Origin of the sequence: Alistipes sp. AF14-19 (assembly GCF_003461645.1) — a bacterium.
In the GTDB taxonomy this organism is placed as follows: domain Bacteria; phylum Bacteroidota; class Bacteroidia; order Bacteroidales; family Rikenellaceae; genus Alistipes; species Alistipes shahii.
On sequence record NZ_QTXM01000003.1, the window covers coordinates 1 to 57,671 of the forward strand.

At 62.5% G+C, this 57,671-nt stretch carries 50 protein-coding genes (1 of these 50 running past the window's edge); 21 read left to right on the plus strand and 29 right to left on the minus strand.

Annotated elements, in window-relative coordinates:
- Positions 1-362: Arm DNA-binding domain-containing protein (locus DWW03_RS03745; protein WP_259301975.1), on the minus strand; the 362-nt coding region annotated here is incomplete at its 3' end.
- 353 nt (positions 363-715) lie between these two features.
- Positions 716-2,113, minus strand: a complete 1,398-nt coding sequence (locus DWW03_RS03750; RefSeq protein WP_015546798.1) for a Gfo/Idh/MocA family protein — start codon at positions 2,111-2,113, stop codon at positions 716-718.
- Positions 2,114-2,209: 96 nt separating this feature from the next.
- On the opposite strand from DWW03_RS03750, the gene lnt reads away from it, so the two are divergent.
- Positions 2,210-3,796 carry an apolipoprotein N-acyltransferase gene (gene lnt / locus DWW03_RS03755; protein WP_022062526.1) on the plus strand — a complete coding sequence of 529 codons (1,587 nt, stop codon included), beginning with the start codon at positions 2,210-2,212 and terminating at the stop codon, positions 3,794-3,796.
- Positions 3,797-3,809: 13 nt separating this feature from the next.
- Complete coding sequence (locus DWW03_RS03760) at positions 3,810-5,099, plus strand: bifunctional folylpolyglutamate synthase/dihydrofolate synthase (protein ID WP_015546800.1); 1,290 nt, start codon at positions 3,810-3,812, stop codon at positions 5,097-5,099.
- Positions 5,100-5,147: 48 nt separating this feature from the next.
- Here DWW03_RS03760 and DWW03_RS03765 read toward each other — a convergent pair whose 3' ends face one another.
- From DWW03_RS03765 to DWW03_RS03815, 11 genes are all read right to left on the minus strand, one after another.
- Entirely contained in the window at positions 5,148-6,740 is a 1,593-nt protein-coding gene (locus DWW03_RS03765; protein WP_147344286.1) for a hypothetical protein, read from the minus strand.
- Positions 6,741-6,752: 12 nt separating this feature from the next.
- Positions 6,753-7,553, minus strand: coding sequence for a S1/P1 nuclease (locus DWW03_RS03770; RefSeq protein ID WP_022061422.1), 801 nt, complete (start codon positions 7,551-7,553; stop codon positions 6,753-6,755).
- Between the two features lie 5 nt (positions 7,554-7,558).
- Positions 7,559-10,099 carry a sugar phosphate isomerase/epimerase family protein gene (locus tag DWW03_RS03775; RefSeq protein WP_022061423.1) on the minus strand — a complete coding sequence of 847 codons (2,541 nt, stop codon included), beginning with the start codon at positions 10,097-10,099 and terminating at the stop codon, positions 7,559-7,561.
- 4 nt (positions 10,100-10,103) lie between these two features.
- Positions 10,104-12,353 carry a DUF5689 domain-containing protein gene (locus DWW03_RS03780; protein ID WP_022061424.1) on the minus strand — a complete coding sequence of 750 codons (2,250 nt, stop codon included), beginning with the start codon at positions 12,351-12,353 and terminating at the stop codon, positions 10,104-10,106.
- 20 nt (positions 12,354-12,373) lie between these two features.
- The gene (locus DWW03_RS03785) at positions 12,374-14,005 is read right to left on the minus strand and encodes a hypothetical protein (protein WP_022061425.1); all 1,632 of its coding nucleotides are present in this window, start codon (positions 14,003-14,005) and stop codon (positions 12,374-12,376) included.
- Positions 14,006-14,014: 9 nt separating this feature from the next.
- Positions 14,015-16,744, minus strand: a complete 2,730-nt coding sequence (locus tag DWW03_RS03790) for a BACON domain-containing protein (RefSeq protein WP_118406345.1) — start codon at positions 16,742-16,744, stop codon at positions 14,015-14,017.
- A gap of 12 nt (positions 16,745-16,756) precedes the next feature.
- A complete protein-coding gene (locus tag DWW03_RS03795) occupies positions 16,757-18,424 on the minus strand; it encodes a RagB/SusD family nutrient uptake outer membrane protein (protein ID WP_015546807.1) in 1,668 nt (555 codons plus the stop codon).
- 25 nt (positions 18,425-18,449) lie between these two features.
- Positions 18,450-21,773, minus strand: coding sequence for a SusC/RagA family TonB-linked outer membrane protein (locus DWW03_RS03800; RefSeq protein ID WP_229028826.1), 3,324 nt, complete (start codon positions 21,771-21,773; stop codon positions 18,450-18,452).
- A gap of 45 nt (positions 21,774-21,818) precedes the next feature.
- Positions 21,819-22,820, minus strand: coding sequence for a FecR domain-containing protein (locus tag DWW03_RS03805; RefSeq protein ID WP_015546809.1), 1,002 nt, complete (start codon positions 22,818-22,820; stop codon positions 21,819-21,821).
- 147 nt (positions 22,821-22,967) lie between these two features.
- On the minus strand, positions 22,968-23,591 hold the full coding sequence (locus DWW03_RS03810) for an RNA polymerase sigma-70 factor (protein WP_022061428.1): 624 nt from the start codon (positions 23,589-23,591) through the stop codon (positions 22,968-22,970).
- Between the two features lie 128 nt (positions 23,592-23,719).
- Complete coding sequence (locus DWW03_RS03815; protein ID WP_015546810.1) at positions 23,720-24,025, minus strand: DUF3467 domain-containing protein; 306 nt, start codon at positions 24,023-24,025, stop codon at positions 23,720-23,722.
- A 282-nt stretch (positions 24,026-24,307) separates the two neighbouring features.
- On the opposite strand from DWW03_RS03815, the gene DWW03_RS03820 reads away from it, so the two are divergent.
- The 10 genes from DWW03_RS03820 (at position 24,308) to yidD (ending at position 32,461) form a co-directional block, all read left to right on the plus strand.
- Positions 24,308-24,985: a LysE family translocator gene (locus tag DWW03_RS03820; RefSeq protein WP_015546811.1), complete on the plus strand. Its 678-nt coding sequence runs from the start codon at positions 24,308-24,310 to the stop codon at positions 24,983-24,985.
- Positions 24,972-25,673 carry a (d)CMP kinase gene (cmk, locus tag DWW03_RS03825; RefSeq protein ID WP_015546812.1) on the plus strand — a complete coding sequence of 234 codons (702 nt, stop codon included), beginning with the start codon at positions 24,972-24,974 and terminating at the stop codon, positions 25,671-25,673. Before DWW03_RS03820 ends, cmk begins: the two co-directional genes overlap by 14 nt.
- Positions 25,674-25,770: 97 nt before the next feature.
- Positions 25,771-26,655 carry a 4-hydroxy-3-methylbut-2-enyl diphosphate reductase gene (locus DWW03_RS03830; protein WP_118406346.1) on the plus strand — a complete coding sequence of 295 codons (885 nt, stop codon included), beginning with the start codon at positions 25,771-25,773 and terminating at the stop codon, positions 26,653-26,655.
- A gap of 12 nt (positions 26,656-26,667) precedes the next feature.
- On the plus strand, positions 26,668-27,141 hold the full coding sequence (locus DWW03_RS03835) for a hypothetical protein (RefSeq protein WP_118406347.1): 474 nt from the start codon (positions 26,668-26,670) through the stop codon (positions 27,139-27,141).
- Positions 27,134-28,795, plus strand: coding sequence for a S41 family peptidase (locus tag DWW03_RS03840; protein WP_118406348.1), 1,662 nt, complete (start codon positions 27,134-27,136; stop codon positions 28,793-28,795). The genes DWW03_RS03835 and DWW03_RS03840 overlap by 8 nt, the downstream gene beginning before the upstream one ends.
- Before the next feature lie 4 nt (positions 28,796-28,799).
- Entirely contained in the window at positions 28,800-29,975 is a 1,176-nt protein-coding gene (locus DWW03_RS03845; RefSeq protein ID WP_015546816.1) for a sensor histidine kinase, read from the plus strand.
- Entirely contained in the window at positions 29,975-30,955 is a 981-nt protein-coding gene (locus DWW03_RS03850; protein WP_022061433.1) for a DUF4271 domain-containing protein, read from the plus strand. The genes DWW03_RS03845 and DWW03_RS03850 overlap by 1 nt, the downstream gene beginning before the upstream one ends.
- Positions 30,956-31,058: 103 nt before the next feature.
- Entirely contained in the window at positions 31,059-31,853 is a 795-nt protein-coding gene (locus DWW03_RS03855) for a uroporphyrinogen-III synthase (RefSeq protein WP_083810199.1), read from the plus strand.
- 22 nt (positions 31,854-31,875) lie between these two features.
- On the plus strand, positions 31,876-32,244 hold the full coding sequence (locus DWW03_RS03860) for a ribonuclease P protein component (RefSeq protein WP_015546818.1): 369 nt from the start codon (positions 31,876-31,878) through the stop codon (positions 32,242-32,244).
- Positions 32,201-32,461: a membrane protein insertion efficiency factor YidD gene (yidD, locus tag DWW03_RS03865; protein WP_022061435.1), complete on the plus strand. Its 261-nt coding sequence runs from the start codon at positions 32,201-32,203 to the stop codon at positions 32,459-32,461. Before DWW03_RS03860 ends, yidD begins: the two co-directional genes overlap by 44 nt.
- Before the next feature lie 181 nt (positions 32,462-32,642).
- Here yidD and DWW03_RS03870 read toward each other — a convergent pair whose 3' ends face one another.
- The 6 genes from DWW03_RS03870 to DWW03_RS03895 form a co-directional block, all read right to left on the minus strand.
- The gene (locus DWW03_RS03870) at positions 32,643-33,536 is read right to left on the minus strand and encodes a cation diffusion facilitator family transporter (RefSeq protein WP_118406349.1); all 894 of its coding nucleotides are present in this window, start codon (positions 33,534-33,536) and stop codon (positions 32,643-32,645) included.
- The gene (locus tag DWW03_RS03875; protein ID WP_022061437.1) at positions 33,533-34,465 is read right to left on the minus strand and encodes a helix-turn-helix transcriptional regulator; all 933 of its coding nucleotides are present in this window, start codon (positions 34,463-34,465) and stop codon (positions 33,533-33,535) included. The genes DWW03_RS03870 and DWW03_RS03875 overlap by 4 nt, the downstream gene beginning before the upstream one ends.
- 225 nt (positions 34,466-34,690) lie before the next feature.
- On the minus strand, positions 34,691-36,526 hold the full coding sequence (locus DWW03_RS03880) for an LTA synthase family protein (protein ID WP_022061438.1): 1,836 nt from the start codon (positions 36,524-36,526) through the stop codon (positions 34,691-34,693).
- Positions 36,527-36,662: 136 nt separating this feature from the next.
- A complete protein-coding gene (upp, locus tag DWW03_RS03885; protein ID WP_015546822.1) occupies positions 36,663-37,319 on the minus strand; it encodes a uracil phosphoribosyltransferase in 657 nt (218 codons plus the stop codon).
- Between the two features lie 23 nt (positions 37,320-37,342).
- The gene (hflX, locus tag DWW03_RS03890; protein ID WP_022061439.1) at positions 37,343-38,557 is read right to left on the minus strand and encodes a GTPase HflX; all 1,215 of its coding nucleotides are present in this window, start codon (positions 38,555-38,557) and stop codon (positions 37,343-37,345) included.
- Between the two features lie 281 nt (positions 38,558-38,838).
- Complete coding sequence (locus tag DWW03_RS03895) at positions 38,839-39,522, minus strand: energy transducer TonB (RefSeq protein WP_022061440.1); 684 nt, start codon at positions 39,520-39,522, stop codon at positions 38,839-38,841.
- A gap of 157 nt (positions 39,523-39,679) precedes the next feature.
- On the opposite strand from DWW03_RS03895, the gene rlmN reads away from it, so the two are divergent.
- Both rlmN and DWW03_RS03905 read left to right on the plus strand, forming a co-directional pair.
- On the plus strand, positions 39,680-40,708 hold the full coding sequence (gene rlmN / locus DWW03_RS03900; RefSeq protein ID WP_118406350.1) for a 23S rRNA (adenine(2503)-C(2))-methyltransferase RlmN: 1,029 nt from the start codon (positions 39,680-39,682) through the stop codon (positions 40,706-40,708).
- 109 nt (positions 40,709-40,817) lie between these two features.
- Positions 40,818-41,246 (plus strand): thioredoxin family protein, encoded by a 429-nt coding sequence (locus DWW03_RS03905; protein ID WP_118406351.1) that lies wholly within the window; start codon positions 40,818-40,820, stop codon positions 41,244-41,246.
- Positions 41,247-41,355: 109 nt separating this feature from the next.
- Here DWW03_RS03905 and rsmG read toward each other — a convergent pair whose 3' ends face one another.
- Genes rsmG through DWW03_RS03920 form a run of 3 tightly spaced genes read right to left on the minus strand, consistent with a single transcriptional unit; the run spans position 41,356 to position 43,717 of the window.
- Positions 41,356-41,976 (minus strand): 16S rRNA (guanine(527)-N(7))-methyltransferase RsmG, encoded by a 621-nt coding sequence (gene rsmG / locus DWW03_RS03910; protein WP_118406352.1) that lies wholly within the window; start codon positions 41,974-41,976, stop codon positions 41,356-41,358.
- 32 nt (positions 41,977-42,008) lie between these two features.
- Positions 42,009-42,572, minus strand: a complete 564-nt coding sequence (locus DWW03_RS03915; RefSeq protein ID WP_015546826.1) for an RNA polymerase sigma factor — start codon at positions 42,570-42,572, stop codon at positions 42,009-42,011.
- A complete protein-coding gene (locus DWW03_RS03920; protein ID WP_022061444.1) occupies positions 42,563-43,717 on the minus strand; it encodes a glycosyltransferase in 1,155 nt (384 codons plus the stop codon). The genes DWW03_RS03915 and DWW03_RS03920 overlap by 10 nt, the downstream gene beginning before the upstream one ends.
- A 59-nt stretch (positions 43,718-43,776) precedes the next feature.
- Between DWW03_RS03920 and tgt the strand changes: the two genes are divergently transcribed.
- The 6 genes from tgt to DWW03_RS03950 all read left to right on the plus strand — a co-directional run bounded on the left by tgt (position 43,777) and on the right by DWW03_RS03950 (position 50,932).
- A complete protein-coding gene (gene tgt / locus DWW03_RS03925; RefSeq protein WP_118406353.1) occupies positions 43,777-44,907 on the plus strand; it encodes a tRNA guanosine(34) transglycosylase Tgt in 1,131 nt (376 codons plus the stop codon).
- Positions 44,908-44,943: 36 nt separating this feature from the next.
- The gene (locus DWW03_RS03930; RefSeq protein WP_015546829.1) at positions 44,944-45,816 is read left to right on the plus strand and encodes a hypothetical protein; all 873 of its coding nucleotides are present in this window, start codon (positions 44,944-44,946) and stop codon (positions 45,814-45,816) included.
- Between the two features lie 11 nt (positions 45,817-45,827).
- On the plus strand, positions 45,828-46,931 hold the full coding sequence (locus DWW03_RS03935) for an LptF/LptG family permease (protein ID WP_015546830.1): 1,104 nt from the start codon (positions 45,828-45,830) through the stop codon (positions 46,929-46,931).
- 10 nt (positions 46,932-46,941) lie between these two features.
- Entirely contained in the window at positions 46,942-47,898 is a 957-nt protein-coding gene (locus DWW03_RS03940; protein ID WP_022061446.1) for a PASTA domain-containing protein, read from the plus strand.
- On the plus strand, positions 47,898-48,983 hold the full coding sequence (locus DWW03_RS03945) for an RluA family pseudouridine synthase (protein WP_015546832.1): 1,086 nt from the start codon (positions 47,898-47,900) through the stop codon (positions 48,981-48,983). Before DWW03_RS03940 ends, DWW03_RS03945 begins: the two co-directional genes overlap by 1 nt.
- A gap of 140 nt (positions 48,984-49,123) precedes the next feature.
- A complete protein-coding gene (locus DWW03_RS03950) occupies positions 49,124-50,932 on the plus strand; it encodes a YgiQ family radical SAM protein (RefSeq protein ID WP_118406354.1) in 1,809 nt (602 codons plus the stop codon).
- A gap of 94 nt (positions 50,933-51,026) precedes the next feature.
- On the opposite strand, the gene DWW03_RS03955 is transcribed toward DWW03_RS03950, so the two are convergent.
- From DWW03_RS03955 to prmA, 5 genes are all read right to left on the minus strand, one after another.
- Positions 51,027-52,304, minus strand: coding sequence for a YeiH family protein (locus tag DWW03_RS03955; protein WP_015546833.1), 1,278 nt, complete (start codon positions 52,302-52,304; stop codon positions 51,027-51,029).
- A gap of 10 nt (positions 52,305-52,314) precedes the next feature.
- Positions 52,315-53,382 carry a porin gene (locus DWW03_RS03960; protein ID WP_022061078.1) on the minus strand — a complete coding sequence of 356 codons (1,068 nt, stop codon included), beginning with the start codon at positions 53,380-53,382 and terminating at the stop codon, positions 52,315-52,317.
- Positions 53,383-53,501: 119 nt separating this feature from the next.
- Positions 53,502-53,876 (minus strand): hypothetical protein, encoded by a 375-nt coding sequence (locus tag DWW03_RS03965; protein ID WP_022061079.1) that lies wholly within the window; start codon positions 53,874-53,876, stop codon positions 53,502-53,504.
- A gap of 33 nt (positions 53,877-53,909) precedes the next feature.
- The gene (gene recO / locus DWW03_RS03970) at positions 53,910-54,635 is read right to left on the minus strand and encodes a DNA repair protein RecO (protein ID WP_022061080.1); all 726 of its coding nucleotides are present in this window, start codon (positions 54,633-54,635) and stop codon (positions 53,910-53,912) included.
- Between the two features lie 133 nt (positions 54,636-54,768).
- The gene (gene prmA, locus DWW03_RS03975) at positions 54,769-55,599 is read right to left on the minus strand and encodes a 50S ribosomal protein L11 methyltransferase (protein ID WP_022061081.1); all 831 of its coding nucleotides are present in this window, start codon (positions 55,597-55,599) and stop codon (positions 54,769-54,771) included.
- A gap of 68 nt (positions 55,600-55,667) precedes the next feature.
- Between prmA and xerD the strand changes: the two genes are divergently transcribed.
- A complete protein-coding gene (gene xerD / locus DWW03_RS03980) occupies positions 55,668-56,564 on the plus strand; it encodes a site-specific tyrosine recombinase XerD (RefSeq protein ID WP_022061082.1) in 897 nt (298 codons plus the stop codon).
- 130 nt (positions 56,565-56,694) lie between these two features.
- On the opposite strand, the gene DWW03_RS03985 is transcribed toward xerD, so the two are convergent.
- Entirely contained in the window at positions 56,695-57,048 is a 354-nt protein-coding gene (locus DWW03_RS03985) for a hypothetical protein (protein WP_022061083.1), read from the minus strand.
- Positions 57,005-57,671, minus strand: the 3' portion of a protein-coding gene (locus DWW03_RS03990) for a DUF4296 domain-containing protein (protein ID WP_022061084.1). 164 nt of this gene lie beyond the right edge of the window; only the last 667 of its 831 coding nucleotides appear in the window; its start codon lies beyond the right edge, outside the window; the stop codon is at positions 57,005-57,007. Before DWW03_RS03990 ends, DWW03_RS03985 begins: the two co-directional genes overlap by 44 nt.

Genomic DNA, 57,671 nt, shown 5'->3' on the forward strand with positions numbered 1-57,671 from the left:
AGGAACCCTGCAAGGTATTCGTCGAAGGTCTGCAACAGCAGGCGGCAGTCGTCGCCCATACCGAGGAAGGCGTTGCGGACTTTTTCGGCCGTAACATACGAATCACGGTCGCAGAGCCGCTGGTACTGCTTGCCGATATTGGTCTTGATATTTTCCAGTTTTTCATTGAGACGCTGAGCTTCGAGGCTCTTACCGGAAGCCTTGTTCGCCTTGGCATCCCAAAGGGTGGAGCGAACGGTGAGTTTGCAGCTGAACTGCGACATCGTACCATTAATCGTGATACGACCCATGACGGGAACCTGACCATGTTTTTCCGACTGCCTTTTCACATAGAAAAAGACTTTGAAAGTGCTGCGTTGCATGATAACCTGAACTTTGTGGATTTGTTAAACGTTAAGTCAGGTTATTTGTTATGCGGAAATCCAACACAATAAGCTGAAAACAAGCACTTTAGTGTAAACCAAAGCATTTCGGGCAGGTAACGGATAAGTAACACAACTCACCGTTAATCCTGCCCGAATGTGCAATTCTATTGCTCGGAGCATATGCAGAACAGGGAATTAAATACCTGTAAACAAGATATTTACTCTTTTCTGCGCTTCTCTTTACCTACAAATACCGAACCGATGATTCGGTCTGCCGCTTTTCACATTCCTGCGCCCGCAGCGTCAATCCCGGTTGACCGGGCCGTCTTTTCGTCCATACGGTCTCCGGATCACTGCACCAGCATCGCGTGCCGGTAACCGTCGGTCTTGTTCCAGTCGCCGCGCGTGAAGTCGGGAACGGCCACCGGGACGCTGTTGTGTTCGAGCGACATCGCCGTAAGGGCGCCGATGCACGACCATTCGGCCGCATCGTAGACATCCTGATCTAGCGGCAGGCCATGTTGCAGGCAATAGACCAGCCGGTAGTCCATGATGAAGTCCATGCCGCCGTGACCGCCGACCTCGCGGGCCTTGGCCTCGATGTCGAGGACGATCGGGTCTTTGTACCGCGCCATCAGCGCCTCACGCACCTCCTTCGACACGAAACGGTGGGCGTTCAGGTTCTCGTGGTCGGGCACGCCCGAATCCGCAAGCTGGTCGGGGTTGAAGGCATAGCCCTGAACGGGGTATTTGTTGGCGAATCCCTTCGTGCCGGTCAGCTGGTACATGCGGCTGTACGGACGGGGCGTGTAGACATTGTGTTCGAGCAGGATCGTGCGGCCCTTCTCGGTCTTGATCAGCGTCGTCGTATGGTCGGCGTTGGCGAATTCTTCAGCGCCCAGCTTCTCGCGGGCGAGTTTCAGCCCGTTGACCGAGCGGGTGTCCATCGCCACCAGGCAGTTCATCTTGTCGCCGCGGTGGATGTCGAGCAGCTGGCAGGCGGGACCGAGGCCGTGCGTGGCGTAGACGTCGCCGCGGTGATCCCGGTTGAATTTCAGACGCCAGCTGTCCTGATAGTAGTCCCAGAAAGCGTCGAGGTCGTGGATATACGCACCTTCGACATGGAGAATGTCCCCGAACAGTCCCTGCCGGGCCATGTTGAGCGTCGTCAGCTCGAAGAAATCGTAAACGCAGTTTTCGAGCATCATGCAGTGCCGCTGCGTCTTCTCGGCGGTGTTCACCAGTTGCCAGCACTCTTCAAGCGACGTGGCGGCGGGAACTTCGACAGCGACGTGCTTGCCGTGCTCCATGGCGTAAACGGCCATCGGGACGTGCAGCTGCCACGGGGTCACGATGTACACCAGGTCGATGTCGTCACGCTCGCAAAGCTGTTTCCAGCCCTCCTCGCCGCTGTACGGAGCCGCCTCGGGAAATCCGCGGCGCACGAGAATCGCCTGCGCGCTGTCCACGCGCTCGGGATAAAGGTCGCACAGGGCTTTGATCTCGACGCCGTCGAGGTGCGTGAAGCGTTCCACGGCCCCGGGACCGCGCATACCCAGCCCGATGAAGCCCACACGGACCGTCTCCATCGGCGCGGTTTTGAGTCCCAGCACCGATTTCTGGCCCGGTTCGCGCGCGGGCGTATCGAAGACGATCACGCCGTCGACCGTCTTCCATCCTTTCGATTCGCAACCGGAAAACAGGAGAATGCCTCCAAGGGCAGCCAGTAAAATGAGCAATTTCTTCATTAGTATGACAGATTGGTTAGTTTCGTTACAAAAGTATGAAATATTTTGAAATCTGCGCCCATTTGACTACTTTTGCCGTCGTAAAAATCTCATTTCATGTTTCGTAGATTCGCGGCGGTAATCCTATCGGCCATCCTGCTCTCGCCGGGGTGGCTCGGCATGACGGGCATGACGCTCCTGATCGGGTTCGTCCCGCTGCTGTGGGTGAGCGCGTCGTACGACGACACGCGCCGCTCGTGGTGGGGCATGTTCGGCTGGGCGACGCTCGCGTTCGTGCTGTGGAACGCCCTGACGATCTGGTGGATCTGGTACGCCACGCCCGTAGGCCCCCCGGCCGCCACGCTCGCTTCGACGACGATGAACATGATCGCCTTCATGCTCTTCCACACCGTTTCGAAAAAAGCCCCCAAAGCATTGGCCTACGTCACGCTCGTCACGGCGTGGATCACGACGGAATACTGGTACACCGTAGGCGACTTCTCGTGGCCGTGGCTCATCCTGGGCAACGGCTTCTCGCACGAAGTCTGGGCCGTGCAGTGGTACGAATACACGGGCGTTTTCGGCGGCACGCTGTGGGTGTTACTCTCCAACATACTGATTTTCGAAGCGTTGCAAGCCCGCCGCAGCACGCGCCGGTGGGCGGCGGCAGCCTGCTCCGTCGCGCTGCCGATGATCGCGTCGCTGTGCATCTGGCAGAGCTGGGAGCAGCCTGACGAGGGGACGGCACGAGTGAGCGTCATCCAGCCCAACGTGGACTGTTACGACAAATTCCACGGCGACACCCAACGGCAGGAGCGCAACATCGCGGACCTCATGGCGGAGGTCCCCGCCGGCGCGCAGTTCATCCTGCTGCCCGAGACCGCAGTGCCGGGCGACTACCTGGAACCCGGATTGAGCGATTTCTATTCGGCGGGCGAACCGGGCGCATTCTGGCAGGAGCTGACCGACTCGCTCCGCAGCCGGCACCCCGAAGCCCTGCTCATCACCGGAGCCGGCACCATTCGCCGCTACCCGGCCGGGGCGCAGACCGAGACGGCCCGCCCGGAACGTTTCGGCGACGGCTATTACGACCGCTTCAACACGGCCGTGGGGCTGGACTCCGCGGGCCGCATGCAGCTGCACCACAAAGGCCGGCTGGTGATCGGCGTCGAAAACACCCCGACGTGGGTCTTCGACGCGATGAAATTCCTGGTCATCGACCTGGGCGGCACGGTCGGACAGATAGGCAAGGGCCTGCACGGCACGGCTTTCGAGCACAACGGCGTCAAAACCGGACCGGCGATCTGCTACGAAGGGCTTTACGGCGACTTCTACGGCGGATTCGTGCGCCGCGGCGCGCAGTTCATGGCCATCATTTCGAACGACGGCTGGTGGGGCGACACGCCCGGTTACAAACACCTGTTCTCGATCTCGCGCCTGCGGGCCGTCGAACACCGCCGCGCCATCGCCCGCTCGGCCAACACCGGGAAATCGGGCTTCATCTCGGCCCGCGGCGACGTGGGCCAGACGCTCGGCTGGGAGCAGCGCGGCGTGATCACCGCCGAGGTCCCGCTCAACTCGGAACTCACCTTCTACACCCGCTACGGCGACTGCCTGGCCCGCATCTCCGAATACATCCTGCTGCTGTCGGTGCTCTACTACGTGGCCTACCGCTACAAACGCAGGAACCACCTCGTCAAATAAACCCCTTGCTGATATGAATTACACCCAGACACTCGAATTCCTCTTTCAGTCGCTTCCCGTCTTCGAAACCCAGGGCGCGACGGCTTACAAACCGGGATTGGAGCGCATCACCGCATTCTGCCGCCACATCGGAAACCCCCAGCGCAACTTCTTCACGATCCACGTCGCCGGAACCAACGGCAAAGGCTCCGTGGCGCACATCATCGCCTCGGTGCTCCAGCAGGCCGGATACCGCACGGGACTGTTCACCTCGCCCCACTTGCAGGACTTCCGCGAACGCATCCGCGTCGACGGCGAGATGATCCCCAAGCAGAAGGTGGTGAACTTCGTGGACAAGCACCACGACAAGATGGTCGAACTGGAACTGTCGTTCTTCGAGATGACCGCCGCAATGGCCTTCGACTACTTCGCCCAGAGCGACGTCGAGGTGGCGGTGATCGAAACGGGACTCGGGGGACGGCTCGACGCCACGAACATCATCGTGCCGATATTGAGCGTCATCACCAACATCGGACTGGAACACACCTCCCTGCTGGGCGACACGCTGCCGAAGATCGCCGCGGAAAAGGCCGGAATCATCAAAAAAAGCATCCCGGTGATCATCGGCGAGGCCGACGCGCGTTACAACGGGGTTATCGAACAGGCCGCCGCGGCCAACAAGTCGCGGGTGATCTACGCCGAACAGGAATTCTCGTGCGAGGAACACCACATGAAGGGCACGGGCCAGAGTTTCCGCCTCCACCGCTCGCGCGACGGAAGGGCGTTCGACGTGTCGCTCGACCTGCAGGGCAACTACCAGAGCCGCAACATCGTGACCGCCTCGGCGGCGGTCGACTTCCTGCACGAGGAGACGCCGCTCACCATTTCGCGCCGCGCCTATCTCGAAGGCATGCGCTGCGCCGCGGCCAACACGGCCCTGATGGGACGCTGGCAGACGCTGGCTGAATCGCCGCTCACGGTCTGCGACACGGGCCACAACGCCCACGGCATCGCCTACGTCGCCGACCAGCTGAAAGCCACGCCCCACCGGGAACTCTACTGCGTGATCGGCTTCGTACGCGACAAGGATCTGGCGCACATCCTGCCCCTGCTGCCGCGCGACGCCCACTACATCTTCACGCAGGCCCACTCCGAGCGCGCCCTCCCGGCCGCCGAACTGACCGCGAAAGCCGCAATCTACGGACTCCGCGGCGAGGCGGTGGAAGAGGTGACGGCCGCCGTGGCCCGGGCCAAAGAGCTGGCCGCCCCCGAGGACATGATCTTTATCGGCGGCAGCACCTACGTCGTCGCCGAAGCGCTGTAAAGTCCCGTTCATAAAAAAAGCCCGCTGCTCACGCAGCGGGCTTTTTCGTCATCGGAGCGCCCGGACGGCCACCCGCCCCAGCCGCAGCACGAAGGGCTGGCGGAAATCGGCCGTGACGACCCCGCCGGCCGAGTCGTCGGCCGGATTCTCGGGAATCGTGGCCATGACGGCCGAAGCGGGCGTCAACCGCACGGTGAGCCGTTTGTGCCCGAGCAGCGAAACCGGAAGCGGCACGCTGTACTCGGTGAATCCCAACGCGGCGTCGTACGAAAGGCGGCGCAGGCCGAGGTCTTTGATCACGGCGTCGTTGTAAACGACCGGCCGCAGTACGAAAATACGTCCGGCATCTATGAACGGCAGCCCGTCGACCGAATATTCGACCTTCCACTCCACGGGATAACCCCACGAACGGTTGATGTCGTAGTTGCCCGCAAGGAACGAGAAATCGAACGAGAGGCCGCGCCCCTCGACGCCTTCGGTCGAAGTCTCGACGACGATGGCTTCCGCACCGCTCATGCGGCCGCGGTTGTCGAACCGGAACCAGTCGCGGGTGTCGGAATCGAGCCGCAGGGCGGCGTTGACGCGCATGGCCTTGCCGTCGCCGTCCTGCGCATAGCGCGTGTCGTACTCCGTATCGAGCCGCATCCTGGCCCCGGAGGTCGTCGAGAGAAACCCCTCGCCCGCGTCGGGAAGGACACGGTCGCCCGCGACGCCCGACTTCGGGGAGCGGGGCGTGTAGCCCTGCTTCTCGAAGCGGATGGCGCCGTCGTAATTGCGGTCCCAGTTCCACTCGGCTACCACGACATAGGAGGAGGCCGTATCGCGCGGAATGGCGATGTCGCGCTCGTCGAGCGGACGGATCGCATAACGTCCCATGTCGCCTCCGTAACGACGCATCGGAGTATGGACCAAGACGCCCGAGACGGCTCCGACGCCGTGCGGAACGCCGCGGCCGTCGCGCCGCCACGCGCATTTGGTATTGACGAGCATGTAAATCGAACCGTTGTCGGCATCCTTGAGCAGCGACGCCCACCCGTCGGTGCGGCGCGACGGCTGATCGAAAGCGTTGAGCCGCGACCGCTGGACGCACGATTCGAATACGTTCGCATAGCATCCCTGCTTGCTCAAAAACTCCGTTCCGGCAAGCGTCACATAGGTATAGAGGTCCTCGTCCTTCAGGTCGGCGATGCGCCGCTCCTTCGCGGGCAGTGCGACGCCGCGTTCGAGCACCTCGACGTTCGCGGTGCACAGACCGTCGACCGTGTAGCGTTCGGGGTCCGTCTCCCCGGTCAGCGAACAGCCGCCCAGGTCGAGCCGCACGCGGTCGCCCCGTTCGAGGCGGTTTTCGTAGATGCCGGCGAAACGCAGCCTGAAGCCGTAACGGCCGTCCGGGCTTTCGACATAGGCCGTGCGGAGATTCTCGCCGAGATCCACCTTGTCCCAGGAGACATTGGGGTTGAGCTCCATGTTCTGCGAGCGGTAGTCGCTGACGACAAGGGCTTCGAGCTGCGTACCGGGAGCCAGCCGCACCGTGCGGCCCGCAGCCTCGGCCCGCAGCGCCGCGAAATCGTCGGCCCGCACGCCCGCGACGGCGGCAAGGCAGAGCAGGGCGGACATTGCCGTTCGAATCGTATGTTTCATAATCGGTAGGTTTTAGTTGTCGAACAAATCGTTGAGGACGCGCGCCAGCCGGTAGGCCCCGCGCAGGGCCTGGTCGACGGGCAGGGCGCCGTGTTCCCGCAGAAAACCCTCGTCGATGTCGTCGCCGGGCTTGGCCCAGTCGTAAACCACGCGGCAGCTGCGGGCGCACTCCAGCGCCCAGTCCGCAGGTGTGCCCTCGCCCACGGCACGCTGCTTTTCGGCGGGCCACTTGTCCAGTTCGCGGCGGAAATCCTCCTCGGTCCAGTCGGGATACTGGCGCGAAACCGAACCGTCCCAAACCCAGTGGTAGGTCACCTCCTTACCCTTGTATTTCAGGAGAAAGAAGTCGTAGTGCCGCGGGGCGTCCATGCCGCCCGGCAGATCGGCGAAATAGATGTGCCCCGGGCAGTGCATCTCGCCCACGAGGTGGATGACGTACTTGAGATTGACGTTGACCGTCGAATCGGAGAGTTCACGGTAGTTGCGCAGCCGTTCGATGGCGCGCGTGAGCTGGCGCACGGCGTCGCCGTCGCCGTTGGGACGCAGGGGTTCGGGCGGCACGCTGCCGTCCTTGTCGATGGTGACCATGTGCCAGTAGGTCGTGATCTCGTAACCGGGGGCCGTGCGGTAGCGGTCCATCCAGGTCGAATACTCGACGATCGACTGATCGAGGTAACGATCGAGCACCTGCCGGGTGCGGAGCGTGAGGTGCGCTTCGGCGATATAGGCGATCAGGCGGTGTTCACGCCCGCCCCACGCGAAGGCCGCCGTGCCCGCACAGAGCATCAGCAGCAGACAAATCAGTTTTTTCATGGCGTTCATTTTCGGTTGGCGTACTCCCGGAAGGCGGGATACAGGTAAGTGTCGTAGTTATGCGCAATGGTCCACGGAGCCGAAACGTTGTCGCTGCGCTCCTCCCCCGCGACCGTGCCGAACGTGCGGGTGGAAATCTCGTAGGTGAAGGGACCCCGGTAGCGGCATTCGGCAAGCAGCGTATGGTAGAACTCGCCCCACAGCCCCGCCCGCCCGATGGCGTCGGCATAGCCCAGCCGCCCGGCGTAGCCCGGCATCAGGTGGTCGTCGTTGATCCGTCCGTTCCAGCCGCGGTTGCCGTGAATGTGCAGCTGGCCGATGCGCGCACCGGCGGTACGGAGCCAGTCGACGACGGTCTTTCCGGGCTGTTCGCGCGTGAGATAGAGGTTGGCGTGGCCCGTGTCGAAAGCGATGCGGACTTCGTGCCGGTGGCTGCCCAGCGCATTGGCCTCGTCGACGGCCGCGGCGAGCACCGCGGCATCGGCGCCCACGCCGTAGGACATGTTCTCGACACAGACGTGCGCCCCGATCTCGTCGGCGACCGTCTGCAACTCGTGCAGCGACAGCGCGAGGCTCGCGGCCGAACTGCCGTCGCCGAAGGCGAGGGTCTGGTTGCAGTGAACCAGCACGTTTTTCGGCTTCAGGGGTGCGACGGCGCGGATCGCCCGCGTGAAGAAGGCCACCGAGGCGGCACGATCGGCGCCCGCGGCGCAGAGATCGCGGTTGCGCGCGGCGGTCGTCGATCCGTAGGGCAGGTGGATGCACCACACCTTGCAGCCGTTGGCGGCGAGCTGCTTTTCGGCGAAGGCGATGTCCCGCGTCCAGACCGACTCGTCGGACGAGAGGCTGGGGCAGATCCACGTCATGCCGTAACCCGGCGTGACGGTGTAGGTCGTCTCGTTGGCCATCGAGAGCACGGCGCTCGGACGCAGACGCAGGCGCGAGACATCTTCACCCGCGGCGGCGAGTTCGGTCGTGGGTTCGACCGTGACGCAATCGCCCGCATGGGCGTAGCGGCCCGTGCGGCGAACCTCCACGTCGTCGATCCAGAAGCAGTTTTTGACGTCGCGGATCACCGTGGGCATGAAGCGGAACGCACTTCCGGCAGCCACGGCCCCGAACGACATCCGCACCTGGTGCCACACGCCGGACGTCAGCTTCGCGGCGCGCAGCAGGACGGCCGTACGGGTGACGCCCTGCACCGACTGCGAAATGTCGGTCCCCGTCGCGACATCGACATCGACCGGCATGCCGTCGACCTCGCACCCCAGCAGCACGCCCGACTCGGCCATGCAGGCCACATCGCTCTCCATGCCCCGTTCGAGGCAGATGCGGAACGACAGTTCGGCGCAGCACGGTTCGCCGGCGGCGGCCATGCGGGGCGTCACCAGAATGCCCCGGTTGCCGTAACCGCCGACGTCGCCACCGCACAGGCAGCCGCGATATTCCGCGGCGTAGAAGAGCCGCTGCCAGTCGTAGAGTCCGCGGTTGCGCAGGTAGTCGCGGCGCACGGCGAGCGTCGCGCTTGCGGCAGGCGCGGAGTTATAGTCCGAGGTCTCGAAAAGCGCGCTGCCGGGCGTTCCGGCCCCTTTGGCGACATAGGCCGCCTCGGTCCCCGCCGATGTGGCCGGCGACGGCACGGAACTGCCGGCCCCGACACCGTAACCGCCCGTTTCCGCAGCATAGTCGCACCCCCAGACGCAGTTGTCGAAATGCTCGGCGAAGAGCAGGTCTTCGCCGGGAGCGTAATTCAGCGGCGCAAGGGTCTTCACCCCGCCCGCCGCGACGGCGCACGGACCGGGAATGTCCCAGGTCGCCGAGCGGTGGGCGCAGTCGGTGACGCGGACGGAGAGGCCCGACGCGTAATCGCCTGCGGGAACCGCCACGCAGAACTCCGTTCCGGAGGCCGCGGGCCGAACCCCGCCGCCCGTCCCGGCACAGTCGAGCACCACCCACGGCAGGTTCCCGAAATTGCCGTTCCGGACAATCTCCGGCGTCGCCGGATCGAACGGAAACAGGCCTGAAACGGCCCCTCCGGAGCGATCCTCGACGCGAACCGAAGCGATGTGCGCATCGCCCGCGAGCGGAATCCGCACGACGCCGCACAGCGGCGAGAGCGTCACGTCGGCCGCATCGCCCGTGGTCCGGACCGTGCCGTACATCGGGCATGCGGCGGCCTGCAGGCTGCCGCCCGAAACCGGAAACTGCGCGGGAGGCAGCACGAAGGCCCGCTTCGCGCGGCTGTAAGCATCGGCCGGGAAATGAACTGTATAAAGACCGTCCGCAGAGACATCGGCCCCCACGACCGGCACGCCGTCGGCGTCGAAGCCCACCGTGCGGGCCACGCCGTTGACCAATGCACGCGGCTCCCCGGACCAGTCCCAACGCATTCCGGACTCCCCGGCAGCCACCTTCAGCCGCAGGATCACCCCGCCGCCCGCAGGCGGACGGGGTTTGTCCCCGTCGTCCGCACCGTCCCCGCCGCAGCCCCCGAGGAGCAGCGGAAGGACGAGCAGGACACATACCGTATGACGGATCGCAAGCATGACGCTACCGGTAACGCAGGGTGATGACGCCCCACCGCAATTGGTTGTCGTAGGTCGTGGCGGCGCTGATCTCGGCGGTTTCCGTGTCGCCGTTCCAGACGAGCGGCAGCACGGTCATCACCTTGTCGTAGGGGCGTATGCGGACCATCACCCGCTCCCGGCCGAAGACCTCCGCGGGGAGGCGGAAGAGATGGTCGGTCAGTCCGATACCCGCCGAGGAACAGGTGTTGTAGCGGTTTCCGGCCAGCGAAGCGTCCCACCACGGCAGCGAACGCAGGTGCACGTAGTCGACGCCCGTGGCGGCGCTCGGGCAGAGCGTATAGCTCTGTCCCCCGTCGACGGAATACTCCACGCACCAGTGCGCCGGATAGGTTTTCGAGGTGGTGGCCGAAATGGTCCCCGCGGCGAACGAGAAGCCGAGGAGCATGTGCGAGCCGTTGAGCGAGGCGGTCGAAAACTCCATGCGCAGGCCGTTGTAACCCACCACTTCGTTCCCTTCCCAGCGATACCAGCCCTTCACGCCGGCCTTGACGAAATAAGCTTTGCAGGTGAGCGACGTTCCGAGCGAACCGACCTCCGGATTGTTGTAATTGCCCGTTCCTGCAATGGGCCAGGCTTCGGCAGCAGTGGTTTCGACGTGGTTTTCGCAGAACAGTTCGGCATTCGGCACGGTCTTGCCCGACGAGATGTCGTCCGACGGCGTGATCGACTCCAGCCGGTTATAGGCATACCGGCTGTTGAACTTGGCATAGGTCCCGAACGAGTATTTGTGAGGGTTGCCGTCCCATTCGGCAAACTCCGTATAGGCCGACTCCCCGGCCCATTCCATGCCGAAGCCCGACTCGTCGAGCACGCGGATCTGGTAGCGCCCCACGTTGCCGTAGCGCGGCAATTCGTTGTGCACCACGATGCCGTGGGTCGTGCCCGTCCCCTGCGGGACGCCCTGACCCGAACGCCGCCAGAGGCAGAGCATGTTGACCGGTGCGTAGATCGAATTTCCCGCGTCGTCCATCAGCAGCGACGCCCAGCCGTCCATGCGGTTGTTGTTGCCCGTCTGCGAGGCGTTGACATCGGACGAAAGGCTGTAATTTTCGTAAACGTTGGCATAGCTGCCCTCCTTGAACAGGAATTCGGTGTTTTCGAGCGAGACGAAGGTGTAGACGTCGTCGTCGGTCAGTTCCGAAATCCGGCGCTGCTTGACGGGAATCGCCTCTCCGGCAGCGCTTTCGACCATGTTTTCGCCGACCAGGCTGCTGATCGTGTAGCGCTCGGGATTCTCCTCGCGCGTGAGGACCGTGCCGCTGAGCGAGAGCGAGAGGCGCGTGCCGCGCGCCAGCACGTTGTCCTCCGGCGTGTCGAAGCGCAGGCGGAAGCCGTAGCGGCCGTCGGGGCTTTCGAGGTAGGCCGTGCAGTCGTTGACCGTCACGTCGACCTTGTCGTACGAAACGCTGGGGTTGGCCTCCATGTTCTTGCTGTGGAAGTCGCTGACGACGATGCCTTCGATCAGAATATCCTCGTCGACGGCCGTGCCTTCGGCCGTCGCCAGCGCCCGCACGTCGGCGAACGACACCTCGCGGCCGAACTCGTCGTCCTTGTCGGCCTGCGTGATGTAGAGGTTGGCCGAGAAGGTCTCCTCCCAGCCGTCGACGTAGCTCAGGTTGACGACCGCCTTGCAGACGTCGTCGCCCGGGTTGGGTTTCGTGTCGACGACCAGCATGCCCTGCTCGGGCTGCACGCTGCGAATCCAGTCTCTGGTCGGACCGACGTAGGCAGTCGCGACAGCGAAGTCCCCGAGCGGGATGTTGGTGTCGATCTCGAACTGGGTGAAGGTCTCGACGCTGCCGCGGATCGCCTTGTAGGGAGCCGGACATTCGAGCGACGGAACCACGCCGTACTGCTTGATGCAGACCGTGTCGGCCCGTGTGCCGCCGTCGAGCACGAAGCGCAGCTTGGCCATGCGGCGGAACGAATCGTTCTCCGTAAAGGTGACCGAAACCATCCGGTCGCCGTCGAATTCCGACCGGTCGACCGAAGCCCAGCCTCCGATGTCGTTGAGCGCCTCGACCCGGACCCGGCCGTTGGAATAAAGCTGTATCTGGGCGGTTCCGCCCGACGCCGGAACGAAAAGTTCGTGCTCGGCGGCCGTGAGTTCGCGCACGCGGATGGTTTCGGCGTCATCGACCGAGCAGCCGACGGCCGCCAGGGCCGCCAGGCCGCACACCGCGCCGTAGCGTAATATCTTGCAGGATTTCATGTTCAGGTTCTGTTTTGGGGTTATTTGTAATCGACCGTGATCGTGCCGAAGCGGATGACGGTGGTTTGTTTGCTGTTTTTACGGACCACCGAGGTCGGGATCAGCACGTCGGCGGAGGGATTGCCGCGAATCTGCGACAACAGGCCCGAGGCGGGCGAGAGGCGCACGACGACCTCTTCACGGCCGAAGGCCTCGGCGGGCAGACGGAAAATGCGCTGCTGGAGACCCATGCCGCAGTCGTAGGGCGTGCGCAGGCGGTCGGCATGGCCCGAGCCGTCGATCACCTTGTCCCACCAGGGCAGCGAACGCAGCACGAAGGTCTCACGGCCCGTGGCGGCGTCACGAAGGGGCTGGAACTCGCCGCCGTCGACCGCATATTCGGCCTTCCACTCCAGCGGGAAATTCCACGAGAAGTTGCCGTCCTGGTTGCCTGCGCCCCACTCGAAGGCGAGTTGCAGGGCCGTGCCGCGGGCTTTTTTGGTCGAGAAGGCGATGTAGAAGGCGTTCGAACCGACCATGCGCCCCATGTTGTCCCACTTGTACCAGTCGGGCACGGGAGCCTTGAAAACCACCGCACCGTTGCCGACCCATCCCTTGTTCTGCGTCCCGAGGGCGTTGTAGTCGCCGTCGACGTGCACGAAAGCGCCGCAGTCGGTCCAAAGATAACCGCGCGAACTTCCGGCGTCGTTGAGCACCCGGTCACCCTTCCGGCCCTCGGTTCCGAGGTTTTGGTAGCCGAGCAGTTCGAATTCGAGCGACGCGCCAGCCGAACCGTCGAGCAGCCACCCCGTGAGACGTTTCCACGGGGAGTTGCGCTTGCGGCTGACGCCGATGCCGCCCTCGTCGAGCGGGCGGATCGAGTAGCGCCCCATGTCGCCGCCGTAACGGCGCATCGGCGTATGGACCACCACGCCCGAGAGCGGCCCCATGCCCTGCGGCAGGGGTTTGCCGGCGCGGCGCCATGCACAAAGGGTGTTGACCAGCATGTAGATCGCACCGCCTTCCGAGTCGCGGACGAGCGACGCCCAGCCGTCCATACGGTTGTTGATGTCGTATTTGTAGTGGTGGAGTTCACCGCAGGATTGGGCGTAAGGCTCCCAGATGTTGGTGTAGGAACCCTCCTTGAAGACGAACTCCGCATCGCGCAGCGTCACGAAGGTATAGAGGTCGTCGTCGGTGAGCGTCGCGACGCTCCGCTCCTTCACGGGAAGATCCGCGGCCGTGCCGGGCGCGACCGAGAGGACGTTGAGCGCCTGCACGCCCGTCAGCGTCATGCAGTCGGGCGCGGCCGTGCGCGTGAGACGGCAGCCGTTGAGATCGAGGCGCACGCGGTCGTAACGGGCGAGCCGGTTTTCACTCGCCTCGTCGAAACGCAGGCGGATGCCGCAGCTGCCGTCGGCGGCCTCGACATAGACCGTGCGGTCGTTCTCCTCCAGATCGACCGAATAGTAGTTCAGGTTGGGATTCAGCTCCATGTTGGGGCTGCGGTAATCGCTGACGACGATGCCTTCGACCACCGTCGGGGCGGTCAGCAAGACCGACTTTCCGGGTTCGCACAGCCCGCGGAGCTGTCCGAACGGCCCGGCGGCCGCAGCCTGCCCCCAAAGGGGAAGGGCCGCGGCGGCGAGCAGGTATTTCAGCAGGTGTTTCATGGTTCGGCACTATTTGTATTGGATCGAAAGGTCCTCGACATAGACGCCGTTGGCGATGTCGAACGGATAGGTCCGCGCTATGCGCAGGTTGCGGTGCGTCTGGCCCAGAGCATAGCCGTCGATGCCGGGATTCCACGTCGCGATGACGTCGGACGAAGGGCTGATGCGCACCCGCACCTTCGCCTTGCCGAGCACCTCGGCGGGCAGCACGAAGCGGTAGGGCACCAGACCGAAACCGAAGTCGGACTGGGTGTAGACGCCCGACCGGTTGGCCGTGTCAAAGACCGACGTGCGCGTCGAGCTGTTGTTGATGCACCACGGCAGCGAACGCATCTCGAAACCGCGCTCCCCGGTGGCGGCGTTGACGGCTTCGGTGTAGTCGCTCCACGTCGCCCCGTCGGCCGAGGTGGCGTACTCCACCTTCCAGTAAACGGGGTATGAGCTGGCGTTGGTCCACGAGCAGGCGGCTTCGTTGGTGCTGTGCTTGCCCGCGGCGGTCGAGAAGCTGACCGCAGCGGCCGAGCCGCCGACGCCCGCCGTCGAGAACTCCATCACGATGCCGTTGGTCTTACCGGTCCATGTATCGCCGTTCCACTCGTACCAGCCGGCAACGTTGCCGAGGAAACCCAGCATCGTGTATTTCGACATGCCCATCGTCGTGCCGTCGCCCGGCACGTAGTTCGAGACGTTCAGTCCGCGGTAGCCGTGAACGATGGCGATGGGGTACGAACGGTCGGCGGTAACCGTCTGATTGAGCATGCGGTTCTCGCTGTAAAGCCGCGCCCCGCCGCCCGTGTTGTCGGTCGTGGCGTGCATCCGGTTCTGGACGAGCTGCGTGGCCGAATTGGCCGCCGAGCCGACCGTGTAGGTTCCGTTGTCGTTCCACTTGTAGGCGCCGACCGAAATCACGGCCTTGTCCAGCCGCCACTCGACGAGCGTCGCATAGGCCGACGCCGCGGCGCGCGGGATGTCGATGTCCGCCTCGTCGAAGGGCCGGATCGAATAACGGCCCACGTTGCCGCCCCAGCGTTCCATCGGCGTGTGGACCACGATGCCGCTGACCGTGCCGACGCCCTGCGGCACGCTCCGTCCCGTGCGGCGCCAGCCGCAGTTCATGTTCACGAGCATGTAGATCGCGTCGTTGTCCCCGTCGTAGAGCAGATTGGCCGCGCCGTCCTTGGCCTTCTGGGCCTGCGTGCCGCCGGCGAACGAGAGGTTCGCATTGCAGGGATTGCCGATGGCGTCGTACTCGCGGACATTGGTATAGGCGCCCTCCTTGACGGAGAACTCCAGCCCCGAAAGCGCGCAGTAGGTGTAGATGTCGTCGTCGGTGAGCGTCGCGATGGTCCGCGCCTTGGGCTCCAAGGCGGAGGCTTCAGCCGCCTTTTCGATGTTCCCGGCCTTCAGGCCGCGCAGCGTGTAGCGCATCGGGTCGCTTTCGCGCGAAAGGGTCACGCCGTCGAGCAGAATCTTCACCTGCTCCCCGCGCAGGCAGACGTTGTCGGCCGGGGCGGCGAACTTCAGGCGGAAGCCGTAGCGGCCGTCCAGGCTCTGCACGTAGTTCGTACAGTCGTTCTCGTCGGTGGTGATGCTGTTGGGACCCGTATTGAGGTTCTGATCCATGTTCGGGTTCCCGGCGTCGCCGATGACGCGGCACAGCAGGTAGTCGATATGGTCCTCGTCGCTGGCGTAGGATTTGTCCTCGGCCGTGAAGAGCGCCCGCAGATCGGCGGACGACACTTCGCGCGGCTGGGCCGTCACCCGCTGCGTGATGTTCGAAGAGGCTGAAACCACACCGCCCGCAAGGTCGGCGCAGGAGACCGTGATCGTCGCATAACGCTTCTCCACGCCCTCGTTCGCCGTAATCGCGTAGGTCAGCTCCCCGGCGCCGAGTTCGACATCGGAGATAAAGTCCGCGACAGCCGGATCGGCGTACGTGACTTCGACCTTCATCTCCGCAAGCAGCGCCCCGAGATTGGTCGAGAAGGCCACGGCGCGCCGGCCGCCCTCGATGGGAGCCACGTCGTCGGCGAGCGTGATGCGGGCCTCGTCGGCGCTCTGCGTCACGGTGAACGAGTCGCCGAAAACATTGCCGTCGGCATCCGTCACCGAGAAGCCGACCGTCGCCGTGCGGGGTTCTCCCGTGGCGTTGGCAGCCGTGGCGAAGGTGATCAGCCCCCGGCGGGCCAGCGGAATTTCGGTCTCGCCCGCCTCCTCGTCGTCGGCATGGTAGACGACATCGGAAATCCACGCGTCGCCCTCCGCGGCATAGGTCACCGCGGGCACGACATCGCGGAGAAGCTCGTCGGGCAGGTTGGTTTCGAAAGCCGCCGTGCCCTTGTAGGCGCCGTTGGCGAAGGCGAGGTCCTTCGAAAGGAAGATCAGTTCGGGGGCGGTGATTCCCGCCTTCTGAACCACGGTGACGGTCTTTTCAAGCCCCGAGCCGCGCAGCACGACCCCGACCGAACGGGTCAGTCCGGGGTTGTCGGCGTAATTGAGGCGGATGGTCGTAATGCCGCTGCCGGCCGTGCGGTCGAGCGTCGCCCACGCCGACTCGGCGGTGAGTTGAGCGGTCCACGCCCCCGAGCAGTAGACCGTGACGGGGAGTTTGCCGGCCTCGGCCGTGACCGAATACCGGTCCGTATTGACGGCCAGGTCGTAACGCTCCTCGAAGGTGTCGGCGCACGCGACCGCGAAGAGTCCCGCGAGCGCCAGTATCAGGTTGTTGATTCGTTTCATCGGTTCTGGTTTTTATAATCCGTCGGCAAGGTATTCGTCGTTGGTCAGCACGTAGCCCGAAAGGGCGCACTGCGCGTCGGGAATGGGATAGTAGCGGTGGCAGGGGCGCATCTTGCCCTTGAGCGTCGCGTTGTTGGTATAGGCGTAGGTCTGGTCGTACCAGATGCCCCAGCGCACGAGGTCGAACTTGCGCTGGAACTCGCCGCCCAGCTCCCGGGCGCGCTCGCAGCGGACAGCCAGCGTGAGGTCCTCGAAGCCCGTGAAGTTGGTGACGGGATCGACGCCCGCACGCTGGCGGACCATGTTCAGGTAACGCATCGTCTCCTCGGCGTTCTCCAGGTTGCAGTAACATTCGGCCATCATCAGAATGGCGTCGGCATAGCGGAAAATGCGGTAGTTGTTCGAATCGTAGTTCTGCTCGATGTCCGGACACCAGAATTTCGGACCGGGCCAGGGCACTCCGTAGTTGTGCGTGATCTTGAAGGTCTCGCCCGCCTCCAGGTCGCCCAGGCCGAGGAAGTACTGCACGCGGCGGTCGATCTTCTGCCCGCGGATCTCCCCGGCGGCCAGCGCCTCGCGGTCGATCTTCACCGTATAGCGGTTCAGCGTCGCGTCGTAGGTGTCGTAGGTCAGGGGCAGGGGGTTGAACAGCGCGTCGACGTAGGCCGCATTCTCGGTCTGCGTATTGCCCGTCGCGGGGCGGAAGATCGCATAGCGGTTGTTGGCCCGCAGCGACGACCAGCCGGGCATCGACGTGCCGTAACCCTTCAGGGGTACGCCGTCGAAGACCCCGTCGCCGTTGTGCGTGGGCATCATGATCGCCGCCACGTTGCCGTTGTACTGCGTGCCGGTGAGCGACCAGGCGTGCTGGATCTCGAAGATGGACTCCGCAGGGTTCTTGTAGCGCCACTGGGTCTCGGCCAGCGGATAGTTGCCTTCGTTGAAGTCGCCGTAAAGCTCCTCAAGGGCTTGCAGGGGGACCAGCGCCCCGTTCCAGTCCTCGTTCCACATGGCGAACTTGGCCATCAGCATCAGCGCCAGCGCATAGCCCGAACGGTTGTCGACGGCCTCCGAGGCGCGGCACTTGCGCCCGTTCTCGGCGGTGAACCACGGCAGTGCGTTCCGCTCCAGGTCATCGTACAGCTCCTGGCGGATTTCATGGGCCGGGGTTCGGGGCAGGCGGCGGATTTCGGCCAGCCGCTGGTCGGTGTCGACCATCGTGGTGTAGAACGGCACGTCGCCGAACATGCAGGTCAGCACATAGTAGTAAAACGCGCGCATCACGCGGGCTTCGGCCGCCAGAGGCATCTTCACCCCGTCGGCCAGGTCGGCGGACGAGATGCACTCGACGCACTCGTTGCAGTACATGACGCCTTTGTAACCCTGCGTCCAGACGTTCTTGCCGTATTGCGGCTTGGCGGGAGTCACGTCGAGGCAGGCGTCGACGGTCGTCGAGGAGGAGTACCAGATGTCGGTGCAGGCCTCGGTGACCAGCATGAAGTTGGCCGTATAGATCGCATTCGCAGGCATGTAACACGAATTGAGCGCCGCAATGCACTGCGACTCGTTCTTGTAGAACGATTTGCGGTTGACGAACGAGGTCGGCTCCTCCGTCAGCGAACAGGAGGCGAACAGTCCCGCCGCGAGGAGCGTCAGTATGAATTGATTGAAGTTTTTCATCTTCTTCGGAAATTGTCGGGTGGATTTAATAACGCAGCTGGATGCTGAACACGAACATCCGCGAACGGGGATAGGCGCCCATGTCGACGCGGCGCAGGGTCGAACTGGTCCCCTCGCTCGAAACGTCGGGGTCGAAACCGTTGTACTTGGTCCAGAGCCAGAGGTTCTCGCCCGTGACGGCCAGCGTGATGTCGCGCAGCAGGCGGGTTTTCTTCCGCAAGTCGAACGTATAGGAGACCGTGGCGTTCTTCAGACGCAGGTACGAGGCATCGTGCACCTGCAACGAACTGGGAACCAGTCGGTCGTCGGTTCCCGCACGGGGCAGGTCGGAATCCGGGTTGCGCACGGGATGCCACGCGTCGAGCATGTAGCGGTACTGGTTGGTGGCGTAACCGCCGGCCATCGCAAGCTCGGAGTAGTTGTAGATCTTGCCGCCCAGCGAATAGGAGAAGTAGAATCCGATGCGCAGACCGCCGATGTTGAAGGTGTTCTGCAAACCGCCGTAAAGCACGGGGTCGGAGTTGCCCAGATAGATCAGGTCCTCCTCCGACAGAATGCCGTCTCGGTTCTGATCGACGTACTTGGGATACCCCAGCATCAGCTGGGCGTCGCTGCCCGTCGACGAGGATATATAACTCTTGGTAAAGCGATTGCGCTCGAACTGGTCGGTCGTCTTCCAGACCCCGGCGTACTGGAATCCCCAGAGTGCATTGAGCGGATAGCCCGTCTTGTAGCCATACATCATGTAGTTGGTATTGCCGCCGCTTTCGAGACACGAAACGTACTCTTCGTGGCCGATGTCGTCGACCATCTGCTTGTTGTGCGAAAGGGTGAAACTCGTCGTCCAGCCGAATTTCGGCTTCACGATGTTACGGCTCTCGACCGAGACCTCGACGCCGCGGTTCGACGTCTTGCCCAGGTTCGTGAAACGGCTCGTGTAACCCGTCGTATGGATCGTCTGCAAGGAAAGCAGCAGGTCGCGGGTGGTCGAATAGTAGCCGTCGACGGTGATGTTCAGGCGGCCGTCGAAGGCCGAGAAATCGAGACCCGCATTGTAGAGCGTGGTTTTCTCCCACGTCAGGTTGGGATTGGCCACACGCGAAGGGAAGAACGACGCCGACTGCGTGCCGCCGAACAGATAACCGTTGGTGGTCGTGCCGTAGGCTTCGAGCGAACGGTAGGTCGCGATGGCGTCGTTACCCGTGCGTCCGGCGCTCAGGCGCAGCGACAGTTCATCGAGCCAGCGCACCTGCTTGAGGAAATTCTCGTTCTTGGCGTTCCACTTGACGGCCGCCGAAGGGAAGAAACCCCATTTGTTGTTCTCGGCGAAGTTCGACGACCCGTCGTAACGCCCCGTGAAGGTGAAGTAGTAGCGGCTCTTGTAGTTGTAGTTCAGGCGCATGAGCACCGACTCGCGCACGACTTTGTTCGAGCTGGTCGAAGCGTTGTAGTTCTCCTTGCTGCCGATGCTGTTCATGTTGTTCCACTTCAGGTCGTCGGTGAGCAACCCTTCGGCCTTCAGCGAGAAAAAGTTGGCCGTTTCGTGCGTGGCCGAGAAGCCCGCCATCGCATCGAAATAGTGCCCCGAGGCGAATTTCTTCGAATAGGAGACCGTATTTTCCGAAGTCAGGCGGCGTGCGTCGCCCTCGTAACGGTAGGCATCGGCCCCTTCGCCCTCGGTGCGCTTCGGCAGATAGCTGGGCCAGAACTGGTAGTCGTGACGCTGGTAGACCATATAGGAGTTCTGACTCTTGATGATCAGCCCGCGCACGGGCTTGATCGTGAACTCCAGCACGTCGGTATTGGTCATGCGCTCGCTCTCGTTCTCGTTGCAGTCGATCTTGGCGCGGGGCGTATCAATGCGCACGCCGTTCTCGTAGAGGGGGTTGATGTAGTCTTTGGGACCCATCGTCGGGGCCAGGTAGACGGCGCCGTCCCAGATGTTCGCGCCGCCGATGGTCGCCCGGTTGGGATTCTCGTCGCGGAAGGTATAGCTGCCCTTGAAACCGACGGTCAGCCACTTGGCGAAGTCGTACGAAAGATTCAGACGGGCCGTGATGCGGCGGAATCCGCTGCCGTCGACGATGCCCTGCGTATCGTTGCCGCCGAGCGCCGCGAAGTAGCTCGACTTCTGACTGCGGCCGCTGACCGAAAGGTTATAGTTCTGATAGAGAGCCGTGCGGGTGATCTCGTCGATCCAGTCGGTCCCGCGCCCGTACTCCGAAGGGTCGAAGCGCGGCGGACGCTGCGGATCGCGCGAGGAGAAATAGTTCCGGTCGTTGAGGTAGCGGACGAACTCCTGCGCGTCCATCAGATCGAGGTCGCGGGCGAGTTTCGAGACGCCGAATTCAGCCTTGGCCGTGACCGACGGCTTCGAGGTGACGCCCTGCCGCGTGGTGACGATAATCACGCCGTTGGCGCCGCGCGAGCCGTAGATGGCCGTCGACGAGGCGTCCTTGAGGACCGAGATCTGCTCGATGTCGGCCGAGTTGATGTCGTTCAGGTCGCTCACGGCGTCGATCACGCCGTCGACGACGATCAGCGGTTCGTTCGACGCCGAGATCGAACGCGTGCCGCGCACGCGGATCGAAGTCGTGGCTCCCGGCGCACCCGAAGTCGACATGATGTCCACACCGGCGATGCGGCCTTGCAGAGCCTGGTCGACCGACGTGTTGGGCACGTCGCGGATGTCGGACATCTTCACGTTGGAGACCGAACCCGTCAGGTCGGATTTCTTCACCGCGCCGTAACCGATGACCACCACCTCGTTGATGGTGTTTTTGGCATCGGGGACCAGGTTGACGTCGACCTCCGTACGGTCGCCGATGACGATCTGCCGGGTGACGTAGCCCAGGTAGGAGACCGAAATCAGAGCGTCGCCGGCGCCGAGCGTCAGCGAATAGCGGCCGTTGCTGTCGGTGACCGTGCCGCGGCGTCCGTCGGGCGTGGCGACGGCGGCGCCCACCATCGGCGCTCCCGTTTCGTCCAGCACCGTGCCTGTCAGGGTCTTACCCGTCCCGGCTGCGGGGGGGGGAGTCGCCGACGCCTTGTAGATCACGATCATCTTGTCCTTGATCGAATACTGGACGGTGCGGTCGAGCACCTCGCGCAGCACCTGCGACACGGGCGTGCGGTCGAACGAAGCCGTGACCGGACGTTCGAGGTTCAGCTCCCGGGTGTCGTACATGATCGACAGCCCGGTCTGGGCCTCCACCTCCTTGAGCACGTTTTTGAGAGGCGTTTTCCGGAAGTTCTTCGTGACGGGCTGCATCTGCCCCCACGCCGGGAGCGTCAGCAACACGAACAGGCACGGCAGAAACGCCCGTTTCAGATTGGAGAATTGCTTCATTTGTTTAAGGTATTGGTTGTTTTAAAGTTGTTTCGGGATGCGGCGTCACTTGGCCGAGAGACGCACCGAAGGGCCTTGCCGGTGGACCGAGACCGGAACGATCAGGTCGAGGGCCTTCAGAACGCTGTCGAGCGACTCCTGGTTGCTCAAGCGGATGGTGATGAAAGTCCCGTCGGCGCGCAGGCGGTCGTCGAGCGTGATTTCAACGCCGTAAAGGCTGCTCAGGCTCTCGCACAACTGCACGATCGTCACGTCGATGAACTCGATGCGCCCTTCGATCCAGGCCAGGTACTGCGCCGTGTTGACGTGCGTGATGGCCGTGGTCTCGGCGAAACGGTCGTAGGTGAGCGACTCGCCCGGGCGGAGCAAGGTCTCCCCGCGCGGCGCGGTGAAACCGACGGCCCCTTCGAGCAGCGTGGTGGTGATGAGCGAGTCGTCGGGATAGGCCGTCACGTCGAATTTCGTACCCTTGACCACCACCGAACAGTTTCCGACCTTCACCTCGAAACGGTGCTTTTCATCGGGCGAAACGTCGAAGTAGGCGGCCCCCGAAAGCTCGACGGAGCGGTTCGTGGCGTTGAAATTGGCCGGATAGGTCAGCGTCGACGACCCGTTGAGCCGCACCTGCGTCCCGTCGGGCAGGCAGACCGTGCTGCGGTCGCCGCTCTTCGTGGTCACGGTGTAGCGCTCCGTGGCGCGCTCCAGCAGCAGGCGGTCGTAGAGCCGCGCGCCGAAGAAGGTCGCGCACACCACCGCCACGGCAGCCGCGGCACGCCATACCGCAGCGAACCGCCCCGGACGGGCGCTCCTCGCGGACCCTTGCAGGCGGATACGCGACCGCAGGCGGCGCCAGTCGCGGTCGGTCGCGGCGTCCGATGCCGGCATCGCCTCCCATTCGAGCCGCCACGCAGCGAACTGCCTGCGGCACGCAGCGTCGGAGGTGACGAAGCGGAACAACTCGCGCTCCTCCTCGGCAGCGATCTCTCCCGCAAAATAGCGTCCGGCCAGACGCCGCATCTCTTCCTGATCGAATTTCATCTCTTCCATTTCCGTTACATATTTTAAAACAACCGAATTTGCCTTTCCCCAACCCTCCCGATCACAAAAAAATCAAAAAAAGTCGCAAAAAGAAAAAAAACGACAACAGCGGAGAGAGAAATCTCCGCTGCCGGGTCAATGATCGTCTATCCGATTTTACAGGTAATTCGCCAGCAGGCACGAAAGCACGGCCACCGAAAGTTCGAACGAACAGCTTCGCCGCAAATGCTCGCCCAGCCGGCCGACGGCACGGGCCAGGTGTTTCTCGACGGCCGTCTCGGAGATGCCCAGCCGCGCGGCGATTTCGCGGTTTTTCAGCCCTTCGAAGCGGCTCATCCGGAAAACCTCGCGGCAGCGGTCGAGCAGCGCGTCGACAGCCTTCTGCACCTCGCGCTGCAACTCCTCGTAAAGGCAGGGCTGCTCGGCATCGCTCAAAAAATCGTAGCTGTAAATCCGCTCCTCACCCCGCATGCGGGCCGTGTACTCCAGTTCGTGACGCGCCACGACACCGTTGTGTTTCAGATAATTGAGACAGGCATTGCGCACCATCGTGAACAGCAGCGAGGCCAGATCCAGTTCGCGCAGTTCACATCGCCGCTCCCACAGGCGTGCAAAACTGTCCTGCACCAGATCGCGCGCCGTTTCATGCCCGGCGACGAACCGGGCGGCATAGTTCACCAATCGGGGATAGTAACGCCGGAAGAAGCATTCGAAATCGGCCTCGTTGCCGAATCGGATGCCTTCGAACAACCGCTGGTCTGACGGCGAGGGTGTGGGCATGGCGGAATCTGGACTTTTGCCACAAAAGTAACGTTTTTTTCCACGCCGCAAAATTTTCGGCCGTGACAAAAACGTGACACGACGCGCCGGGCGCAAAAAAAGGCGCTGCCGTGCAGCGCCGCCGGTTTTCAGGCCTGACCCATCTTGGGACCCGCGTCGGGCGTGGGCTGGGGCGAGGGAATCTCGATCTTGCCCACGTTGCTTTCGTAGCGCACGATGTTCTCCTGCAACGAGCGCAGCAACCGTTTGGCATGCTCGGGCGTAAGAATGATGCGGCTCTTGACGCGCGCCTTCTGCACACCGGGCAGGACCGTCGCGAAGTCGATGATGAACTCCGAAGTGGAGTGCGATATGATCGCCAGGTTCGAATAGTGGCCCTGGGCCACGGCGTCGTCCAGTTCGAGGTCGATGCCGAATTGTTTCATCTCTGCCATTGTGGAGTACTGTTTCTGCAAATTTATTCATTTTCAACGAACGATATGCAAGCCCGGGGCCAAAGTTTTCGATATTTTATCAACATATCCGACCCGCGGGACAACCCGCCGCACCCTTTTTTTGCCTTTTCATAGGCGGATGTCGGAGCTTTTTTGTATCTTTGCTTCGCAAATACGGAAAGCCGCCGCAGAGCCGAAGACAACGCCTTTTTCCGGGCCGTCTTCCGCGCAGGGGCGATAGTAAGTAACAGGTGCGTCGCTGACGCGCAGCAAACCGAAAAAATGGCATTTGAAATCGTCGAAACCCTGTTCCGCGGCATCTGCGTAGGCGTCGCCGCTTCGATCACGGTAGGTCCCGTGGCAGTGCTCTGCATCCAGCGCACGCTGTCGAAAAGCCGCCGCTCGGGCATCGTTTCAGGCATCGGCGTCGCCTGCGCCGATACGTTCATGGCCATGGCCGCACTGTTCTTCTACTCGATGCTCCAGACCCAGATCGAACAGTACAACACGCTGCTGCGGGTGATCGGCGGCATCTTCGTGGTGATCGTCGGCGTTTTCATCTTCGCACAGAATCCCGTGCCGCAAATCCGCCGCAACCGCGCGGGCAAAACCTCGCTGTGGCAGGATTTCGCCTCGATCTTCGGGCTTACGATCGCCAATTTCATCATGGTCATCCCCTACATCCTGGCCTTCTTCGCGGTGTTCAAGATTTCGGGCGGCGACATGGCCGACCACACCTTCGGGGGCTTCATGCGCTCGCTGTTCGTCATCGCCGGGTTCTTCGGCGGCGCGGTGGCGTGGTGGACCCTGCTGGCCTTCGTCATCAACCTCTTCCGCCGCCGCTTCCGTCCGCGGCACATGCTCACGATCAACCACGTCGCGGGACTCATCATCGGCATATTAGGCATTTACACCATATTATCGACCTTCTTTGATATATTCCCCAATGTCGGACACTAAACACAGGATCATCATTGCCGTCGACGGCTTTTCGTCGTGCGGAAAAAGCACCTTCGCCAAAGCCATCGCGGCCCGCCTGGGCTATATCTTCATCGACACGGGCGCCATGTACCGCGCCGTGACGCTCTACGCCCTCGAGCACGGGGCCATCCGTTCGGGCATCGTCGACGAAGAGGCCGTCGTGAAGCTGCTGGACCGCATTTCGATCACCTTCCGCTTCAACCCCGAGCGCGGGGCCAGCGACATCTACGTCAACGGCGATCTGGTCGAGGGCAAGATCCGCACCATCGAGGTCTCGAACTGCGTGAGCCGCGTGAGCGCCATCCCCGAGGTGCGCCGCAAACTGGTGGCCATGCAGCAGGAGATGGGCCGCCGCCGGGGCGTGGTGATGGACGGCCGGGACATCGGCACGGTGGTGTTCCCCGACGCCGAGCTGAAACTGTTTATGACGGCCGACACCGCCGTGCGCGCCTGCCGCCGCTACAAGGAGCTGACGGGCAAGGGCATGTCGGTGACGATGGAGGAGGTCGAACGCAATATCCGCGAGCGCGACAAGGCCGACATGAGCCGCGCCGTATCGCCGCTGCGCCAGGCCGACGACGCCATCGTGCTCGACAACAGCCACATGAGTGTCGACGAACAGATGGCGTGGTTTATGAACGAGTTCCAATTAAAAATGAAAAATTAAGAATTAAAAATCCGACGGCACAGGTCTCGGCCTGCAAGCCGGAATCGGTTCACAACCAATTTTTAATTTTTCATTCTCAATTTTTAACTACGCAGTTATGCGTGTTGAGATCGACGATAAATCGGGCTTCTGCTTCGGCGTTGTCCGCGCAATCACGGAGGCCGAACGCGCCCTCGGGGAGGGCGGCACGGTCTACTCGCTGGGCGACATCGTCCACAACCGCATCGAGGTCCAGCGCCTCGAACAGCTGGGGCTGCGGACCGTGACCCACGCCGACATGCCGCACCTGGCGGGCTGCCGCCTCTTCATCCGCGCCCACGGAGAACCTCCTACGACCTACGCCGCCGCCCGGGAAATGAACATCGGGATCATCGACGCCACCTGCCCGGTGGTCGCACGGCTGCAACGCCGCGTGAAGGAGGCCCACGAACGGATGCGCCCCACAGGCGGGCAGGTGGTGATCCTCGGCAAACGGGGCCACGCCGAAGTGGTGGGCCTCACGGGGCAGGTCGCGGACCCGACGATCGTGATCGAACGGGAGGAGGACCTGGAGCTGATCGACTTCTCGCGTCCGGTCTATTTCCTTTCGCAGACCACGCAGAGCATCGGGCTGTTCGAACGGCTGGGCGCCGAAATGCGCCGCCGGGCCGCCGATGCGGGGCAGGTGTACATCGACGACACGATCTGCCGGCAGGTATCGAACCGCGAACAGCACCTCACGGATTTTTCCGGACGGTTCGACGCCGTGGTGTTCGTCTGCGGGCGCAAGTCGTCGAACGGCAACGTCCTCTCCGAGGTGTGCCGCCGGGCCAACCCGCGCACGCACGTCGTCGAGGAGGCTTCGGAAATCGACCCCGCATGGTTCGAAGGGGCCGCGACGGTGGGCATCTGCGGCGCCACGTCGACGCCCAAATGGCTGATGCAGGATGTTGCCGACGCAATCGGCAACCTCAATTCAGAATTCAGAATCCAAAATTCATAATTATCGCCCGCCATGAAAAAGTATATCGTCCGCTCGTTAAAATATTTCTTCGCCCTGTGCGTTCTCTGTATAGCCCTGATGGGGCTGATGCTGATGACCGGGACCTCGGCGCTGTCGCTCGACGACACGCTCTACGTCATGCTGCACACCGACCGCTACCTGATGCTCTTTGCGGCGATCGTGGCGCTGGCGGCAGTCTACCCCAGATTCGGGTTCGTGGTGCGCCGGGTGGAGGGCGACATCGAGGAGAACCGGGAACAGATCCTGAACGCGTTCCGTTCGGCAGGCTTTTCGCTGCGTTCGGACGAAGACGGGGTGATGACCTTCCGCGCCGACAATTTCGGCCAGAAGCTGATGCTGCTGGGCGAAGACGAGATAAAGGTTTCACAGTACGGACAATGGATCGTGCTCGACGGCATCCGCCGCGGCGTCGCCCGGGTGCAGTACCGGCTCGATTCGTATATACACATGACACGCAATGATTAGAAAATACCGTTACCTGCTCACTGCGGCGGCCGCTGTCGGCGCCGCGGGACTTCTGACATTCGCCGCCCGCAACGACTTCGGGCTGGGCCGCAACATGGAGATCGCCGTCAACATGATGCGCGAACTGTCGCTCAACTACGTCGACCCCGTGGACCCCGACCGCCTGATGGAGGGGGCCGCCGCCGGCATGGTCAGCGACCTGGACCCCTACACGGAGTATATCCCCTCCTCGGGGATGCAGGATTTCGAACTGCTCACCACGGGCAAGTACGACGGCATCGGGGCGCTCATCCGCCAGAAGGACGACTACGTTCGCATCGCGCAGCCCTACCAGGGATCGCCCGCCGACAAGGCCGGGCTGAAGATCGGCGACAAAATCCTCTCGATCGACGGCAAGGACGCCAAAGGCTTCACGACCGAGCTGGTCTCCTCGCGTCTCAAGGGCGAGCCGGGCAGCAAGGTCAAAGTGACCGTCGAGCACCTCGACGGCACGCAGCAGACGGCGGCGATCCGCCGCGAACGGATCGCGATTCCGGGCGTGCCCTACGCCGGATGGGTCGCCGACGGCATCGGCTACATCCGCCACAGCGACTTCACCGAAGGATGCTACGAGGAGATGCGCGCGGCCATCGAACGGCTGCGCACCGAAAAGCCGCTGAAAGGGCTTGTGCTCGACTACCGCTCCAACGGCGGCGGCATCATGCAGGAGGCGGTCAAAATCCTGGGAATGTTCGTCCCCAAAGGGACCGAGGTGGTCAGCACCAAGGGGCGTTCGGAAGATTCGAAGCAGGTGTTCCGCACCGACACGGAGCCGATCCTTGCAGACCTGCCGCTGACGGTGCTGATCAACGGCAGTTCGGCATCGGCGGCGGAGATCGTCGCCGGGGCGTTGCAGGACCTCGACCGCGCGGTGCTGATCGGCCAGCGCAGTTTCGGCAAGGGACTCGTGCAGTCGCCCCGACCGCTGGGCTACAATGCCATGCTCAAACTCACCACGGCCAAATACTACATCCCCTCGGGCCGCTGCATCCAGGCCATCGACTATTCCCATTCGCAGGAAGGTTCGGTGCGCGCGGTGCCCGACTCGCTGATCTCGGAGTTCACGACCCGCGCGGGCCGCAAGGTCTACGACGGCGGCGGCGTGATGCCCGACATCGCGACCGACCCGGAGTACATTTCACGCTTCGCCCTGACGCTCTACGCGCTGGGATTCATCGAGGATTTCGGCGACGAATACACGCGCCGCAACCCCGGCCGGCAGATCGACATCCGCACCTTCTCGATCACGGACAAGGACTACGCCGACTTCGCGGAGTTCATGCAAGACAAGAAGGTCCCCTACGAATCGGACACCCGCCGGGCGCTCAAGGCGCTGAAAAAAGCCGCCGAGGACGACCGTTTCGCCGACTTGAAGAACAAGTTCGAGCAGGTGGAGGCCGAGTTGAAGGACGACACGCAGACCAACCTCGAAACCTACCGCACGCAGGTCGTCGAGACGATCAACAACGACATCGTCATGCGCCACGGCTACCAGGCCGGCGTGATCGAGCACTCGCTGTCGGGCGACAAGGAGGTGAAAAAGGCCGTCGAGGTGCTCGGCGATCCCGCAGAGTACGCCCGAATCACCCGCGAGCAGGACACCAAGCGCAAGTAAAGACATGAAAATCAGGACTGAATTCTTCTCGTTCCGCAACCGGGTGGTGGTGATCGTCGTCGGGGTGACGCTCGGCGCCCTGTCGCTGCTCTACACCAACGACATGGCCCGGCGGCTCAAGGAGAAGGAGCAGCACGACGTGGCGCTGTGGGCCCACGCCATGGAGCGCGTGACGCGCGACGTGCTGGGCGGCTCGATCCAGGACCCGTTCGTGGCCGACATCATGTCCAACGGCAACAACATCCCGTTCATCATCACCAACGAGAACCTCGAAGTCATCAACTCGCACCTCATCCCCGAGAAGATCATCAACCATCCCGGACGGCTCCGGAAACAGATCGACAAATTTTCGGTCGACAACCCGCCGATCCCGGTGAAGTTCGTCTGGTCGTCGCAGCATTACCACATCATCTTCTACGGCAAGTCGGCGCTGCTCAAGTCGCTCTACTACTTCCCCTACGTGCAGCTCCTCGTCATCACGGCCTTTATCGCGCTGGGATTCATCGCCTTCCGCTCGTCGAAGCACGACGAGCAGAACCGCGTCTGGATCGGACTGGCCAAGGAGACCGCCCACCAGCTGGGAACCCCGACCTCGTCGCTGCTGGGATGGATCGAATACCTGCGTTCGCAGGATGTGGACCAGACGGCCGTCGAGGAGATGAACAAGGACCTCACGCACCTGATGAAGATCGTGGACCGTTTTTCGAAAATCGGCTCCGAGACGCCCCTCACCCCGGCGAACATCAACGAAGTGGTGGGCGAATCGGTCATGTATTTCCGCAAGCGCATTCCCCGCAACGTGACGCTCGACTACAACGGACTGGCCATCGCCCCCGTGCAGGCCAACATCAACGCCGCACTGTTCGAATGGGTCGTGGAGAACCTGATGAAAAACTCGCTCGACGCCCTGCAAGGCCACGGAGCCATCGACGTGCGGATTTCGTCGGACGACAGGAGCGTTATGATCGACGTGAAGGACACAGGCAAGGGCATTCCCAAGAGCAACTGGAAACGCATCTTCGAACCGGGATTCACGACCAAGACCCGCGGCTGGGGCCTCGGGCTGTCGCTCTCGCGCCGCATCGTCGAGGAGTACCACCAGGGTAAGATCGCCGTCATCGACTCCGAAATCGGCAAGGGAACCACCATTCGCATCACACTCAAACGCCACTTCGCCTGATGAACTCCTCGCCGGCACATACGCAACCCGCAGTGCCTGCGGCGGATTCGGTGTCCGGGACTCCGGACGCACCGGCCTGGACGGGATATGTCCCCGGGCCGGATACGCTCCGGGCGGAAACGGACTTTGCGGGAACGAACTTTGCAAACCCGGCCTTTGCGGAAACGGCCTTTGCGGACGGCGGTTCCGCGCCGTTCTCCGTTGCAGCGACCGGTGCAGCCCCTTCCGAATGGCGCGACACGACCTCCGCCGCAATTTTCGGAGCGCAGTCGACCCTCGCGGAACCCGCGCGCATTCCGCTCGCACCGCCTCCGCCGCTCGCGGAAAACGCCCTTTTCCAGAGTTTCGTGCTGCTGCTCGCCGCCACCTACGCCATGCTGCTCTACCGCAACCTGGGCGACGTGCGCACGCTGCTGGGCCGCATCTCGCGCGACGCGGCCACGGGCAAACGCTTCTCCGAGGACCCGGGCGGAAGCGGCTACTCGCGTTTCCTGAACATCGCCACCGCCATCGGCCTGCTCTTTCTGGGCGTCGCGGCGGTCAAATACGGCGACACGCTGATGCCCGGCCGGCTGGCAGCGTCCATTCCGCAGGGCGCAGCCTTGATTTTCAGCCTGCTGGTTTCGCTCGCCTCGCTGGGCATAGCCGCCTATCAGACAATCGCCGTGCGGCTGGCCGGAGCGCTGACCCTCTCGCAGCCCTTCATCGCACAGCTCATGCTGCTCAAACGCACCTGTTTCGCCCTCGGGATGATCCTCATTTCACCCCCGCTGCTGCTCTTCGCACTCTGCCCGCAGGGCACGGGCGGCGTCTGGTTCTGCATCATCGCCGTCGAATTGGCCGCAGCGGCCGCCTTATACCTCAAGGAGACATTAAACCTGTTTCTTTCCAAAAAAGTTTCGATTTTGCATTGGTTTTTGTACCTTTGCACCGTGGAAGTCTTCCCTGTCAGCCTATTATGGCTGCTTGCAGTAAGATGAAACGGCAAAGACAAACCTAAATCAATTCGCAACATTGAAAGTAAAGAGTGTATTAGTTTCGCAGCCGAGGCCCGCTGTCATCGAAAAGTCCCCGTTCTACGAATTGTCCCAGAAACACCACGTGGAAATCGCCTACCGGCCCTTCATCCGCGTAGAAGGCGTCTCCCTGAAGGAGTTCCGCGCCCAAAGGGTCGAAATACTCACGCACACGGCCGTCATATTCACATCGCGTACGACAGTCGACAGTTTTTTCCATATCTGCGAAGAGGCGCGCATCACCGTGCCCGAAACCATGAAATACATCTGCCAGACGGAGGCCGTAGCGCTCTACCTGCAGAAATACATCGTCTACCGCAAACGCAAGATCTCGTTTGCCGACGGCTCGTTCACGTCGCTCATCGAACTGATCATCAAACACAAGGAGGAGAAATTCCTGCTGGCGTTGAGCGAACCCCACAAACCCGAACTGCCGGAAACGCTCGCCAAGCTCAAACTCTCGTTCGATCCCGTCATCCTGGCCCGCACGGTCGCCGGGGATCTGGACGACGTTAAAATGGCCGACTACGACCTGCTGGCGCTCTATTCGCCCTCGGACGTGAAAACCCTCATCGAGAAGTTCGGAACCGACGGCCTGCCCGCCGTGGCGGTATTCGGCGAAGGCACGCTGCGCGCCGCCCTCGGGGCCGGAATCACCGTGCTGGCCAACGCCCCGACGCCCGAAGCCCCCTCGATGGTCAAGGCCATCGACATCTACCTGCAAAAGGTGCAGAAAGGCGAGGAGATCGAGCCGGTGGAACTGGTGACCGACGCCCGCAAGGAAGAGTTCATCCGCAGCCAGCAGCACAAGCTGGCCAAGAAGGGCCGCACGCGCCGTCCGACCACGGAATCCCGTAAATAAGGGCCGCAAGCCCCCTGCCGCCATGTCCGCACACTCGCTACCCCGCACCGAAAGGCTCCGTTCGCTCGGGGCCGTGCGCCGTCTGTTCGAGAGCGGCGAAAGCGGCTTCATCTTCCCGTTCCGCTACGTGTGGTTCGCGGAGCCCGACACCGAGCAATCGGTCGAGGTGCTCTTTTCCGTCCCCAAAAAGTTCCACAAACGGGCCAACAAACGCAACCTCGTGCGCCGCCGCACGAAGGAGGCCTACCGCCTGCAAAAGCAGATTCTGCACGACGGCCGGCCGGTCAACCTGGACCTGGCGCTGATCTACTCGTCGAAGGAGACGCTGCCTTATAAAACCGTCGCAAATGCAGTCCGCAGGATTCTGGAATCGGTCGTGGAGCATCTTTAAACAGGCCTGCGCCCTGCCGCTGATCGGACTGGTGAAGTTCTACCAGCTCTGCATCTCGCCCTTCACGCCCCCGTCGTGCCGGTTCACCCCCACCTGCTCGCAGTATGCGCTCGAGGCGTTGCGCAAATACGGCCCCCTGAAAGGACTGTGGCTCGCCCTGCGGCGGCTGTCGAAGTGCCATCCGTGGGGCGGCAGCGGCTACGACCCCGTGCCGTAGCGCAAAAACGGCCGGCCGACCGGCCCCCTCCTTCCGAAGAGTCGCGTCACCATTTGCTTTTGAACCCATTTTCCTTCCGGCAATAAAGATCATATCCTTTTCGGAGAAAAACAATCCCGACCCTGACGATCAGGGTCGGGATTCCGCCTTTAAACAGAACGATTCGGCCCGGACGGACAGATCAATCGTGCAGGTCGTCGCACCGCTCGGCCGCGGACTCGAATTCGAGCGTCGCATGGGAGATTCCGGCATGGTTCAGGAGGTCTTTCAGATCGTGTTTCACCTCCTCCATACGGGACAGGCTTTCGAGCACGACATGGGCCGTCAGGGCGTTTTCCGTCGTACTGATAGCCCAGACATGGATGTGGTGGACGGCCTTCACGCCCGGAACGTCCGTCATCTTCCGCCCGATCGCGGCCACGTCGATCTCCCCGGGAACGCCGTCGAGCGACAGACGCAGGCTGTCGCGCGTCAGCGACCAGACCGACGCCACGATCACCGCGGCGACGACCATTCCCACGACAGGGTCGACGATCGTCCAGCCCGTCCACGAGATCACGAGTCCCGAAACGAGCACCCCGACCGACACCAGCGCATCGGCGGCCATGTGCAGATATGCACCCTTGACATTCAGATCACGGTCCTTGTCCTTCAGAAACAGCCACGCCGTGAAGCCGTTGATCGCCACCCCGACGCCCGCCGTCCAGGCGATGGCGCCGCCTTCGACCGGCGCGGGATGCAGCATGCGGCCGATGCTCTCGGCGACGATAACCCCCACGGCGATCAGCAGGATCACCGAGTTCAACAGTGAGATCAGCACCGTGCTTTTCTTGTAGCCGTAGGTGTAGCGGGGCGTAGCCTGCGCCTGCGCCAGCCGGAAGGCCAGCATGGCCAGCAGCAGGCTGGCGACGTCGGAAAGGTTGTGCCCGGCATCGGACAGCAGGCCCATCGAGCCGTAGGAGAGGCCGACGGCGAATTCGACGACGACGAAAGCCACGTTGAGCGCAATGCCCAGAATGAAGGCCTTGTTGAGCGACGTAACCGTGCGCTCGTGGTGATGGTGTTCGTGTGTCATGGCTGCGGATCGGTTATGGTGTCCTTGATTTCGGAGAGTTCGACCAGTTTGTTGACGATGGCGTAGATCGTAAGTCCCGCCGCGGAGTGAATTTGCAGTTTCGCGGCAATGTTGCGGCGGTGGGTGATCACGGTATGGGCCGAGATGCAGAGCGCATCGGCGATCTGTTTGTTGGTCATGCCCTTCACCACGCAGACGATGATCTCCTTTTCACGGGCGCTCAACGGCTCGGGTTTCACCGTGCGGGGGCCCGCCGCCGCCAGCCGCTCGACGGCCGGGATGAAGAGTTCGTCCTCCACGGCGTTGTGCGAGGCGAGTTCGTGCTCGCAGTTGAAGATGTCGAACAGCACGCCGTTGAGTTCGTTCGAGCTGCCCGAAGGGTAGTATTTGATGATGATATTCTTCAGCTCGCGCAGCTTGATATCAATCTGGTCGTGCTGGCGGCGGAAGATGTCGATCGAATAGGCCGTGTTCTTCTCGCCCGAGAGCAGCGACTCGACATACGGAAAAACGGTCTGCTCCTCGTAGGACATGTGGCGCTGCACTTCGGCGGCATACTCGTCGAAAAAGCGCATGATGGCGAACGAAACGTCGCTTAGGGCGCAGTCGACCGCCTCGATCAGTTTCCGCCGGATGGCCGGAAGCCGGAAGTCCAGGAAATAGCCGTGGGAGTTGTGCAGATAGTCGGTCAGCGAACGGACCGAGACCTCGCCGGCCAGCTCCGCGCCGTTGCCGAAGTTCATCAGCATGTTCACCACGGCGAGGAACGTCGCGGCGTCCACCCTGCTCTCGGCGCACACCTCGGCGATGGTCTTGTCGCCGAATCCCAGCGCAATGCCGAAACGGCTCATCACCTGCAACACGGCATAGCGGTCGCAGACCAGATCGCACATCCGGTCGTCACCCGCATATCCACCATTTTTATACATAGACAACGTGAATCCGGTGCATCGGATTGAATTTTTTTCGCCCGGATTTCAAACATGGAATGCACCGGATTCCCGTTACAGCGCCTACCGCGCCGGTTCCATATTGACAATCCTCCCCAATCCCCCTTTGCCAAGGGGGACTTATACCTGCCATCAGGTATTCATTTCGACGCCACAAAGATATGCGGACAAGCGCCGTGCCGCAATACCTAAAAAAGGGTATTTTCAGCGGCGTCCGATATCCACGTAGGTCGTCTGCAACATCGTGCGCCCCACGTCGAGCAGTTCGGGATTCGTCTCCGTCACGGCACGGCCGCCCGTCGCGTCCCACACCGCCTCGCCCGAGGCGTCGACCACGCCGAAACCGTCGTTGAAGGCGTAGTAGGCGAACTTACGGGGGGGGGTCGGTGCGAAAATGTCCTTGCTGTAATCGAAATCGTCGTGCGGAACGCCCAGTTGGGCGAGCAGCGTCGCGGCAATGTCGATCTGCGAGGCGTAGTCCTCCACCACACGCGGCCGGGCGACGGCCCCGCCCGTCCAGATCATCGGAATGCGGTGGCGCAGCGGTTCGTTGTAGGCCAGCGTCCGCGGGTAGGGATAGCCGTGGTCGGCGACCAGCACGACGAGCAGGTTTTCCCACGCGGGCGAAGCCTTCAGACGGTCGATCATCTTCCCCACGCAGTCGTCCGAAAAGGCCATTGCGTTCAGCACCCGGTCATCGAACTTCGCATAGGGGACGTCGAAGGGCGTATGGCTGCTCAACGTCAGCAGTCCCGCGAGAAACGGCTCGCGGGATTCGCTCAACGCGATCACGCGGTCGGCGAACCAGTCGCACATCAGCCGATCGTCGTAGCCCCAGTCCGAAGCCGGGGCGTCGAAGCGCAGGTCCTTCTGCCAGATCAGCTCCTGCCATCCCGTGGCGTACATGTAGGAGGCCTGGTTGGTGAAATTGAGGTCGCCGCCGTAGGCGAAACTCGTCTTATACCCCTCTCCCGCGAGCGAACGCGCCACCGAGGGCAGGTTGCGGCTCTTGGCCGGGAGTTTCATAATCGACATGCGCGTCTGCGCCGGGAATCCGCTCAAAATCGCCACCTCGCCGCGGTCGGTGCGGAACGAATTGGCGAAGAAATTCTCGAACCAGACGCCCTCGCGTTTCAGCCGTTGCATGTTGGGCATGACGGGTTCTCCGTCGACCTCGGCGTCCATCACCGTCCGGGCGAAGCTCTCCAGAATGACGATCACCACATTGGGCCGCAGCGTGTCGAGCACCCGCTCCGTGGGTCCCGCAGCCGGACCGTTGCCCCGCAGGGCGTCGAACTTCGCGGCCCGCGTCTCTTCGTCGAAGAAGGGGTATTCGCCGGCATAGTCGGCACGGTCGCCGAGACTGGACAGGAACGAGAAAACGGGGTTCGTGGCCGCATGGTTCAGAAACGGCACGGGGCTGAAATAGACCTTCGAAACATTGGCCACCGAGGCCCCCAGCCCGCCGCGGATCGCCAGGAAGTCGAATCCTGCGAGCACGACGACGACGAGACTTCCGGGCAGGGCCAGCCGCCAGCCGACGGGACGTCCGTCGAAAATGCGCAGGATGCGACAGTAGGCCCAGAGCATCGGCGCGGCATACGCGGCGGCCAGCAGCGTCTGCCGCACGCCGAGCCAGAAATCGACGCTCGCCATCGCCTCCTCGGGATCGGAGAGGTAGATCAGCACCGTCGCATCAATGCGGAACCCCCAATGCTCGTACAGCGCGACGTCGACGGCGAAGATCACGGCCGTCACCACGGCGATCAGCGCAAAATAGGCTGTCAGCACGCCCCGCCACACCCGTTCCGGGATACGCACCCACAGCGAGAGAAGCACGGCCAGGAGAGGCAGCGCGGTGACATAACCCGCGACGGTCATGTCGAGCGTCAGCCCGTGCCACAGCACCTCCATCCAGCCCCCGAAACCCGCCCCGGCCGCCTCTGCGGCATACCACGCCATAAAGACGGGTTTCTGCACGGCCATCGCGAGGACGGTCGCACAGAACACGGCAACGAGGAAAGCGAGTTTTCGGCGCATTACTTACTCCTATTTTTTGATTTCAGACAGGGTGGTTTCGGGCATCGCGCCGCACGGGACGGATGGGCAGTGCCGAAGTACGCCCCAATCGTCACGCGCAAGGGATGTGCGGAAATAGCCGCATAAAACCGAAAAACTATATTTTTTCGCCGTAGGCCAGATCTCCCGCATCTCCGATGCCGGGAACGATGTAGGAGCGCGAAGTCAGCTCCTCGTCGACGACGGCCGTCCAGATCGTGGTGGTCTGCCGCGGCATGTTCTTCATGGCATAGTCAAGCCCCTGCTCACTGGCGACGACCGCGGCGACATGGGTATGGGCCGGCGTACCGCCCTTCTCGCACAAGGCGTTGTAGGTCAGCACGAGCGACGATCCGGTGGCCAGCATCGGATCGACCAGCAGCAATGTCTTGCCTTCGAGGCTTCCGCACGAGATGTACTCGACCTTCACGGTGAACTTGCCGTCCTTGGTGCTCTTGCGATAGGCCGAGACGAAGGCGTTCTGGGCGTCGTCGAAGTAGTTGAGAAACCCCTGATGATAGGGAAGTCCCGCACGGAGAATCGTCGCCACCACGATCTGCTCGTCGATCATCTCGACGGTGGCTTCACCCAGCGGCGTCTCGACAACGCACGGTTTGTAGCTGAACGCTTTCGATATTTCGTAGGCCGTGATCTCGCCGATGCGCTCCATGTTGCGGCGGAAACGCATCGAATCCCGCTGAATCCGCTTGTCGCGGATTTCTGCGATGAATTTGTTGAGAACGGTGTTCTGCTGGGAGAGGATATGCAACGTCATGGTTGAGTGGGTTTGGTTGGTTGTCAGTAGAGGAAATTGTTGAACGGATAACGCCCGGCGTGAATCTCGCGCACCATGCCGTACAGATCCGAGCGGAATTTTTCCAGATTGGTCTTCGCCAGCGCCGAGAGGAAGATGCAGGGCGTGTTGGCCCGTGCGATCCAGCTCTTTTTAAGCTCCTCCAGCGAGAGGTTCTCGCGCGTGGCAGGCGTCAGGTCGTCCTCCTCCTTCTCGATATAAGTATAGGCGTCGACCTTGTTGAAAACCAGATAGACGGGTTTGTCGCCCGCGCCGATCTCCTGCAGGGTCTGCTTCACCACGGCGATCTGCTCCTCGAACTGCGGGTGCGAAATGTCCACCACATGAACCAGCAGGTCGGCTTCGCGAACCTCGTCCAGCGTCGATTTGAACGACTCGATCAGTTCCGTAGGCAGTTTGCGGATAAAGCCCACCGTGTCCGAAAGCAGGAAGGGCAGATTGTCGAAAACCACCTTGCGGACCGTGGTGTCGAGCGTGGCGAAGAGCTTGTTCTCGGCGAAAACCTCGCTTTTCGAAATCAGGTTCATCAGCGTCGATTTGCCCACGTTGGTATAGCCGACCAACGCCACGCGGACCATTGCGCCGCGGTTCGAACGCTGCACGGCCATCTGGCGGTCGATCTTCTTGAGGTCCTCCTTCAGTTTGGCAATGCGGTTGCGGATGATGCGGCGGTCGGTCTCGATTTCGCGCTCTCCGGCGCCGCCGCGGGTTCCCGTACCGCCCCTCTGGCGTTCGAGGTGGGTCCATAGACCCGACAGCCGGGGCAGCATGTATTCGTAATTGGCCAGCTGCACCTGCGTCTTGGCGTAAGCCGTCCGGGCACGCGACATGAAGATGTCGAGGATCAGACGCGTGCGGTCCAGCAGACGGCAGGGCATCTCCTTTTCGATGTTGCGCGTCTGCGAGGGAGTCAGTTCGTCGTCGAAGATCACCACGTCGATTTCATGCTCCCGGCAATACGCGGCGATCTCCTCCAGTTTGCCGGGACCGACGTAGATGCGCGACGAAGGCTGCGGCAGCCGCTGGGTGAAACGTTTCACCGAACAGATGTCGGCCGTCTCGGCCAGAAACTCCAGTTCATCGAGAAACTCCTCGGTCTGGCGCGGGTCCTGGTTGTCGCGGATGACGGCGACCAGCACGGCGCGTTCGCGGCAATCGGCCGCGGCGACAGGCTGGGGATTCAATTTATTTTCTTCCAAAACAATTCTATTTTATTTCCGGTTTCAACTCCGGCTTCCGCCGGGTCGGACAACGTGCTGCAAACACGATGCTACAAATAAGGGTATCCGCCCGAAAGCAGGATACCCTCAAAAAGTTCAGCCGTAACGCCTTAATTTGCATGCGGAACTCGACCGGCAGGGCGTATCTGACATGCACCGTCTGATTCCGCCGTTTCCCGGGGCTCCATTCGGCGATTCGTTCGACACACGGCCCTTTCATCCGCCGGCGAACGGCCGGGCGGATATTCCCGTCCCGGACTTTAGTTATGTACGCGGAAGTCTACCGGCAGGGTATACTTCACGCGAACCACCTGGTTACGCTGTTTGCCGGGGCTCCACTTCGGAGACTTGTTCAGTACGCGGATGGCCTCCTCGGAGAGCGAACGGTCGGGCGTCTGAAGCACCTGAATATTGGTCAGACGGCCGTCCTTCTCGATCACGAACGAGAGAACCACACGACCCTGGATACCGTTTTCGAGGGCGATCTGCGGGAACTTCACGTTCTGCTGCACCCAGTTGCGGAAGGTATTGAGGTCTCCGCCCTGGAACGAAGGCATGGTCTCGGCGATCAGGAACGGCTGGTCGTCCTCGATGGTCTCTTCGGCCACCTCGACCTGCTGGATCACCTCGGTATTCTCGTCGAACTCGGCGAAGTCCACTTCGGTGGTGATCTTCGTGTCGTTGGTAACGACCTGCAACAGGTCGGCGATAACCTTCACCTCTACACGCTTGGGAGGCTCGGGAGGCTTCTGGTCTTGGCGGGTGATCTCGACGATCTCCTCCTCGACGATGGCAGCCTGCAAATCCATCTTTTCAATCTTGCGCTCCTTCGGGGTGTAGGCGAAAGCCCCGATCACGAGGCAAAGCGAAATGACCAGACCGATTTCGAGCAAAAGACCCCGCTTGTTCCGGAGGTCCGCTTTGGGTGATTTCTTAATTTCCATTTATCTCAAATAATTTTAATGTTCGGGCAAAAAACGGGCATAGGGGCGCTATGCACCACAAATATATGGATAAAAATTCAAAAATGAACATACGGACGCAAAAATCTTCATTTTTTACCTACTTTTGTCGCAGGAAACAGCCCCCGGAATCGCAGGAATGACACATCAGGAATCGTTATACGGCAAAACGCCCGACCAGCTCGCAGCCCTTTGCGGCGAGCTGGGAATGCCGCGCTTCGCCGCGCGGCAGATCGCCCGCTGGCTCTACGTCCGCCACACGGAAGACCCGCTGCGGATGACCGACATCGCCGCCGCGCACCGCCAGCGGCTCGCCGAACGGTTCTCGCCGGCGTTGAGCGCCCCGGAGCGCGTCACCGAGTCGGCCGACGGCACGAAGAAATACCTGTTCCGCACGCTCGAAGGGCATTACGTCGAGTCGGCCTACATCCCCGACGGGGAGCGGGCCACGCTCTGCGTCTCGTCGCAGGCCGGATGCCGCATGGGCTGCCGCTTCTGCGCCACGGGGCGGCAGGGGCTTCAGCAGTCGCTCACGGCGGCCGAAATCCTCAACCAGGCGGTTTCGCTGCCCGAGCGCGACAAACTCACGAACCTCGTGTTCATGGGCATGGGCGAACCGCTCGACAACACGGACGAAGTGCTGCGGGCGCTCGAGATAATCACCGCCGAGTGGGGTTTCGGCTGGTCGCCGACACGCATCACGCTCTCCACGGCGGGCGTCGTGCCCGAATTGCGGCGTTTTCTCGACGCGACGAAGGTTCACCTGGCCGTCAGCCTCCACAACCCCTTCCACGAAGAGCGTATGGAGATCATGCCCGTCGAACGGGCGTGGCCGATCGCCGAAGTCGCCGCGATCCTGCGCGAATACGACTTCACCCACCAGCGGCGGGTGTCGTTCGAATACATCGTGATGAGCGGGCTGAACGACTCCCCGCGTCACATCCGCGAACTGACGCGCCTGCTGAACGGCATCAAATGCCGCATCAACCTGATCCGCTTCCACCGGATTCCCGACTCGCCCTACTTCTCGCCCGGCGACGAGGCGATGGTCCGCTTCCGCGACGCGCTGACCGCCCGCGGCATTCAGACCACGATCCGCGCCTCGCGGGGCGAGGACATCCAGGCCGCATGCGGGTTATTGAGCACCCGCCTAAAAGGCGGGATTTAGGGGGGGGGCTTATCGCGCTGTCGGGCCAATTCTGCGCCGCTACCCCTAAAAGCCGTTTTTCAAACAGCCGGTTCGGTTTTTGCACCCATCACCGGAAAATTCGATTCGTATGAAAAAGCTACTTTTTTTGCTGATGTTCGCACTCGGAACGGGCGCGGCGCAGGCGCAGGTGAAGTTCGAGACCAAATCGACGGACGCCGTGCGCGAAATGGCGATCAAGCAGGGCAAGCTGGTCTTCATCGACCTCTATGCCAGCTGGTGTCCCCCGTGCCGGATGATGGAGAGGCAGGTCTTTTCGCGCAAGGACGTCGGGGAGTTCATGGACCAGCGGTTCGTGGCGGCCAAATACGACACGGACAAGGCCACGGGCCGCGAACTGATGAAGAAGTACGGCAGCGGCGCCATTCCGCTCTACCTCGTGTTCGACACCCGGGGCGAACTGCTGGGACGCATCCAGGGCGCGGCCGACGCCGAGACCTTCATGGACAACCTCCGCACGATCATCGCCCGGCAGAAGCCGCACAAGCAGCAGCCTTAAAGGCTTCGGAACGAAGGCCCTCCCGACGCTTGTCCGCACAATCACGGCCGCCGGCAGCAACTTCCGCCCCGCACGAAAGAGATCCGGAACACCGGCTACGAATCAAGCCCTACCTCGGGGTATAGACCACCTTCTTGGTTTCGAAGAACTCCTCGCCGAAGAAGCGCGGAATGTCGTAGACATGCCACCGTTTGCCGGTCAGAGCCAGTTCTTCGGCCAGGTCGCCGCCCTTGAGGTAGAGAATGCCGTTGGGCAGCGACCCTTTCTGTCCCTTTTCGAGCCGGTTCCAGATCCAGCCGACAAATTCGGGCATGGCCGTCACGGCGCGCGAAACGACGTAGTCGAATCGCTCCGTCAGGGTCTCGACCCGCACGCAGCGGGGCGTGAGGTTCGTAAGCCCGAGGCCCGCCGCAACCCCTTCGACCACAGTTATCTTCTTGCGGATGGAGTCCGCAGCCGTGAAACGGGCCTCCGGAAAGAGGATCGCCAGCGGCACCGAAGGGAATCCGCCGCCGCACCCCACGTCGAGAATCCGCGCTCCGTCGCCGAACGTGCAGACCTTGGCGATGGCCAGCGAATGCAGCACGTGACGCAGGTAGAGCTGGTCGAAATCCTTGCGCGAAACGACGTTGATCTTCGCGTTCCAGTCGGCATAGAGGTCGTACAACGCCGCGAACTGCTCCTTCTGACGCCCGGTCAAGTCCGGGAAATATTTAATTATCAGCTCCAATTGTGAATTATGAATTGTGAATCGTGAATCGTTCATCGCTCGTCGCCTTGGGCGATGAGCCGGCACATCTGTTCGCGGGCGCGGTGTATCTGGGTTTTCACGGTCCCGAGCGGCAGCGAGAGCTTCGCCGCGATCTCCTCGTAGGAGTACTCCTCGAAAAAGCGCATTAGGATCAGCTGCCGGTAACGGGGCGCGAGGTGTTCGAGATAGTGCTCGATCTGCGACCGCTGCTGGAGGTTGATGACGCTCTCCTCGGGAGTCGGGGCGTTCGACGCCGGGGCGGCGAAACGCTCGTCGATCGGCAGGTCGTCCTGGCGGCGGCGCACGAAGTCGATGAACGTGTTGCGCGCAATGGTGTAGACCCACTGCCCGAAGGTGTAGTCCGCACTGTACCGGTGGAGGTTGATGTAGACTTTGATAAAGGTCTCCTGCAACAGGTCGTCGGCATCGTTCACACCGCCGAGCCGCTGCACGAACAACCGGTGGATGGCGTCGCGGTAGCGGTTGAAAAGGTACTCGAAGGCGTCGTTGTCCCCCTTGAGCACCCGGTCAACCAGCTCACGGTCTTCGGCTACGATATAGTCGGCTATCTCCATACGCGGTTGTCACGGCGGAGCAGCATCGCCCCCAGCGCCGCGGCCCACAGCGGGCCGAGCAGGTCGTAGATGAAGTAACGCCCTGCAATGCCGCCCTCGCCCAGCCGCCGCGCGATGCGGCGCACTTCGAACGCCACGACGACATAACGGATGACGGCGAGCAGCAGCGCGGCGAGCTTGTACTCGGGAGGCATGACCGCAAGGGCGCAGACCACCGTGGCGAAAAAGAGCACGCGCGAACCGATCTCCCAGCGGACGAAGGTCTTCACCGCGCGGGGATAGAAGCGGAAGGCCGAGCCGAAATAACGCAGCTGGCTCGTCCACCAGCCCATGCCGCCCCACATTTTTTCGCGCAGCGAGGCGCGGGGCGAGAGGATCACGCTCACGTTGTCGCGCGTCATGACCCGCTGCATGAACAGGTCGTCCTCGCCGATGTTCATATTGAGGTGGCTGAAGCCGTTGGCCCCGAAATAGAGGCTCTTGGTGAAGCCGTAGTTGTGGAGCGTCCCGCGGTAGGCGCGGCGCTGCACGGCCCGGGCGATCCAGTCGGCCGAGTGCATCATCCGCCAGGCGCGCATCATGTAGTTCGAAAAGCCCTTTCCGCGCTCCACGCCGCAGTAGCCCACGACGATTTCGCCGCGCATGAACCCCTTGGCCATCAGCGACAGCCAGCGGTCGGTCTGCGGCACGGCATCGGTCGAGGTGAAGACCATGCACTCGTAGTGGGCCGACTTGATGCCCACGTTGAGCGCCATCTTGCGCGAAATCGGGAAACGGGGGTCGAGGTGGATCTTGGTGGTCGTGATCTGCGGAAACGACTGTTTCAGCCGCACGAGGTCCTCGTAAAAATCGGTGTCGTGGCCCACGTAGACGATCACCACCTCGAAATCGGGGTAGTTCTGGGCCAGGATCAGCGGCAGACGCTCCTCGACGAACGAATAGTCCTCCGAAAAGAGGGGTACCACCACCGACACGGGCGGCTCGCGGTCCATCGTCTGCGGACGGCGGTTGTTCTTGTAGCCGGGAATGCGGCCGTAGACGAAAATATAGTAGTACAACTGCACGCCGAGCATCAGGAGCGTCGCCCCCGCGAGGGCCGCACCCTCCCAGCCGTAGCATGACAGAATTTGTTCGAAGAGTTGCATATTGACGAAATATGCGCAAAGATAGAAATATTTTGTGTATTTTTGCCGAATATATGAGTATGAAATTCATCCTGCAACATAAAGACCCTTCGTCGCACGCCCGCGCGGGCGAACTGCATACGGATCACGGCGTCATCCGCACCCCGATCTTCATGCCCGTGGGCACGGCCGCGACGGTGAAGGGCATTTTCCACCGCGACGTGCGCGACGAAGCCCGCGCGCAGATCATCCTGGCAAACACCTATCACCTCTACCTGCGCCCCGGCATGGAGATCCTCGAACGCGCCGGCGGCGTGCACCGCTTCTCGACCTGGGAAGGCCCGATGCTCACCGACAGCGGCGGCTTTCAGGTCTTTTCGCTGGCCGCGTGCCGCAAGCTGAAAGAGGAGGGATGCCATTTCCGGTCGCACATCGACGGCTCGAAGCACCTCTTCACGCCCGAAAGCGTCATCGACACCGAGCGCACGATCGGAGCCGACATTATGATGGCCTTCGACGAATGCCCCCCGGGCGACGCCCCGCGCGAATACGCCGCCAAGTCGCTCGGCCTCACGGAGCGGTGGCTCGACCGCTGTTTCAACCAGTATCACCGGACCAGTCCCAAATACGGCCATTACCAGGCGCTGTTCCCCATCGTGCAGGGATGCACCTACCCGGACCTGCGCGCCCGGGCCGCGGAGAACGTGAAGCAGTACGACGCCGACGGTTACGCCATCGGCGGACTGGCCGTGGGCGAACCGACGGAGGTCATGTACGAGATGATCGAAGTGGTCAACGCCATACTGCCGGAGGACCGTCCGCGTTATCTGATGGGCGTAGGCACGCCGGTGAACATCCTCGAAGGCATCGAGCGCGGGGTGGACATGTTCGACTGCGTGATGCCGACGCGCAACGGCCGCAACGGGCAGCTCTTCACGGCCGAGGGCGTCATCAACATCCGCAACAAGAAGTGGGAGGACGACTTCTCGCCCGTCGACCCCGCGGGCACGGCCTTCGTCGACCGGCTCTACTCGAAGGCCTACCTGCACCACCTCTGCGTCTGCGGCGAGATGCTCGCTGCCGAGATCGCCTCGCTGCACAACATCGCCTTCTACCTGCGGCTCGTGGGGGCGGCGCGCGAGCACATCCTCGCCGGGGACTTCAGGGCGTGGAAGGAGGGAATGGTCGAAAAACTGACACGAAGACTGTAAAGGGACTTTTCCGGACAACCTAATGTAAAGAAAATTATGAAACGAACGATCCAAGTCATCCTGTTCGGGCTGTGGGCCCTGGCGGCCAGCGTCTCCTGTTCGGGGAACAGACCGGCGGCGGCACCTTCGGCGGTCGGCGTTTGGGCCGACAGGGACTGCGAACTGCTCCGCACGGAACGCTTCGCGCTGCTGTTCGAGAGCAACGGCGACACGACGACCTCCCTCCTGCAACGCATGGATGCCACGGACACCGTATTGTTGGGCAAAACCGTATTCACGCCCGACTCGGTGCTCATGCAGTATGTCCACAGGCCCGGAGAAGCGCGGCAGTACGCCGACCCGGGGGCCGTACAGCCCGACGGACGGCTGCGCATCGTGGTAGAGGGCCGGGAACGGATGCTCGAAAAGATAGAAAGCTTCGCGGTCTCCGCTCCCTACGAGATGCTGAAAGCCTCGCCGCTGGAGATCGGCTCCTGCATCCAACAGTGGAGTCTGGGCACGAGATGCCGCTGCGAAAACGGGAGCATCAGTTTCGAAGCGGGTACCAACCGGCACAGTTATACGTTCAACATCGAGCCGGGATTCGTCTATTGCCGGGCCGCCCGCCTACGGTTCAACGAACGCGGCGGACTCTTCGCGCAGAACATCCGCATGATGGCCAACGCGCGGGAACACACCGCCTACATGGCCCCCGACAACCGCGCCGAGAGCGCCGAACCGCTGAAAATCGACGACTCGAAATTCAGCCCCGACCAGTGCGTCTTCGATGAGGACGGCATCTACTGGTCATTCATTCGCTTCGAAGGCGATACAGCTGTCATCCACGGCTGCGGAGAGTTGTACCGATTCGCACGACCTGCGATCGACGATCCGGACCAAACCGAATGGATCGCATTCGAAAAATATTGACAACCGAAGAGATGAAAATGCGTTTTCCGGGGTTCAAGATTCTGGACCGTTACATACTGGGCAAGTTCCTGTCGACCTATTTCTTCGCCATCGCCATGATCATCGTGATCGTGGTGGTCTTCGACTACGTGGAGAAGATCGACGACTTCACGGAGCTGCACGCACCCCTGAAATCGGTCATCCTCGACTACTACCTCAACTTCATCCCCTACTTCATCAACCAGTTCAGCGGCCTGTTCACCTTCATCGCCTGCATCTTCTTCACCTCGAAGATGGCCTACCAGACCGAGATCGTGGCCATGCTCTCGGGCGGCATGTCGTTCCGCCGGCTGATGTGGCCCTACTTCCTCGGGGCGCTGATCATCGCCTCGCTGTCGCTGACGCTCAACCTCTGGCTGATCCCCATTTCGCAGCGGCACATCGTCGCCTTCGAGCAGCAATACATCAAACGCAAGCAGAACACCAAATACGACCGACACATCTACCGCCAGATCGAGCCGGGCATCTTCGCCTACATCCGCGGCTACAACGACGGCGCCCGCCAGGCCTCGTTCTTCGTGCTGGAACGCTACGAAAGCGGCACGATGACCCACTCGCTCGAAGCCTCGGACGCCAAGTTCAACCCCGAGACCAAACGCTGGACCGCCCCGCGCTACACCAAACGGGAGTTCGACTCCGCGGGCACGGAGACCTTCGAGCAGTTCCGCAACCTCGACACGCTGATCAACCTCGAAGCCACCGAGCTGGGCGAGATCAACGACCTGATCCAGACCATGAACATCTCGGAGCTGAACGCCTTCCTGGACCAGCAGCGGGCCAAAGGCTCCGACTCGATCAACCTCATCGAGGTCGAGAAGCACGCGCGCTACGCCTATCCGCTTTCGACGTTCATCCTGACGCTGATCGGTGTGTCGTTGTCCTCGCGCAAGGTCCGCGGCGGCACCGGCCTGCACATCGGCATCGGCACGGGACTCTGCTTCTCATACATCCTTTTCAACCGCTTCTTCGAGGAGTTCGCCAAAAGCGGAACCCTCCCGCCCGGGCTGGCCGTGTGGCTGCCCAATATCATTTACCTCGGCATCGCCGTCTACCTTTACCGGAAGGCCCCGAAATAACCTGCGATCTATGGAGAAACCCCAGAATTACCTGTCCCGGCTCCGGCGGCATCCGCTGCTGTGGAACCTCGCGCTGATCGCGGCGATCATCCTCGCGATGGCCGTCGCCGCGCACATCCTCATGCAACTGGGCACACGCCACGGCGCGCGGCGCACCGTGCCCGACCTCTCGGGCGTTCAGCTCGACCAAGCTCAACGCATCGCCCGCAAGCACGACCTGCAACTGCACATCAACGACTCGCTGTTCGTCCCCGCCTACGAAGGGGGCATCGTCCTCGACCAGCTGCCCGAAGGGGGCGTCGAGGTGAAACCCGGACGCACGGTCTACATCACGATCAACTCCTCCCGTCAGAAGATGGTCCCCGTGCCCTACGTGGCCGGGCGTTCGCTGCGGCAGGCCAAGAACATGCTCGAAATCGCCGGACTGGAGATCGCCGAGCTGGTCTACCGCGCCGACATGGCCACGAACTACGTGCTGGAGGAGTACTGCGAAGGCAAACCCGTGACCCCCACGACCCGCATGGAGGCCGAAATGGGTTCCGGCGTGACGCTCTACGTGGGCGTCGAAGAGGGCTACGGCACGACGATCGTGCCGCGGCTGGTGGGGCTGCCGCTGGCGCAGGCCAAGGGCCGCCTCTGGGAACTGGGCCTCAACGTCGGGCGCGTGGACTTCGACGAAGGGGTCAACCTGCTCAACCTGAAGGACACGCGCGTCTACATCCAGACGCCGGGCGCCGAGCGCAGCGCAGCGCTGGGGTCGAAGGTCGACCTGCGGCTGACGCTCGACGAGAAGAAACTCGCCCGGTACCGGGCCGAGGCCGAGAAGCAGGCGGCCGTCGCCGCCGAGGAACGCCGGGCCGAGGAGCAGCAGCGGGCCGATTCGCTCGCCCGGACGGTCCTGGAGGAGGCTTCGGCGGAACCCGCCGAGGAGCGGCCCGCAAACAATAACGAGGGATTTTTCGACTGATGACCGACAGACACCCCACCGACGATCCGGAGCTGGACGCCGTTCCGGCAGATGCGGAGGACGAAGAAGAAGCGGGCCTCTACGAACACTTTGCGGTGACGGCCGACAAGGGCCAGACCCCCATGCGACTGGACAAGTTCCTGACCGTGAGGATGGAGCACTGCTCGCGCAACCGCATTCAGGCGGCGGCCGACAGCGGGAACATCCTCGTCAACGGCAAGGCGGCCAAGTCGAGCTACAAGGTCAAGCCGCTCGACCGCATCCAGATCGTGATGCCCTACCCGCGGCGCGAGGTGGAGCTCGTCGCCGAGGACATTCCGCTCGACATCCCCTACGAGGACCAATGGCTGCTGCTCGTGGACAAACCGGCCGGACTGGTCGTGCACCCGGGGGTGGGCAATTACAGCGGCACGCTGGTCAATGCGCTGATGCACCACCTCAACAAGCAGGGAATCCCGGCCGAAGAACAGAACCGCGCGGGACTGGTGCACCGCATCGACAAGAACACCTCGGGGCTGCTGGTGATCGCCAAGGACGAGCAGACCCACGCGCGGCTGGCCAAACAGTTCTTCGACCACACGATCCAGCGCCGCTACGTGGCTCTGGTGTGGGGCAATTTCGACGAGGACGAAGGGACCATCACGGGCAACATCGGCCGCAGTCCCAAGGATCGGCAGAAGATGTTCGTCTTCGCCGACGGGTCCGACGGCAAGCACGCCGTGACGCACTGGAAGGTGCTGAAACGCTATGGTTACGTAACCCTCGTGGAGTGCCGTCTCGAAACGGGGCGCACCCACCAGATCCGCGTCCACATGGCGTGGATCGGGCACCCGCTGTTCAACGACGAACGCTACGGCGGCGACCGCATCCTCAAGGGCACGACCTTCGCCAAATACCGGCAGTTCATCGAAAACTGCTTCGCGGTGATGCCGCGCCACGCGCTGCACGCCCGCCTGCTGGGCTTCGAACACCCCGCAACGCACGAAAACGTGCTGTTCGAAAGCCCGCTTCCGGCCGATTTCCAGTCCCTGCTGACAAAATGGAATATTTACACTTCAGCGGCAAAAGAAACCAAAGAAAATTAATCGCCGCATTCCGGTCGCGATGCGACAAGCCCCTCCCGAGGGAGGGGTTTGGGGTGGGGTCAGACTTGCAAACGCGGCAGAGCCGCGAACAACACCGGTTGCAAGAAATGCAACCGAAACAAAACAAATAACGCACGATCTTGTTTTTACCTACGACCATCAAGGAGGTCCGCGAACGCGGATGGGATCAGTTGGACGTGATCCTCTTCTCGGGCGACGCCTACATCGACCACCCAGCTTTCGGGGCGGCCGTCGTGGGACGCCTGCTCGAAGCCGAGGGCTACCGCGTGGCGATCGTTCCCCAGCCCAACTGGCGCGACGACCTGCGCGACTTCCGCAAACTGGGCGCTCCGCGCCTGTTTTTCGGCATTTCGGGCGGCTCGATGGACTCGATGGTCAACCATTACACCGCCAACCTCCGCCTGCGCCACGACGACGCCTACACGCCCGGCGGCAAGGCGGGATTCCGCCCCGATCGTGCCGTGACGGTCTATTCGCAGATCCTCAAGCGCCTCTACCCCCACGTTCCGGTGGTCATCGGGGGCATCGAAGCCTCGCTGCGCCGCCTGACCCACTACGACTACTGGAGCGACGCGCTGAAACCCTCCATCCTGGCCGAATCGGGCGCCGACCTGCTGATCTACGGCATGGGCGAACGGGTCGTGCAGCAGGTGGCCCGGGCGATGCGCAACGGCTATAACGCCAAACTGCTGCGCAAAATCCGGCAGGTGGCGTTCCTCTCCGACGAAAGCTACGTCGCGCGGCTCGACCCCGCCGCGACGATCCGCCTCCGCAGCTACGAGGAGTGTCTGACCGACAAGACCGCCTTCGGCGAGAACTTCACCGTTATCGAGACCCAGAGCAACCTGATGGAACCCACGGCGACACTCGTGGAGGCCGTCGGCGACCGGTGCGTGGTCGTGACGCCCGCCAACACGACGCTCACGACCGAAGAACTCGACCACTCGTTCGACCTCCCCTACGAGCGCGCCCCGCATCCGCGCTATGCGGGCAAGGGCGACATTCCGGCCTGGGAGATGATCCGCCATTCGGTCAACATCCACCGCGGCTGCTTCGGCGGCTGCTCGTTCTGCACCATTTCGGCGCATCAGGGCAAGTTCATCAATTCGCGCAGCGAGCGGTCGATCCTCGCCGAAGTGGAGCATGTGGTGAAATCGCCCGGTTTCAAGGGCTATCTCTCGGATGTCGGCGCACCCTCGGCCAACATGTACCGCATGGGCGGCCGCGACAGGGAGCTGTGCCGCAAGTGCCGCCGAGCGTCGTGCCTCCACCCGAAGATGTGCCCCAATCTCGACAACGACCACCGGCCGCTGCTGGCCCTGTATGAAAAAATCCGGGCCGTCAAGGGCGTCAAGAAGGCCTTTATCGGCAGCGGCATCCGCTACGACCTGTTCGACCGCTCGCCCTATCTGGAGACTGTGCTGAAGCACCATACCTCGGGACGGCTTAAAGTGGCGCCCGAACACACCGAGGATAACGTGCTGCGCCTGATGCGCAAACCGCCGTTCGCGCTCTTCGAGCGGCTGACCGCCGACTTCCATCGCATTTGCAGTCAGGAACATCTGCCCTATCAGCTGATCCCTTACTTCATCTCCTCGCACCCGGGATGCACCGAGCGGGACATGCAGTCGCTGGCCGGAAAGGTGTTGGGAAAACTGCATTTCAATCTGGAGCAGGTGCAGGACCTCACGCCCACGCCGATGACCCTCTCGTCGGTGATGTTCTACACGGGAGAAAACCCCTACACGCACGAGAAAGTCTATGTCGCCCGCTCGCAGGACGAGAAGCGGCGGCAAAAGGCGTATTTCTTCGGCGAAAAGCCGGCCATGGGGCAACCGGGCGCAGGCCATCCCGCACGCGGGAAAGAGACCCGCGGAAAGAGCGGTCCGGGATTCCGGCCGGGACGGAAATTCACGAAAAAAGGCTGACGGTTTCGTCAGCCTTTTTTCGTGACCGGACCGGGAGCCGTGCAGAGCCGGACCGGGAAAGGGCCGCCCTACCACCGCCCCTGAAAGCGCGTCCTTAAAGCGCCGGCTTTAGCAGGCCGAAGAGCAGGCAAGCGATCACGAACGTCACGACGATATTGAATGTCTGCGCCACGAGGAACGACCGCAGGACGTTGCGGTTCTCCTTCGAGACGATGTCCTTGAGACGCGTGTCGAGACCGATGCAGACGAAGGCCAGCGAGAAGAAGACCGTCGAGAACATCTTCGCCACGCCCGGTTCGAGCAGTTTGCCCTTGGCGCCCAACGTAAAGAGACCGTTCGACTGGCAGAGGCTGAAGACGAGCGACGCGGCGACGAACCCGAGGATGAACTTGGGGAACTTCTCCCACACGATGCCCAGCGAGGGAGCCTGCCCGCCCTTCTCGCCGCGGGTCGAGAGGTAAAGCGCAATGAAGAACGCCACCACGCCGATCAGCACGTTCTGCGCCGCCTTGATGATCACGGCGTGCTGGTTGGCGACCTCGCCGACGATCATGCTCGACGCGGCGACGCCCGACGTGGTGTCGATCGTGCCGCCGATCCACGCCCCGGCGACCTCCTCGGCCACTTCGGGAGCGAACAGGTGCGGCAGGATCAGGTTCGCCAGCCACGGCATGAGGTAGATCATCGGCACGACGACGATCAGCACCAGCGAAACGATATACGAAAGTTTCCGGTCGTCGCCGCCGACCACGCGCGCCGCGGTGATCGAAGCCGAGACGCCGCAGATCGAGAGTCCGCTCGCAAGAATCATCGCCGAACGCTCGTCGACCTTCATGCGGCGCGAGAAGCGGAAGGCGAAGAACCACACGACGGCCACCACGAGGCAGGCCTGCACGAGTCCGAAGACCCCCGATTTCATCACGTCGCTGAAAAGGATCGTGGCGCCGAGGCACACCACACCGATCTTGATGAAGAACTCGCCCTGAATGGCGGGCTTCATCCACGCGGGGACGCGCCACACGTTGCGGATCACCAGGCCGAACAGCACCGAGAAAAAGACCGACTCGAAGCCATAGTAGGAGACGGCCGGGATTTTGGCCACGACCTGCGCCAGCAGCGAAACGGCGAAGACCACGACCAGCGACGGCAGCAACCCCTTGAGGGGACGCCGCAGCAGCAGGCAGCCGACGTAGAGCACCACCAGCACGATGGCGAACAGCAGGCCGATGTTATACCACGCCACTTCGCCCACGAGGGTCGCGGGCACGCTCGGCAGGTCGGCGGGGATGAGCGCCGCAAGCAGCAGCAGCGGGATCGAGACCCAGACCACCACCCAGTCCTCGACGCGGAGTTTTTCGAAAAAGTTTTTCATGGCAATTCAATTAAAAAATTCCGGAGAGCATCAGCGACACCACATTGCGGTTGGCGGCGGCGCGGGACGCATAATCTTCGTAGGTGTAGTTGAGCTGGCAGCGCAGGTATTTCACGGGCTGCCACACGACGCCCGCCGTGTAGTTGGTCTGCCGCGAGGCGCTCTCCGAGGAGTTTTCGAGGAACGTATCGTAGCGCACCACGGACATCAGCGACGGCGTCACGCGCCACCCGCCGACGGCGTACCAGCCGTCGCTGTCGAGTTCGCCGCCCGCAGGAAGCCCCGTCGTGCCGCAGATCCACTCGGCGCGCACGACCAACGGTCCCTCGTCGTAGCAGGCGCCCGCACCGTAGCGGACGCGCTTGAGGTAGTCGGAGCCATACTCGCCCCAATAGTAGGAACCGGCGATCTGCAATCCCCGGACGGGACGCAGCGTCAGCCGCGCCACAAGGTCCTTCGATTTGTTCTTGTCCTTGACGTTCAGCCCTTCGCCGTTGAACACGCCGAAGTTGTAGCCCAGAACACTGTACCCTTTGCGATTGAAGAACCCGCCGTAGAGCATGGCGCCCATGTCGCGGCCCGTGGCCGAGAGTCCGCACACGTCGTTGAAGCCCATCAGCCGGCGCAGCGACAGCGGGTATTCGATGAACTCGTACTTGAGGGGCACGTAGTCGGTATTCTCGATCGAAAAGGGCAGTTTGTACTCTCCCAGCTGGAAATTCAGCTGTTCGAAAGGCCGGTAGCGGATGTAGGCGTCGACGATTTTCGGGCCGCAGAACTCGATCTGCACCCGGTAGTCGAGTTTTTCGGCGATGTCGCCCGCAAGGTTCAGGCGCACGCGCTTGATGAAGAAGGTCGAGGAGGTTTCCGACCACTCGTAGCCGGTCTGCACGTAGCCCGAGATCCGGGGCAGGCGGGCTGCAATCTTATCCCAGGTCGAAGTCCTGGCTTTGAGCGCTTCGAGCTGGGCCGAAAGTTCGGCGACGGTGGGTTCGCCCGCTGCGGACGCGGGAGCCGGTTCCCCCGCGAATGCCCCGAACGGGAGCAGCGACAACAACAGTATAATAATCGGTTTCATTGGCAGTGATTCTTTCCGGATGCAAAATTCGGAATTTCATCGCTGCGGATCAATACGCGTAAATACCTAAAAAGCCGGACGAATCCGGCCTTTTTCCGTCAACACGCCCTGCGACGGCGTTACCGCGGCATGGGGAACGAAAGCGTACGTGCGTCGAGGAATGCGTCGGGGAAAGGACTCCAGTTCCAGGCCTGACCGTTCGAGAGGTTGAAATGCTGACCCAGACGCAGCGTATTGTTGTCGATGACGGTGATGCGCGAGGGGAGGTTCTCCTTCTGGATCACCACCACCGAAGTCATCGACACCGTGGGTTTGGTCCTGACCGGGGCCATCGTCTTGTAGTCGGGTTTCCACGGCGACATGTGCGCCAGCGAATCGGGAAGCGTGAAGCCCGAAGTACGGGTCGAGTCGCGCCTGAAATCGAATTTCGGCTCCTGGGCCGAGGCGGCGAGCGCTACGGCGAGCGCTGCGGCCGCAAGCAACATCTTTCTCATAATCTTCTTCCCTTGTATCTTTAGAATTTAACGTTAAAACACCTCTTTTAGTATGCGCACCGACTGCACGGCGCTGATGGCGTCGAGGTGGTAGCCGAAATAGGCCAGCATGGCGTTGAGGAACTCCGACCGCCGGTCGCGGTTCAGCCCCACGTCGCCCAGACGCCGCACGTCGCAGGAGAGCATCCGGTCGAGCAACGAGGCGCACTCCTGCGTCATCACTCCCGGGTGCGCAGGCCGCACGACGCTGTACAGTCCCTCGCGGATGTCGAACCACGCCCCCGGCGTATAGTCGTTGCCGGGACGGAAACCCAGCAGACGGCTCAGGTTGGCCAGGAACCAGAGGTGGAAATTCGGCACCCCTTCGTCCATGGCGTCCAGCGCCTCGGCCGAACCCCACACGAAATCGAAAAGCGGCCGGTTCGGCTCGCTCTCCCGGACGAGGCGGTACAAAACCTCGGCCATAAACAACGCCATGGTCGATTTCCGGACATCGAACGGAAGGCTTTGCAGCACGAACCCCGCGCGCACCTCCTTGAAGCGGTCCATCTGCTGCCGCGGGGATTCCAGCCCCTCGAACTCGACGGGGAACATCGGCTGGAACAGCGCCAGCTTCGAACCCCGGCCGCTGCGGCTGCGGACCCCCTGCACCATGTAGCTGCGGCGGCCTCCGACATCGGTCAGCAGGTAGGCGACCATCGACGTGTCGCCGTATTTGAGCGTATGCAGCACGATGCCGCGGCCCTTGTAGGTTTTCAAATCACAGAATTAATCTCTTTTCCTGAACGCTTTCCGGATCGGACCGCTGTTCCCGCGGCGGAACGCCGCGTTTACAAGTCTGACCCACCCCTAAATCCCCGCCTCGGCGGGGACTTATCGCATGCGACCGGGATTACTTCTTCTTTTTAACACGTATCATCATCCAGCCCTCGCGGGTTTCGGCCGCGACGGTCTCCATGCCCTGTTCCGCAGCGGCTTGGGTGACGGCCGCAGTGTCCGCTTCGAGGAATCCGCTCATCACCAGGTCGCCGCCCGGGACCAGCGCCGCGGCATAGGCCGGCATGTCGGCCACGAGAACGTTGCGGTTGATATTGGCCAGAATGAAGTCGTAGCGCCGCCCGGCAATCCGCCCTACGTCGCCCAGCATCGGTTCGACCCGGTCCGCGACACCGTTCGCGGCGACATTTTCACGGCAGTTTTCGTCCGCCCAGTCGTCGATGTCCACAGCGTCGACGTGCGCCGCGCCGCATTTGGCGGCGACGATCGCCAGCACGCCCGTGCCGCTGCCCATGTCGAGTCCCGTGCGGCCCGCAACTCCGAGGCCGAGCACCGCGCGCGACATGAGCCACGTGGTGGCGTGATGACCCGTGCCGAACGACATCCGGGGCAGCACGACCGCTTCCATCTCCCCCGCAGGAGCCGGATCGTGGAACGGGGCGCGGATGCGCAGGCGGCCTTCGACGTCGACCGGCGGGAAATCGCTCTCCCAGGAGGCGTTCCAGTTTTGGGTCGGGATGACGGCATAACGCCCTTCGACCCCGCGGCGCGCCAGCAGGGCGTCGACATCGGTCTTGCAGCCGGAGAGCCGCACGGCCGGAATATAGGCTTTCAGCAGGCCGTCTTCGGTTTCGAAACTCTCGAACGGAAAATCGGCCAGTTCGGCGGTCAGGATTTCAGCCTGTTCGTCGTCGGAGACCGCGATATGGAGAACCGTATAATCCATATTATGTAAAATTTTCGTACCTTCGTTCGGACAAAGTTACAATAATCCCGGATTCAGCGGACCAAAAGATGGCAGAAAATACAAAAAAGTGGGACGAAACCGGCCGCCGTTACCGTAGCTATATAAAACTGGAGAAGCGGCTCTCGGAAAACACCGTCGAATCGTACATGCGCGACTACATGCAGTTCGCGCACTTCATCCTGCGCCAGTGGGACGTCGCGCCCCACAAGGTCGAACCGCAGATGGTCGAACGCTACATGGCGTGGCTCTACGAGCGGGGACGCGAGAAGACCTCGCAGGCCCGGGCGTTGAGCGGCATCAAGAGTTTCTTCAACTTCCTGATGATCTCGGACAAGATCGAATCGTCGCCCGCGGAGTTCGTCCTGACGCCCAAATTCGGCCGCCAGCTGCCCGACGTGCTGACCACCGCCGAGATCGACCGCATCATCGCCGCCGTGGACACCTCGACCGTGAAGGGGCTGCGCGACTGCGCCATGCTCGAAGTGCTCTATTCGTGCGGACTGCGGGTCTCGGAACTCACGTCGCTGCGCATGCAGGACCTCTTTTTCGGCGAAGGGTACATCCGCGTGATCGGCAAAGGCGACAAACAGCGGATCGTGCCGGTCAGTTCAACGGCCCGCGACCGCATCCAGCGCTACCTCGAAGAGCGGCGGAGCGTCCGGACCGGTGAGGAGATCGTCTTCCTGAACAACCGCGGGGGACAGCTTACGCGGGTGATGGTCTTCACGGTCCTCAAGCAGGCCGCCCGTCGGGCCGGGATCGAAAAGCGCATCAGCCCCCACACCTTCCGCCACTCGTTCGCGACGCACCTGCTGGAAGGCGGCGCCTCGATCCGTCAGGTGCAGGAGATGCTGGGGCACGAAAGCATCCTCACGACCGAAATCTACACCCACCTCGATCGCGAGCACCTGCGGCGCACGGTCGAGGAGCATTTACCGATATAACCCCGGAAGTCGAAAAATCGGACCGCCGGCCGCCGCTCCCACGGCCTCCGGCCCTGTTCGCCCATCCGAACCCGCCCCGTTTCTCCTTCAGGGAGGAGGACGGCGTACGTTCGGCCCGGATACGGCAGCCTCACAACTTCCGGATCTGCGACTGCGGCGTGAGCCGCAGCGAGTCGTAGTCGAGTCCCGAGATGACGACCAGCGCCCCGCCGGGCGTCACGATTCGCGGCAGCAGTTCGGAAAGCGGCAATGCGGCGGCGCGCATGCCGTCGAACGCGGCGCGGTAGTCGGCCGGGAAATCCGGGACCAGCAGCCCCGCATAGAACTCCGTGGCGGCGAGGCGGTCCGGATCGGGACAACTCTCCGCAGAGAGCACGCGGCCGTCCGCCCCGAGTGTCAGGAGCGGATGCCGGACGAGGCCCTGCGGCGTCCACAGCAGGTTAGAGGCTATCCTTCGGGATGGCCGCGGCGCGGAGGAAGTCATCGGCGAAAATCCGGATGTCGAGTTGCTGTTCGTAGAGTTTTTCGACGGCCGTGCGGGTCGGGGGAATGTACTCCACCTTGAGGTCGGTGACCGTCACCGAAGGCCGCTCGGGCCTGGCGTTGAAGGTCAGGAAGTCGATGCGCAGGCGGCGGTGCGTCGTGTCGGTCGTAAACCGGCGCGAGAAGCTCTCCTCGCGGTTGCGCCGCAGGGTCGCGGTGTAGACGTTGGTGCGCGAGCTGTCGCGCCGTTCGAGCCACACGGAGCCTTTCAGCCCCCGCTGGTTGCGGTCCAGCGAATCGACGAGGTATTTGAGCGAAAGGCTGTATTCGCCCGGCTCGACGTCGAGCGTAAAGCTCAGACGGGCCGTGTCGCGCAGCGACCCGACGCGGATGAGCGAATCGGCGAGCACCGTGCGCGTGAAGGTGCGGCGGGCGACGTTGTCGATCGTGTCGAGCACGGCGACCTCCTGGTTATAGATCTTACCCTCCCGTTCGAGCATCTCGATGGCCCGCTCGACCACGTCGCCCAGACGGGCGCTCTTGCGCTTCGAGAAGTTGCCGATGGTGTAGTGCACGTCGTCGGTCGTGTAGCCGTAGCGGGCGAAGATCGGCTCGTAGATGCGC

Bases quoted from the DNA above. Each gene is read 5' to 3' on its own strand.
- DWW03_RS03785 (WP_022061425.1), bottom strand. From the start codon at position 14,005: ATGAAACACCTGCTGAAATACCTGCTCGCCGCCGCGGCCCTTCCCCTT.
- DWW03_RS03920 (WP_022061444.1), bottom strand. From the start codon at position 43,717: ATGCAACTCTTCGAACAAATTCTGTCATGCTACGGCTGGGAGGGTGCG.
- DWW03_RS03905 (WP_118406351.1), top strand. From the start codon at position 40,818: ATGAAAAAGCTACTTTTTTTGCTGATGTTCGCACTCGGAACGGGCGCG.
- DWW03_RS03760 (WP_015546800.1), top strand. From the start codon at position 3,810: ATGAATTACACCCAGACACTCGAATTCCTCTTTCAGTCGCTTCCCGTC.
- DWW03_RS03935 (WP_015546830.1), top strand. From the start codon at position 45,828: ATGAAAATGCGTTTTCCGGGGTTCAAGATTCTGGACCGTTACATACTG.
- DWW03_RS03895 (WP_022061440.1), bottom strand. From the start codon at position 39,522: ATGGAAATTAAGAAATCACCCAAAGCGGACCTCCGGAACAAGCGGGGT.
- tgt (WP_118406353.1), top strand. From the start codon at position 43,777: ATGAAATTCATCCTGCAACATAAAGACCCTTCGTCGCACGCCCGCGCG.
- DWW03_RS03750 (WP_015546798.1), bottom strand. From the start codon at position 2,113: ATGAAGAAATTGCTCATTTTACTGGCTGCCCTTGGAGGCATTCTCCTG.
- DWW03_RS03875 (WP_022061437.1), bottom strand. From the start codon at position 34,465: ATGTATAAAAATGGTGGATATGCGGGTGACGACCGGATGTGCGATCTG.
- DWW03_RS03820 (WP_015546811.1), top strand. From the start codon at position 24,308: ATGGCATTTGAAATCGTCGAAACCCTGTTCCGCGGCATCTGCGTAGGC.
- xerD (WP_022061082.1), top strand. From the start codon at position 55,668: ATGGCAGAAAATACAAAAAAGTGGGACGAAACCGGCCGCCGTTACCGT.
- DWW03_RS03775 (WP_022061423.1), bottom strand. From the start codon at position 10,099: ATGCTTGCGATCCGTCATACGGTATGTGTCCTGCTCGTCCTTCCGCTG.
- DWW03_RS03810 (WP_022061428.1), bottom strand. From the start codon at position 23,591: ATGCCCACACCCTCGCCGTCAGACCAGCGGTTGTTCGAAGGCATCCGA.
- DWW03_RS03800 (WP_229028826.1), bottom strand. From the start codon at position 21,773: ATGAAGCAATTCTCCAATCTGAAACGGGCGTTTCTGCCGTGCCTGTTC.
- DWW03_RS03770 (WP_022061422.1), bottom strand. From the start codon at position 7,553: ATGAAAAAACTGATTTGTCTGCTGCTGATGCTCTGTGCGGGCACGGCG.
- DWW03_RS03815 (WP_015546810.1), bottom strand. From the start codon at position 24,025: ATGGCAGAGATGAAACAATTCGGCATCGACCTCGAACTGGACGACGCC.
- DWW03_RS03965 (WP_022061079.1), bottom strand. From the start codon at position 53,876: ATGAGAAAGATGTTGCTTGCGGCCGCAGCGCTCGCCGTAGCGCTCGCC.
- DWW03_RS03960 (WP_022061078.1), bottom strand. From the start codon at position 53,382: ATGAAACCGATTATTATACTGTTGTTGTCGCTGCTCCCGTTCGGGGCA.
- DWW03_RS03955 (WP_015546833.1), bottom strand. From the start codon at position 52,304: ATGAAAAACTTTTTCGAAAAACTCCGCGTCGAGGACTGGGTGGTGGTC.
- lnt (WP_022062526.1), top strand. From the start codon at position 2,210: ATGTTTCGTAGATTCGCGGCGGTAATCCTATCGGCCATCCTGCTCTCG.
- cmk (WP_015546812.1), top strand. From the start codon at position 24,972: ATGTCGGACACTAAACACAGGATCATCATTGCCGTCGACGGCTTTTCG.
- DWW03_RS03765 (WP_147344286.1), bottom strand. From the start codon at position 6,740: ATGAAACATACGATTCGAACGGCAATGTCCGCCCTGCTCTGCCTTGCC.
- DWW03_RS03805 (WP_015546809.1), bottom strand. From the start codon at position 22,820: ATGGAAGAGATGAAATTCGATCAGGAAGAGATGCGGCGTCTGGCCGGA.
- upp (WP_015546822.1), bottom strand. From the start codon at position 37,319: ATGACGTTGCATATCCTCTCCCAGCAGAACACCGTTCTCAACAAATTC.
- DWW03_RS03915 (WP_015546826.1), bottom strand. From the start codon at position 42,572: ATGGAGATAGCCGACTATATCGTAGCCGAAGACCGTGAGCTGGTTGAC.
- DWW03_RS03985 (WP_022061083.1), bottom strand. From the start codon at position 57,048: ATGACTTCCTCCGCGCCGCGGCCATCCCGAAGGATAGCCTCTAACCTG.
- DWW03_RS03830 (WP_118406346.1), top strand. From the start codon at position 25,771: ATGCGTGTTGAGATCGACGATAAATCGGGCTTCTGCTTCGGCGTTGTC.
- DWW03_RS03845 (WP_015546816.1), top strand. From the start codon at position 28,800: ATGAAAATCAGGACTGAATTCTTCTCGTTCCGCAACCGGGTGGTGGTG.
- DWW03_RS03940 (WP_022061446.1), top strand. From the start codon at position 46,942: ATGGAGAAACCCCAGAATTACCTGTCCCGGCTCCGGCGGCATCCGCTG.
- DWW03_RS03930 (WP_015546829.1), top strand. From the start codon at position 44,944: ATGAAACGAACGATCCAAGTCATCCTGTTCGGGCTGTGGGCCCTGGCG.
- DWW03_RS03850 (WP_022061433.1), top strand. From the start codon at position 29,975: ATGAACTCCTCGCCGGCACATACGCAACCCGCAGTGCCTGCGGCGGAT.
- DWW03_RS03840 (WP_118406348.1), top strand. From the start codon at position 27,134: ATGATTAGAAAATACCGTTACCTGCTCACTGCGGCGGCCGCTGTCGGC.
- DWW03_RS03790 (WP_118406345.1), bottom strand. From the start codon at position 16,744: ATGAAACGAATCAACAACCTGATACTGGCGCTCGCGGGACTCTTCGCG.
- DWW03_RS03880 (WP_022061438.1), bottom strand. From the start codon at position 36,526: ATGCGCCGAAAACTCGCTTTCCTCGTTGCCGTGTTCTGTGCGACCGTC.
- DWW03_RS03945 (WP_015546832.1), top strand. From the start codon at position 47,898: ATGACCGACAGACACCCCACCGACGATCCGGAGCTGGACGCCGTTCCG.
- DWW03_RS03870 (WP_118406349.1), bottom strand. From the start codon at position 33,536: ATGACACACGAACACCATCACCACGAGCGCACGGTTACGTCGCTCAAC.
- DWW03_RS03860 (WP_015546818.1), top strand. From the start codon at position 31,876: ATGTCCGCACACTCGCTACCCCGCACCGAAAGGCTCCGTTCGCTCGGG.
- yidD (WP_022061435.1), top strand. From the start codon at position 32,201: ATGCAGTCCGCAGGATTCTGGAATCGGTCGTGGAGCATCTTTAAACAG.
- DWW03_RS03780 (WP_022061424.1), bottom strand. From the start codon at position 12,353: ATGAAATCCTGCAAGATATTACGCTACGGCGCGGTGTGCGGCCTGGCG.
- DWW03_RS03795 (WP_015546807.1), bottom strand. From the start codon at position 18,424: ATGAAAAACTTCAATCAATTCATACTGACGCTCCTCGCGGCGGGACTG.
- prmA (WP_022061081.1), bottom strand. From the start codon at position 55,599: ATGGATTATACGGTTCTCCATATCGCGGTCTCCGACGACGAACAGGCT.
- DWW03_RS03835 (WP_118406347.1), top strand. From the start codon at position 26,668: ATGAAAAAGTATATCGTCCGCTCGTTAAAATATTTCTTCGCCCTGTGC.
- rlmN (WP_118406350.1), top strand. From the start codon at position 39,680: ATGACACATCAGGAATCGTTATACGGCAAAACGCCCGACCAGCTCGCA.